Genomic DNA, 53,267 nt, shown 5'->3' on the forward strand with positions numbered 1-53,267 from the left:
CCGTCGAACTGGGCGGCGACCTGGAGCACACCGTCCACGAAAGTCTTCTTCGTGTCCTGATAGGTCTTCTCGAACTGGTTACCCGCGTCGTCATCGCCCCACGAGCCGTCAAAGATCGAGAGGTCGGCCACCGAGTTGTAGACCCGGTGCACCTGCTTGGCCTGCTCGTCGAACTCCCGCCCGCCGTCTGCCAGGCGATCACTGTCCACCCAAAACGGTTCGCTCATCGCGACCTCGCATTCCACTTACGAGTAATCACTGGAAAGTCCTGGTGACCGGCGTGTCCGTCCCGGTGAACGGATCGGCGGGCAGCATTGCCCCCAGGTCTGCCTTTCCCGTGACGATGTCCTTGGCGTTGATCCCCTCCGGCAACAGTGGCGACAGCAACTCGGCGTACTCATCCATGGCCTGGGCCCGTGCCTCGTTGATCGTCGCGAGAATCACCTCCGACAGTTCCGCCGGGACCATCCGCTTGTAGGCGTCGGTGGGGAACCTCAGGCTCGTGACCTCGCCCTGGCAGCCGACACTGACGGTGACCACCTGACGCGGTGCGGTAGCGCTGCAAGAGATGTTGCCGAGAGCGCGTTGAAACTCGACCAGCCCAGCCTGCTGCTCGCGGTACTGTGCAATGGACTGTTCCAGCTGCTCCTCGTAGTTCACAGACACGATGACGGCTCCTTGTCGTAGGTGTGGCTCCTCCAGCTCAGCTGAGGCCGGGGTTCAATGCCAGTGCCGCGGCGCGGATGGGGTAAGGCGGCCTGCCAGCTCTAGCCAAACCTCCCTCAACCGACCGTGGCCAAGCCCTCACTCGTCACCCGTTGCGTCACTCCGCGCAGGTCCGCGGACGCCAGAGTGCGGGATGCCGCGGTGGCGGCAAGCCGATCTGCGAGCCGGTGCGCGGTCCGCACCGAGCGGATCCCCGACTCCGCGAGCTGTTCGCTGATCGCCGCGCGCACATCGTCCGGCACCTGGTGCCCTCGCTCGCACAAGCGCCGCACGGCGATCTCGGTCAGCTCGGCGACCCCGTATTCCTCGATGTCCCAGTTCGCGCCGAACCACTCACGCAGCGCGGGCACCAGCCCGAACAGCGTGTTCAAATGCGACCGCTCGCCGATCAGGACCACGACGACCGTCCCCGCGTGCTCCCGCATCCGCGCTACCAGCGCCTGGGCGACCTCCACCGGCGAGTCGCCGTGCCCGGTCACCGAGTCCGCGACGTCGACGACGAGAACGCCCCCGCCCGCTTCCTCGAAAGCGTTCGCGACCAGCGCGGTCGCTTGTCCTGGCCAATGCGCGTGCAGCTCAGCCGACATCGACAGGCGCACGGCCTGCCCGATGGTGATCAGGCCCAGCTCGGCGAGGCACTGCGTGTACAGCCTGGCCACCTCGCCCCGGCCACTGTCCACCGGCCCGCCGAGCACCACGCTGGCCGCGCGCCCCACCGGCGTGCGACGCTCCTTCGCTTCACACAGGCGCAACAGGTGCATGCCAACGGCTTCGCGCAGGTCGGTGACCCCGGTCAGCTGGTAAAGCCGGCGCCACCCGAGACTGACCTTCAACGCGGCGGCCGGGTCCACACCGGCGTCCGGTGCGGCATCGACCTTCGCCGCCTGCTTCTCGATGATGGCGAGTTCGCCGCCCAGATCCGCGTCGGTCAGCCGGTTCAACTCGGTGTCCTTGGCAGGGGGCGCCAGCGCCAGTCGCGACGCCTGGTTGCTCACCATCGCCTCGAACAGCTTTCGCGCCACCCGGCCGTTACCGAAGGTCGCGTTCTTCGGCACCCGCTCGAAGTACTCGGTGAGCGCGCCGATCGCCCCGTCGGTCAGCTCGTAGTAGTGCTTGCGGCACAGGTTGGTGGTGATGGTCACCAGCTCGTCGACGCTGTAGTTGGGGAACTCGACGGTCTTGGTGAACCTCGACGCCACACCAGGGTTGGAGCTGAGGAACTCCTCCATCAATTCCGAATACCCGGCGACGATGACCACGACCTCGTCGCGGTGGTCCTCCATCATCTTCATCAGCGCGTCGACGGCCTCCTGACCGAAGTCCGGCCCGTTGATGCCCTTCTGGCTGGTGAGGGTGTACGCCTCGTCGATGAACAGGACGCCGCCGAGCGCCTTCGTGACGATCTCGGTGGTCTTGATCGCCGTGGAGCCGATGTACTGGCCGACCAGATCCGCCCTGGCCACCTCGATCATGTGTCCCTTGGACAGGATGCCGAGTTCGGCGAGCACGGAGCCGTAAAGCCTGGCCACGGTGGTCTTACCGGTACCCGGCGGCCCGGCGAACACGAGGTGGCGGCTCATCGGCGGCATCGGCAGGCCCATCTGCTGCCGCAACTGCGTCATCTTGATCAGGTTGATGAGGCCGAGGACCTCCTTCTTCACCCCCTCCAACCCGATGAGGCCGTCCAGTTCGGCGAGCGGACCGTCCAGCTCGAAACCGCCCGCGCCACCGCTCGCCGCCGCACCGAGCGCTCCCGTGTCCATCTCGGACGGCCCGGACGGCCCGGACGGCCGCTGACCTGCCTCACCGTCGGTCACCAGATCCTCGATCGACAGGCGATCGTGCTCGATCTGCCGGTTCACCGCCACGCCGCCGCTGTCGGTGACCACGCAGTGCGTCAGCCGCACCGGTTCCTCGGTGTCCACCCGGACCCCGTCAGCGACGCTGCCGGCGATTTCACAACTGGTCAGCGAGGCGCGCGCGCCGGGTTCGACGTTGACCCCATTGCGGCCGGAGCCGCGCACCCGGCAGTTTTCCGCGACGACGGACCCGCCGGCGACCACCTGGATGCCGTCCGCGGCGCAGTCGGCGAACTCGCTGTCCCGCAACGACACCTCGGAGTTCGACCCGGCACGCAACCCGCCGCCCCGGATCAGCGCGGACACGAACTTGGCTTGCGCGCCGTCGTCGAGCAGCATCGCGATCGCGGCGCCCGAAGCGAACTGAGCGTCGGACACGGTCAGTTGCCCGGCGCCGGACACAGTGACGGCCGCGTCGGCGGCTTCGATGGCGACGTCGTTCAGCTCGAGTTTGCTGCGTCCTTCCAGTACCACGGCCCGGCCGCGGTCGGTGTGCACGCGCAGCCCGTTGAACCGGACGTCCGAAGTGGACGTGACCTGCACGGCGCAGTCGGTGGTCCCTCGCACCGCGGTCGAGACGAAGCGCGGCGCGCTGCCGTCGTCGACGAGGATGCCCACTGGCGAGTCGACGATGGTGCAGCCGCTGAACATCGGGGTCGACTTCCCGGTGACCTGAACCGCGTTACGGCCGGCTTGGCCGAAAGTACAGCCGCGCAGCTCCGGCGCCGAGCCACCCGCGATGTGCGCAGCCTGATGCGTAGCCCCGGTGAATATTGAGTCTACAATAGACACTGTGCCGGTGCTCAACACGTAGAGGTCGAGATTCCCGCTGTCGCGCACGGTGAGCCCGGTGATGCTCGCCGTGGCCCGTTGCTCGACGACCATCGCCGGCTTCTCGGCACCGATGATGGTGCAGCGCTCGATCACCGCGCGGCCATCGCCGTTGACGCAGATTCCGTTGCCCTTGGCCTGCTGGATCCTACTGCGGCGCAGCACCAGGGAGCCCTGCTCGGTAACGACCACCCCGGACGATTCGAGCCCACTCACTTCGGTGTCCTCGACCGCGCTCGGCACCGGCGACAAGACCACCAGACCCGCACCGCCGGTGCTGCTGACGACGCAGTTCCGCAGCACGACCGAGCCCTGCGCCCGCGTCAGCAGGGTCGTCCAGGACGCGCCGCGAACCTGGCAGGAGTCCATGGCCACCTCGCCACGCGGCACGTCCACAGTGGCGAGCTTGTCGTCGTCGCAACTCAGCACAAGACCGTTGAGCTGTACGGCCTCCGTGTCACAGACCAGGACGCTGCCCGACCGGGCGTGGATCTCGACGGTGCCCGGCCCCTCCTCCGCGGTCAGCACCACCATCCGGTCCAGGACGAGGTTCTCCTCGTAGCGGCCGGGCAGAATGCTGATCATCGCCTCGCTCGACGCGTGCGCTATCGCCGCGCCGATCGAGGGGAACGCGCCTGGCCGGTCACTGCCGACCACGATCATCTGCCGCTTTACCACTGTCGCACCTCCCTAAGCCAGGCCAGGAAGCGCCTGGAACCGGTTCATCGACGACTCCGGAATCCGCCGCCTCGTCTTGCCGTCCGACCACCGTTCCACGCAACGCCGCAGCGATTCGGTCGCGAGCCCGTCGAGCGAGACCCGGCTGGCGTCCACAGTGCCGTCTTCGTCGATCTCACTGGCCGCGAGCTCCCGCAGCAGGATCTGCCCGCGTGCGCCTGGTTCCGGGTCGGACATGCCGAGCACCTTGAAACTGGTTCCCGGCATGAACAGCACCCGGTCTTCGGTCGGCTCGTTGTCCGGCTCGAGCAGCTTGGTCCGCCGCGCGGTCATCGACCACACCAGCACGTCGGCATCGCCTTCCTGACCGGCGCACGGCTGGGTGAGCGCGTTGACGAAACCCCACTCGGTGAACATCTTGCGGCCGCGGTACAGCTCCCATTGCGAATCCGTCGGTGTCATGGAAAAGACGGTGGCGCCGCGGTGCGAAGGCAGCCGCCGCAACCCGGCGACAACGCACCGCGCGAACGGCACGTGCGGCCCGACCGTCGCGGCACGCAGTGCCTTGTCGACCTCCGCGCCCCGCTCGGTGAGGTAAAGCCGGACGGCCACCGCCTCGGTGAGAACGTCAGGAGAGGAGTTGGTCATCGCCCCCTGGAAGCCTGGGTGCTCCGAGAGCACCCGCGCGATCGTGTTGGCCTGCACGCCGAACTGAGAGCCGAGATTCTTGCGCAGCCACGCGCGTTCCTCGTCGATGCCCTTGGCGGGCAGTAGCGCGACCGCGGCGGATTCCGGTGTGGGCTGGCGTTTCGCGTCGGTACCCGGGATGGTGCTCGGCGCAGGCGCCTTGGGCGCGGCGGGGGCGGATGCCGCGGATGGAGGCTTCGCCGCTGCCGCGGGGATACCGGGGATGGTGACGCCGGGTGTGTCGGCCGACGCTGGGAGTTTCGACGGCGCTGGGGGTCCCGACGGCGCTGGGGGCTCCGACGGCGCGCTCTCCAAACGCATCGAGACCGGCGAGTAGGGGACGACCGGCGCCGACGGGACGGTCGCCGCGACGGCAGGGGTGTTCGGCTCGACGACTGGAGCTTCGACGGTGCTCTCCTCGCCGACCGGGGAAACCAGCGCGGCCGAAGCGGGCACCTCGGCCGGCGGAGCCGGGGCCTGCACCACCGGCCCGCCGGAGTCCAGCCGGGCGGAAATGGAAACGGCACGTTCAGCGGGCGGGAGCTGCGGCTTCGAGGTCGGGAACGGCGCGGCCACGGTCCGCTCGGCGGCGGCCTCGACAACAATCGAGGCCGCCTCCAGCGCGGCGAGAGCGCGCCCGGTGACCTGGACCCGGGGACGCGCCATCGCGGTCGTCGGCACCAGGATGCTGGCCCGGCCGGTCGGCGGATCGAGCCGGCGGCGCACGTCCTCGGCCAGCGTCTGCATCCTCGACGCGTGCTCCTGGGTCGCGGCGTCGAACACCAGGATGTTCTGGTTCGCGTCCACCGGCGCCGCGCGCACCACGGCGGCGTTGGCGATGTGGTCCGGCTGCCGAACCCACAGACCGGCCTGGATCACTTCGATGACGGCGTCGGGCGCGTACCAGAACACGCCGGGCGACAGCTCGGGGATGTCGGCGATCGGCCGCCGGTACCCGTGGATGATCGGCGGGGCCTCGTCACCGTTCTGCTGGGGCTGATAGGCGATTCTGGTGGCGAAGGTGCTCCAGCCGAGCGAACCGTCTCCACGCACGGTGAGCACGTCGGGGTCCCGCAGCGGGCCGATCGGCATACCGGTGTAGCAGACCACCTCGCGCCGCAGTCCATCCGCGAGCGCCTGGCCGAGGGTGGCCTTGGCAGGCACCTGCACAGGTCCATAGTGGACGAAGCGGGCGGTTCCCAGCAGGTCCGCCGGCACCGTGACACAGAAGCGCAGGACATCGTCCAGCGTGATGGCCGGGGTACCGGGGCAGCCGAGCACGATCGTCGGCCCCTCAGGCCTGCTGGGCATCTCGCCGATCAGGCGGCGGCGGGCGGCGGACAGCCGCATGTCGTGGCCGGCAGGCCGGAGCCAGATCCCGCCGGGCACCGGCTCCGCGGCACCGGTGGAGCTGGTCTGCGACTGCTCCACGAAGGCCTTGGCTTCCCAGGGCGGACGCGGAAACCTCTTCGCCTCCCAGAGTGGCGGCTGACCGGGTTGGAAACGGACCCAGCCGGTGTCCCGTCCGGAGTGGACGAACAGGGAGCCGCTCGCGCCACGCAGCACCACGCCGTCCGGTGCGATGACCGGCCGTCCGATCCGTTGCGAGAGCCATTGTCCGGCCAGCGCGGTCGCTTCCCGCGACCGGCCGCCCACCACCAGGCGGACACCGCGCCGCCCGCGCGGCAGGCACGCCGCGACCGATTCCCACACCGCGATCGGGCAGTCGGCGGGCAGGTCGAGCACCACCAGGTCGTGGTCGGGGTCCGGGGCGATGGCCATGGCGAGCGACATGGCCTCGTCGGTCAGGTTGTCCCCGGCGTGCACCACCATCGCGTTGCCGATGGTGGAGTTCGCCACGTCGATCGGGGAGTGGTGCCGGGACCGGCGCCTGGCCAGCGACATCCTGGTTAGCGGAGACATGGCTATCCTTTCTCGCTGACGCCGAGGGCGGCGCGGGACAGCGTCGGCCCGGTCGGCAGCGCGCCGAGTACGTCGGCAGGCACCGGAGTCGGTGGCACACCGGCGTAACCCAGCGCGTTCACCGAGTTGTCGTCCGGAACCGGGTACTTGATGCCCCGGTCGGTGATCAGGTACCGGTGCGGCTTCGTCTGCCCCACGGGGAGCGGCACCTCGGCGGCGAAGATGCCGGAGTTCGGCAGCACCATCGCACCGACGGTGTCCCGCATCGGCGGCCCGGCCTCGTTGACCGGAACGAGCGTCACATAGCTCGAGACGAACTGCTGGACCGGCTGCTGGACGAGGCAGGGCACCTGCGGACCGGCCGAACCCGCCGGCGCGGCCATCGACGTTCCGAGCACGTCGGGCAGCCGGGTCATCAGTGACGAGTCAGCGGAATGGGGCACAGCGTCGATCTCGGGTGCGGTGAGGTCGACCGGCGCGCGGTCCGGGTGTTCGACCGACGTCAGCGCGAACTCGGTACGGCTCATCGGTGCGAGCCCGTCGGTGCGGAGCACGAAGTACAGCGGGCTGCCGTTCGGCAGCTCCTGCCGGAAGGTCTGACCGACCGTGCGCGTCGTACCGGCGACCGCCCGCCCCGGCCGCCCGTCGTCGGGGATCTCGGCCGCCGCGAGGGGTTCACCGTCCGGGAGCTGGTTGAGCCAACCGTCCGGCGCGGCGCTCGGCGTCATCGCGGGCACCCCGAGCGCGACCAGCACCCGGGGTCCTGCCAGCCGGTGCTTGTGCCCGTCGAGCACCAGGTACTGACTGCCGGTCGCGGCGGTGACCACCACGTAGCGGTCATTCGTGACCGGCGCCGGGAAGGCGGCCCCGTCGATGATCACCATGCTCATCGCCGGGGAAAGCGCTGCGCGGTCGTTCAGGCACAGCAACCACGAACGACCAAGGGCGGCTGTGCCAGGCAAGCTGTCCGGCGCGCCGGGGATGCCGATCGGCGCGCCGTGCGGCACCCCGGCGATCGAGGCACTGGAGACCATTTCGATCCGCGGGCTCTTGCCCAGCGCCAGCATCGCCGACGGCTGGTTCAGCGTCGGCCGCAACAGCTGATTCAGGTACAGGTACCGATTGCCGGTCTCCTTTTCGACAATGAGGGTGCCCGGTTGCTTCCACGTGGTACTCCCGCCGGGCACGATCAGGCCGTACACCCAGAAGCCGATCGCGACCAGCAACGCGATCACGAGTCCGAAGTAGAATCCGAAGCGGCGGCCGCGGTCCGGTGGTTCCGCCGGGCCGGGGTCGCCGACCGTCAGCGCGGAACTCATGCGTCCCATCAGGAACGCATGAGCGTCGACACGGTCCTTCTGTGTCTGCATCAGATCACCCCGCCAGACCGCGCGCCCAGGCGTAGACGCCGAGTGCTTGAAGGAGCAGCGGCAGCACCGCGAGGGCGGTCAAGGTATCCGAGATATTGCCGATGTGGCCCCAGATCGGCAGCATCCGGCGGGTCGACGCCCTGGTCGCGGCGAGCACCAACGGCGGGACGGTGCACAGCAGAAGCACGAGCACGGCCCATTGCAGCGACACCGACGCGCCTTCGCCCGTCAGGTCGATCGCGATGTACATGATCCCGGCCGTGCCGGAAACGGTCACCGCGAGCCGCTGTGCCACCCCGATGAAGGCGCGCGCCCGCAGCAGCACGCCGAAGGTGAACATCATCGGCAGCACGAGCCCCACCCAGTCCGGCAGGTCGAGCATGAACGGGAAGGAGACCAGGTAGGTCAGCGCACTCACCATGACGAGCACGTTGAGATACCGGTCGGCGAAGCCGGTCCGCTCGACGATGTCCTTGGCAGGCGCCGGTTCGATGTCGATCTTCAGGTCCGCCCCCGTCTTCGGCAGCTGCGGACCCCTCAGCCGCGCCGCCCGGATCGCGAGCTTGGGCGCGTAGATCATCAGCAGGAAGAACGCCGTGGACATCGTCGCGGCTGTCTGCGCCGGGGTCAGCTCCATCCCGGCGTGCAGCCACGCGCTGATCATGATGGTGATGCCACCGGCCGCGACCACCCCGAACGGCACGATGGGCAGGTGCCCGGCCACCGAATAGCGCGCCCCGAGCAACAACCCGGCGGCGGCGGTCGCGCACACGGCGGCGACGAGCACCTGCGGGGTGTTGAGCTCGAGCGCGTGCGCGGGGCCCGCGACTCCGATCAGCCCGGCCGTCGCGGCGAAACAGCACGCCGCGACGCCGGGCAGCGCGGCGAGAAAGTAGTCGTCCAGCCACCGTCCGGCCGACACGGACGCCGCGGCGAACAACCCGGCGAGCACCCCGGAGCCGATCGTGGCCGCGACACCCGAGCTGTTGGTGAACAACACCGTGAAGACGGTGACCAGTGCGGCCAGTGCGAGCGAGATGAACAGGACTTTCCCGTGCCACGGCTGCCAGTGGTTGCTCTGCCAGCCCACGGCGGTGGCCATACCGTCGGCTATGTCGTCGAAGTCGAGCTCAGGCAGCGGATTCCCCGCTGGACGCAGGTAGAGCTGTTCCCCTTCCAGCAGGTCGAGCGTTTCCGGCGTGCCGTCCGGGTCCAGCGGATCCTCGCCGAGTCGTTGCAGGACCCAGGATCCCGCGTCGCCGGGCACCGGCACCGCGCTGTCGAGCGGGCCGGCGGGTGACGGGCCATTGCCATCGGCCGAGGATGACGAGTCGCCGAAGGCACCGGGGTCCGCGCGTGTCGCGTCGACCGTGTGATGCACGAGCATCGGCAGCAGGTTCGAGATCGTGGTGGACGAGGGCACCGCGAGATCGACCTTGCCACTCGGGCCGAAGACGGTGATGCGGCTCATTTCGGCCGCCTGTGCGCTGGTCATGCGAGCCGCCTCATCGTGATTCTCCTACCAGTTCCCGTGCTGACGTTTGGGCGAACCCCGTCTGGATCAACTTGACGCTTCGCCTGGTCACGAGCTGGGCTCGACCGGCTGGCAGCGTGCGTGGCTTCGCCTCGCCGAGGAACTTGCCCTCCTCCTTCGGGTACGAGAACAACAACCCCGGGTTGCCCAGCTCCCACAACCGCCGGACGACCGGGTCCATCATCCCCCGCATGCTGCCGGCGCTGGACCGAGCCACGATCACATGCAGTCCGATGTGGACACCATGGGCGAGGAGCGGCAGTAGCGGGTCCAATGTGGACCCCATCCCGGCAGGACGGGAGAGCAGGTCGTAGTCGTCGACGACCACGAACAGCTCGGGTCCGTCCCACCAGTCCCGCCGGCGCAGCCGGTCCGGCGCGATCTCCGGCCCCGGAACCCGTTTGCCGAGCGAGACCGACGCCCGCCCGGCGAGGTCGTAGAGCGCGTCGGCGGTGATGCCGTAACCGGTGCGATACGCCTCCGGCACGCTTTCGTCGAGATCCCGTCGTGAGTCCCCGAGCAGGATCTTCGCCTCGCCCGGCTGGTACCGCTTGGTCACCGACTCGATCACCAGCCGCAACGCGTTGGTCTTCCCGGTCTCGTTGTCCCCGAACACCAGGAGGTGCGGCGTCGCGGCGAAATCGTGCCACACCGGGCTGAGCCGTTGCTCGTCCAGCCCGAGACAGAACCGGAGCGGGTCGCCTTGCGGTGCGGGCAGCTCGGCCAGCGGCAGCTTGGCAGGGAGCATCCGGACGGCGGGGGCGAGCTGGCCCGGCCAGAACGTCCGCGCCTCCTCCGCAGCGGCCTTGGTCGCGGCGGTGAGATCGCTGGTGTCCGCGCTGCCGTCCATCCGCGGCAGCGCCGCGAGGAAGTGATGGCCGACGGTGGTCAGGCCGCGACCGGGCTGGGGCGGCACCGTGGCGGCCTTGCGCGAACCGATCTCGGACTCCATCGAATCGCCGAGCCGCAATTCGTACCGGGTGCCGATGAGATCGCGCAGCCAGGGCCGGATCTCCGACCACCGAGTCGCGCCGACCACGACGTGGATCCCATAGGACAGGCCGCGAGAGGCGAGCTCGTTGATCTTGGACTCCAGCTCGTCGTAGTCCTGCCGGAGGCTGAACCAGCCGTCCACCACCAGGAACACGTCGCCGTACCGGTCGACGATCTCACCGTGCCCGCGCATCCTGCGGTACGCCTGCATGGATTCGATACCCCGCTCGGTGAACGCGGTCTCGCGCGACTCGAGGATCTGCAGCAGTTCCTCGATCGTGCGCACCACCCGGTCACGTTCCAGCCGGGTGGACACCGAACCGACGTGCGGCAGACCGGACACGGACATGATCCCGCCGCCACCGAAGTCCAGGCAGTAGAACTGGACCTCATCCGGCGTATGGGTCATCGCCAGCGACAACATCAGCGTGCGCAGCAACGTCGACTTGCCGGTCTGCGGGGCGCCGACGACCGCCACGTGCCCGTCCGCTCCGGACACGTCGGCGAACAGCAGCTCGCGAAGCTGCTCTTCCGGCCGGTCCACCATGCCGATCGGCACCCGCAGATGACCGAAGCCACTGCGATCTTCCACGATCATGCCGTAGATCGGGTCCGGCAGCACGCTCGGCAGGAGGCTGTCCAAGCTCGGCGACTCCGACAGCGGCGGCAGCCACACCTGACGTGCCGGTGGGCCAGAACCTGCCAGCCGGTCGATGAACACATCCGCCAGGCTCGCCACCTTCTCGCCGCTCTCGGCAGGCGCCTTTCCCTTTTCGTCCACTTCGGACTCATCCAGGTCGTCAAGCACATACTTGAGCGGGTTCGCCATGGTGCTGAACGGAAGCACGTCGACTGCGATCGGCGCCTCCCGCGCCGCCGGCCCGGCCGTGGGGGCGGTGGTCGGACTCGGCCCGGAGACGTAGGCGCCCTTGAACCGCACCAAGGTCGTGGTGTCCAGCTTCAGATAGCCGTTGCCGGGCTCGGATGGCAGCTCGTACGCTTTGGCGACACCGATGACACTGCGGGATTCGATCGAGGAGAACGTGCGTAGCGCGATGCGGTAGGACAGGTGTCCCTCCACCCGGCTGATGCGACCCTCGTCCAGTCGTTGCGACGCGAGCAGCAGGTGCACGCCGAGGCTGCGCCCCAGCCGCCCGATCGAGACGAACAGGTCCATGAACTCCGGCTTGCTGGAAAGCAGCTCGGAGAACTCGTCGACGACCACCAGCAAGACCGGGAACGGCGCGAGCTGCGCTCCCGCTGCCCGAGCCTTCTCATACTCGTACAGCGAGATGTACCCGCTGGCACGGAGGAACTCCTGCCGGCGTGTCATCTCCCCGGAGATGGCGTCCTGCATACGGCTGACCAAGGGCAGCTCGTCGGCGAGGTTGGTGATCACCGCGGAGGTGTGCGGCAGCTTCTCCATGCCGATGAACGTGGCGCCGCCCTTGAAGTCGACGAGCACCAGGTTGAGGATTTCCGAGGAGTGCGTCGCGGCGAGCCCGCAGACCAGGGTGCGCAGCAGTTCGCTCTTGCCGGAACCGGTGGCACCGATGAGCATGCCGTGCGGGCCGACGCCGCCCTGCGCGGGCTCCTTGAGGTCCAGCTCGATGACCTCGCCGTCCTCCGTGACCCCGATCGGCACCGACATCCTGGCACGCAAGGGGTTGCGGGAGCGCCACTGCTGGGACACCTCGAAGGTGTGGACGTCCTTGATGCCCAGCAACGTGGTCAGCTCGAAGTCGCTCTCGAGTGGACGGTCGTGGACCTCCACGGTGCCGCTGGTGCGTCTCGGGGCGAGGATCCTGGCGAGGTTGTCCACCTGGCCAAGGCTCAGCCGGTCGCACTCGGCACTGCCGACCGAATCGCCGGAGGGAAACTCGACGGTCGACCCGTTCACGGTCAGCCGGAGCACCTTGGGCCCACCGGTCATCGCGCCGGTCACGTCGAGCAGGACCACGTTGCGCAGCCCGACACCGTGCAACCGGGAATGCTCGGGGACGTTCCCGAGGTAGGCGACGACCACGATGAACGGCTCGTTGACACCTGGCACCACGGATTTGTCGTGATCGCCGCGATCGATGACTTCCTGACCGAGCAGGTCCATCAGCTCGTCGTGCTCGGAAGCCAGCATGCGCACCGGCCCCGTCGCGTCGCGCACGGTCGGATGTGCGTTGTGCGGCAGCCACTTCACCCAGTCCCACTCTGGCATCCCGGCCTCCGGGGTGAGGACCGCGACGTGTAGCTCATCCGGGGCGTGGAAGGTGACCAGCTGGCCGACGATCGCGCGGGCCAGCCCGAGCGCGGCGTCAGCGTCGCCTGCCAGCTCGACACTGGTGAAGCTGCGCAGCCCGACCGAGGTCGGAATACCGGTGACCGTGCGGTAAGTCTCACTGAACCGGCGCAGGGACACCGAGGCGAGCGGCTCGAGGTCCTCGATCGGCTTTGTCGACGGCGGCAGGAACTTCAACGCGGCGGGCTGGCTGCCCAGCCCGATCCGCGCCCTGCCGAAGTCGTCGTGGGTGCCCCTGCGCTCCCAGAGCCGTTGGCCCAGTGCGATCGACCACAGCCAGCCCGGGTCCGGGTTGTGCCACGCGACCGCTGTGCGCTGCTCGTTCGCGGTGTCCCTCGCCCGTTTACGCAGCTGGGTGATGTAGCGCAGGTAGTCGCGCCGCTCGGCCTCCATCTTCTTCTTGCGGTCGGCGCCGGCCCTGCCGACCTGGGCGACGCTCATGAAGATCATGGACGAGCCCATGGCACCGCCCATGATGTACATGATCGGCGAACCGTTCGACATGCTGAACATGAGCACCATGGCGACGCTGCCGATGCCCATCGGCAGGAACGTCAGCGCCGAGCTGATGTTCCGTTCCGCCTGCTCCGCCATCACCGGTGGCTCTTCGAGCTGGACCTCTTCTTCCGGCGTCTCCGGCCCGGCCACGCGGGGGAGCCGTTTCACGGTGATGGTGTTCATTCGAGCACGCCCCTCGGTACCGGTCCTGCTCCGCCCCAGGCGTCGTCGGACTGCTTGAGCAGGTTCGACGCGGTCCGCTCCTCTTCCTCTTCCTCGACGTCGGGATCCGTCTCGTCCACGTCGTCCGCCGGCTCGTCTGCCGTCTCCCCACCGCACAGCAGCATCGGCGGATCGTCGACCAGCTCCTCACCGCGTTTACGGCGGTAGGCGGCCAGCGCGCCGTGTTCACCACCCCGGTCGTGCTCCCACGGCTCGGTGTCACGAAGCGCGTAGTCGGGGGCGGCCCCTGCCTCGTGCTCGTCTTCGGTGGCCCCGCCAGTTGCCAGCGGCATCAGGAAACCGAGCGCACCGGCCCCGGCCACGACGTCCCACGCGGCCGTGTCCTCCTCGGCCTCGGAAGGCTTGACCACGGCCACCCTGTCGTCAGCGTCGTCGTCGAGCGCCTCCTGCCGCGGCGATTCGTTCGCGACGCTCCGGGGTTTCCAGTCCGGAATGGACGGTCCGGCCGCGACGACGGGAACAACGACGGCATCGGGAACCGCGGGTGCGGTCGTGGCCGGGACGCCCTGGTCTCCGACGAGAGCCTGGGTTCCCTCGATCCCCCCGATCTCCGAAGGCCCCGCCGACCACGGCTCACTCTCATCACCCAGCAGACCGGCGGAATCCGGACGCTCGGCACCCTCCTTGCCGCCGTCCCAACCACCAGTCGGCGGCAGCATCATCGGCGGCACCGCGGCACGGGGCTGTTGCACAGCCCAGGACTCCGGTTCGCTGGCCGGGGCCTGAGAACCGCCTGGCTCACCACCCTCAGGCGCCTCGACCGACCACGGGTCATTCTCGTTACCCAGCAACCCGGCGGAGTCCGGACGCTCAGCACCCTCCTTACCGCCACCGCCACCACCCATCGGCGGCGACGTCGGGGGCACCATCGGCGGCACCGCGGCACCAGACCCACCCGCGGGCACCTGAGTCGCCCACGACTCCGGGCTACTCGCCGGTGTGTTCACCCCACCCGGCTCGACACCCGGCGGCAGCCCATCACCCGACCACGGCTCGATCTCGTTACCCAGCAACCCGGCGGAATCCGGACGCTCGGCACCCTCCTTACCGCCACCGCCACCACCCATCGGCGGCGACATCGGCGGTGCCATCGGCGGCGGCGCACCAGCACCACCAGACCCACCGGGCGGCACCTGAGTCGCCCACGACTCCGGGTTACTCGCCGGTGTGTTCACCCCACCCGGCTCAACGCCCGGCGGCAATCCCCCACCCTTCCACGGGTCGATCTCGTTACCCAGCAGACCGGCGGAATCCGGACGCTCAGCACCCTCCTTCCCACCACCGCCACCGCCCATCGGCGGCGACATCGGCGGCGGCGCGGCGGCACCCTTGTTGTCCTGACCGGAGCCGCCTCCCGGATTCTGGGGATTCGTCGCCCAGTCCTTGGGCCCGCCCGAGCCGGGCGGCGGCACCTCATTACTCCCTGGCGGCGGCACCGGCGGCGGGGAGACATGACCACCCGGCGGCGGCGCCACGTTACTGCCACCCGGCGGCACCACGCTCTTGGCGCCTCCTGGCGGCTTGTTGCCGCCAGGAGGCGGCGACACCGGCGGCGGCACCGGCGGTCGCAGGCTGCTGCCACCGGGCGGCGGCGACACGGGCGGCGGCACGGCGTTGCCACCCGGCGGCGGCACCACGGGCGGCGGCACCAGGCTGTTGTTTCCCCCCGGCGGTTTGTTGCCACCCGGCGGCGGCACGACCGGCGGCACCAAGCTGTTGTTGTTCAGTCCCGGCGGCGGCTTGCTGCCACCCGGCGGCGGCACAACCGGCGGCACCAAGCTGTTGTTGTTTCCCCCCGGCGGCGGCTGATTGCCACCCGGCGGCGCAACCTTCATGTTCGGCGGCGGCACAACCGGCGGCGGCTGACTCCCACCCGGCGGCGGCTGCACGGGTGGTGGCGGCGGGTATCCCTTCGGCTGCGGCCACGGCGGTAGCGGCGGGATATCCGGATACTTGGGCGGCTGGATGTCCGGGTACTTCGGCCCGCCGTTATTACCATTGCCACCGGCAGGCGTGTCCGGCAGATCCACCAAATCCTTGGTGTCCGGCATGGTGACCTTGTCCACGGTGGTGTGGTACTGCTCGCTGAGGTTACGGGCGACCGTGGCCATGTCCTGCGTCATCATCTGGACAGCCTCTTTGTTGTCACTGATTCGAACCAAATTGTTCGACATGACAGAGCCTGAACCGTTGACTCGTTGAACCTCGGCCGCATACCATTGATTAATGAACACAATTCGTTCTTGCGCCCAGGCGAGCTGATAGCCGTTGTTCCACAGCTGATTCGGCACATTGTTCGGGTCGGCATTTTTGTTGGTGCTGACATCAGCAATGTCACCATTGATTGCGATTGCCCGCTGAAACACGTGACGAGAGAGCGTCTCCATCATGTTTCGGAAGTTGGTGGCCGCCACGCCCTTCCATGCGCCGTCGTCTCCAGCCAGGGCCTTCGACTGGTCGGAGATGCTCTTGGCGACCATATCCAAGATCTGCTTCACATAGTTCAAACTGGTGGCGGCATTGTAGAGGCTTTCCGGGTCCGCGACAGCCTTCTGGCGAGCCTCATTGGCCGACGCATGAATACCACCGGGACCATTATCAGTTGCGGCGGCCCCCAGAATCGCCGCCTGGATCATCTTCCATTCCCAGCCGTTGATACTAGTGTTGTCGGCGAGGCTTTTCGGTGGCCAGATCGAGCCGTCCGACTCCTGAGTAAAACCGGCCGTAGCCATCGGGCTACCCGATTCAAGTGCCTTCGGGTCAATCTTTTTGTAGTCGTCGTCAGCCATGCCTTCTCACCTCCCGACCCACCGACAGCAGCCTGCGGTCGTTATGCGCTTTTACCTTCGCTGCCAAGTCCATTGATCATAGGACGAATATTGTGGACGAATTCACCAAGATCCTTACCGGTCATCTTGTTGAACTCCTCCGCATTCTTGTAATGCAAAGCCATGGAATTGGCGGTCTTCACAACCTCCACCAATGCCTTTTTGACGACACTGACAAACTCCTGCGTCGCCGGGACAAGACCGTCGACTTTCCCCTTGAGCACAAAACTCGCCGGAAGGGCACCCGGCGCGACCTTGATCTGCTTCAGCATCTCATCGGCGTACATGAGAGGAACGACAAGACTTTGCATATTGTTCGCAAACGTTTTGATCGCCTCGGTACTGACCGTCGTCACGCCCTTACCCGGAGTATCCGAACCTCCGGGAACAGCAGGCTGCAACGCGGCTTCATCGATGCCTTTGAACTCGTGATGGTCACCCTTCGGCAGGTTCGCATCACCAGCACCCTTGTGGTCGAAGTAGTCTACGACCTTGCTGTTATCGGCACCACCGGGATGGGGATGGTCCTTCGGTTGCGACGAGGTGTCTTTTGCCGGTTCACTACCGTTCATGATGAAATCAACCTTTGCCGTATACGATTTCAGTCGCCGAATTCAATGCCGGTCACTGACGAACCGGCAGCCAAGGTCGAACCGGACACAACGCCGGCGCAGGTGCACCGGCGCCGCGCCGGCATTTCCGTCAGCGAACTGAGCCGTTCCACATGTTCGTTCCGGTGTGCTCGACCTGAAGGTAGCCGTTGGAGATCTCGTTGAGCGCGACTTCCGCCCGCTGCAAGGACTGCGGCATCTTCTGCGCGGCGTCGTCCCATTTCTGCTTGCTGACCTGGTACGCGGCGCGCGCGTCGCTGGTCCAGTCCGCCAGACTCTTGTTGACGTTACCGTCGAGTTCCTCCAGCATCGTGCGCATGCGCATGGTGATGGTCGCCATGTGGTCGCGTGTCATGTCCGCCAGCTGGAAGCTGAACTGATAGTTGGCCAAGACTCTCTCCTGTCACGAACTAAGAATAGTGGACCTGCAATTGTCAGAGGCCGGACAGGCCGCCGGCCCACTGGCCCGCGATACCCTCTGCCGTCTGTTCGTTTTCGGCATACGCCTTGGCGTTCACACCCATTGTCTCGATCATGTGGTTCAGCTCTTTGACGATGACACTGAACTGGTTTTCCCAGTCGTTCATCGCCTGGCCGAACTTGACCGAGGCGTCGCCCCGCCAGGTGGCCATGAGCTGGGCCTGGTTCTCGTTGATCGACTTCATGTGGCCGGACGACTCGCTCGACGCGTTCTCGAAAAGAACGGCGGCCTGCTGCATTCCCGGCGTTGTTACTGATACGAAATTGTCTGCCATCAAGCATCTCCTGTGTCTGTGTCTCCAGGCGGACGTCATGCATGTGGTACAGCCGCCCGCGGCGGTCCTCCAGTGACGAGTCTGCCCCGTGATCAGCAGGATGAGAACCGGTGACCTGCCGGTCTGCCCGATCGATTAGCCAGGGTTGGCCGGAGTCTCCCTACCGCGCGTGCGAGTGCCGCCCGGCCGGTGCCGCCGTGGAACCTTTGTGACACCTCAGGCACACAGCGTGGCCATCGCGTCCCACTTGGACGGTGTGGCGAACGCCGTGGAGGATTGTCTGCGACGAGCACACCCGCCGCTTCGTGTACACGCCGGAGATGGTGGCGGACGCCGAGCGACCATAACGCAAAGCCTGTTCCGGCATCAACCATCACGGCTGAGCATTTGAAAGGGAGGGTGTCTACGCTGGCGGCCGCGGCACCCTTTCGGCGATATGCTGGCGAACCCGCAGGTCTGGGCCAAGAAGCTGGACGACGGCACCTGGCTGTTTGTTCGGGCTAACGCGTGCCGTCGAGATCCTGCTTCATAGGTGTTCGCACGAGCAACGACTTCCGGCGACCGTAGGCGAAGTAGCTGACCAGCCTGGTCGCCGGGTCGAGAAAGGTGATCAGCCACAAGGAGAACCCGATCCCGACGAGCGGCACGATCGGCATCCCGGGACACTTGAAACCGCCTGGCAGATCCGGACGCCGGTAACGCAAGACGATCACCGAGACGCAGACGAGAACGAACGCGAGCAGAATTCCGATATTAGTGAGTTCGGCGGCCTCACCAATGGGCAGCAGCCCGGCGAGCACCGCGGACGCGCTGCCGAGCAGCCAGGTCATTCGGTGCCGCTCCGGCGAAGCAGGCCGTCGTGGCGGACTCACCAAGCGACCGTTCACGAAGGAGCGAGCTGATCGGTGCGCGGGACACGCACCCGGTGTTCTGGATCTTTCGCAAGAGGTCGCGGAGTTTCGTAATCACCTCGGCTGTTACCCGGCCGCTCATTGGTGACGTGCCGGTGAATTCTGCTCGATCAGTCCTGGGCCATCGCGTGAAGTAACCCGATATGACCATGGGCCGCCGGTTAGGGTCGGGTGAATCGCAGGCCAGTAAGAGGAGGACCGGTGGCCGGGCAAGTCACGGTGGACGTCGGACATATTCGGCGTTTGAGTAAGGAATTCCGGGCTTCCGCGGACGAACTGCGGGCGCGGATCGGCAAGTTCAGGGAACAAACCGAAATCACCAACGGTGCCTACGGTGAGACACCGAATGCCGAGGAAGCCGAGCACGAGTACCGGCGAACCGTTCAGCAGACCCTCGAACGCCTTGAGAAGATGCACCTGGACCTGCTGAAGAACGCGGACAGTCTGAGCAAGCAGGCAAAGGACTACGAAGACACCGAGGCAGAGAATGCCAGCTCGGTCACCTCCGCGTTCCGCGCGGAGTCCTGATGTCGCCAAGCGCGTTGGCCGACGCCGGCCTCACGAACCCTGGCGGCGATCCCTTGGCCCTGAGTCAGAACGCCCAATGTTGGGCGGACATCTCGGCGTACCTGACCGACCACGGCGTCCACCTCGCCGAACTCACCGCATTCGGCTTCCGGGGCTGGGAAGGCCCGGCTGCGGACGCCTTCGCCGCTCAGGCGACGTCGTTGGCGCAGGACGCGGCCGCGGTCGCGCAGACCACGGCCGCGGTGGCGGCCAAACAGCAGCAACACGCGGAAACTCACCAGATGGTCAAACAGCTGATCATTGAACTGAGCATCCAGATCGCCGTCATGCTGGCGTTCTATGCCGCGGCAGCGATATTCCCGCCGCTCCTCGCCTGGGCACAGGCGTGGCTGGCCTACTTGATCGCCACCGGAGCCAGGGTGCTGCGGATCCTCGCTGAGGCACTGAACGCATTGGTCCGTTTTCTGGTCCAGGCCAGGACGTGGATCACCAATTTCGCGAACCTGACGTGGAAGACCTCAAGGTTCAGCTTGGGCTACGGCCGGATGGTGACCGAAGGTGTCCGCGACATCGCCACCGATCTCACCGCCAACCTGGTGGCAGCCGGCGTCCAGCACAAGAAGATTGATCCGGCGCAGCTGTTCATCAGCGCAGGGATCAGCGGTGGCATCGGCGGCCTTGTCGGCGGCCTGGAGAAGAGCGGAATCAAGAAGGCCCTCGACGAAGCGGGCACCGTCAGGCGCGACGCGGACGGCCTGCCCCACTTTGTCCCGTTGAGCGAACAGGCACAGAACGTCGTGAAGAAGATCGGCCCGCAGCCGAGGCCGCGGCCTGCCGCTCCGCCGCCCTCCCATGCCACCGATCTGCTCACCAACGCCAAGAACGCGCACGACGAGGCGAGAAACCTCGGCCTCAAGGGCGACCGTGGTGAGAGCCACCGGCTCGCCGACGACCTTTCCGCGACCCGGAACCGCTACGACAAGGCGTTGACCGGGCAGGGCGAGGCGAATGAAAACGTTCGACGACTCGATGACGACTTGTGGACACGCGAGCAAACCGCGCGGAGTTACCGGAACGCGGCGGACAAGGCCGACCTCCGGATCAGGACGGCCGACACGGGGCAAGGTCTATACCTGTCGTCCGGAAACCCGGCTTGGGTGGACGCGAGCGTCCGCGAACTGGCAGATGCTCGCGCGGAATTCACCGCGGCGACTGACGGTCTGCGTAATGCCGAGAACTCGCTGAGCACGTCCCGGCAGAGCCTCGCCGACGCACAACGGAACGCCACGCACGCGAACGACGAAGTCGCGTCAGCCGAGGCGGCGCACGGGCTCGCGAGGGACCGGGCGAACGCCTGGATCAGGGATAACGCCGCCCGCGATGCCGCGAGGGAGCAGACCACGCCAGGCGAGCAGTTCCAGTTCCTGCGCCGGAACAACGAGTGGAATGCCTCGTTCGGCGGGCCAAAGACCTGGCAGGAGTGCGTCTTCTACGACGCCCCCAAGGATGCGATCAAGGGGGCCGCCAACGGCGCGTCCAAGTCAAGCGCCGAGGTCGCCAGGGGTAACGGCGAGAGCGGCGACATCTGGAAGGACGCGCTGCTCGGTGGCGCGACAGGAGCGGTACGCGGTGGAGTGAACTCCTGGGGCAACAACAGAGCCTTCCCTGCCGGTGGTCTTGAGGAGACCCTGTGGAAAACCGGCAGCAGAACCATGGACGACTACGTGCGTCGTACGATCGAGGACGCCACCTATGGACAACACCCTGACCTCGGCGGGCCGACAACGACGTCGGGTGCGGGACCGGTGTAGCACTTCGATCGCGTCGCGTACCTCCTCCGTCGGGCGGAGCTGTGCTGGCCCGAAACCCTCAGCCGGCCTTCGTATCCGCCCAGTCCCAAGCTCGTTCCTCCGCACGCAGCCGCGCGTCCTGCTCCTGGATGATCCGGGTCATGATGTCTTCGGAATCGACGAACGCCTCGTTGTCGAGAATCTCGTTCATCAGTCGTTCCTTTCACACTGAGGTTGCCAGCACCTCATCTTGACGGCGAACGGGTGGCACGATGACAGATTGCCCACCGCAAGCGCACCTGTTCAACCTCAGCTCCGCTTACTGCCCAAACAGCTATGCCACGCTGACCGATTAGCTCTCAGGCCGTGTTCGCTGCGAACGGTTGGCGGCACGACGCCGCCATCGCTGTTTGTCGCCTAGACCCACTCGTGCCACGCGTCAAGTGCACACAACAGCTCAGCATGATCGGTCAAAATTCACTGTCCGGAGAAACACTTCGTGGGTTGGCTTCTTGGCCAGTCGCCGGCGGGTGTGTTCTAGTCGTTTTGGTTCTATCAGTGCACGCAGGAAGGGTAACTATTGTGAAGTCGGCTTACCGCTTGGCTGTTCGAGGTCTCGTCGTATCAGGTGCAGTCGGTGCCGTTGTCGCTTTCGGTTCGGCTGGTGTTGCCCAGGCCGCCACGCCCGGAACCCTCTATCTCTGCTCGGGTGGCAGCTACGCGTCTGTCGCGTCATTCCCCGAGCGCGGCGGGTTCAGTACTTACGTTGTCAACGCAGGCACCTGTCAGTCGTTCAATTACGGTGGCGATCACGCCGAGCGGGTTGACATCGAGATGGTGTACCCCGACAGGTACATTGGCTCTTTCACCTACGACGGGCGCGCGGGCGCGAACATTCGCACGGTGGACGGCCCCAGCTTCTACCCGTTCTAAACCGCGCCGATACAGCTTCGGCAGCGGCGGTTGACGCGCGGGCGGCATGATTGTTGACGGATCAGTTAAGACGCGGGGCCAGTGGTAGTCCACTGGCCCCGCGTCTGATTCCAGGTCGTTAGCGCCGCGCGGGGCCGTTTCGCCTCGGTGACGGCGCGACCGCTCGCAGGCAATCGGCAGACTTCGTCAGCAAGAGGACTGAGAAATATCAGATAAGTCCAGCACGAAGCGCGGCGGCGACCGCTTGCGCGCGGGTATTGAAACCGCAACGGGACATCACGGAGTGGATGATATTTTTCACCGTACCCACCGAGCAGGCGAGCAACAGGGCGATCTCTTCAGTACGGTGCCCATCGGCTAACAGCCGAAACACGGCACGCTCGCGGTCGGACAGTCCCGACAGCTTGATACCTTTGATTTCCTGCATCTTCTGCCGCATACGATCAAGCTGCGTCAGTAGCTCGCCCTGCAACCCGGGTGGCAGGTGAGCCCGGCCCTCGCCGACGGCGAGAACGGTCCGCACAAGCTCCAGTTCACTGATTTCACGGAGCTGTAATAGCGCGGTCATTCCACATTCGATCGCCGTCATCAACATGCCAATTTGGAAATTGTTGGTGACAATCACGCACCGCGGTGGCGATTCAAACCGCGTCACCGTACGAACCTCTCGCAAACGATCGAAGACTTTGTTGTCGATTTTGTCTTCGACGACCAAGAGCACCTCGGCCCGCGTCAGATCAGCGTCGGCGAGCACTTCCAGCCGCCGGTTGAGGCTCAAAATGTTTGTCGCGCCGAGACCGGCTATGGAATTCGACGCAAGTACCCCAACCGCCACAACGTCGGCACTTACAGATCCAGCTTTGAGGTTCATGTTCGGATCTCCAGTCGTCCTGAGTTCCAGCGCATACTCGTTGTCGCGGCCACCTGGCCCCTGGACAGCACCTGCCCACTCATCCTTCCTCGTGCGGGCCAACAGTACGTATATCGTCTCCCACAGTTCGGCCGCCAGTGATCAACTGCTCCCGCAGTGCGGAAGTACAGAACAAACTGTCGCGCAGGGCAATGGCCGAGGGCTGCGGGGACGGGCGGGGCGGCTCGACGTCATCGTGCTGGGCTGATCAGGCGGGGCGGTGTTTTCGAAGGACTGCCGGTCCGCCGCGCGGCCGACCGGCTCCTCGGTCAGCGGGATCGTCGCCGCGGGCACCTATGCTGCCATGACGCCGCGGCGGCGCGGGCGCGGAATGTCGGTGGTCTGTCGTACGGTCGGTGTTCGGCCAGCGGTGCACGGGGAGGACGGACATGAGCGGGCGGAAAATCGCCGGTGGGCAGTTGCCCGACGAGACGGCGCTCGTACTGCCCGTCAGCTGGCGGGAGCACATACATCCGCGCCGTGGTGGGTGGCTGCGGCTGGCCACGAGTGTCAATACTGACGCGGCGGCGTTCCTCATGGCGAAGTTGGACGAAGCCCTGCCGTTGTTCGCCGGAGCGGACGCTGCACTGCTGACCGCGTTTCGCGCGTACCGGGCGGGTGAGGCCGATCCGCTCGGTGCTGCCGTGGCGGCACAGCTGGTGCTGCGGGTGTACGGCGACGACGAGCGGGCCGGGCCGGAGCACATCGTCGACGCCTGGGCGACCCAGCATGGGCTGACGTTCGCGGCTGAGGCCGCCGTCGAGCTGGGGCGGGTCGAGCTGGAAGCCGCGGGCTCGAAAGCTGCCGTGAACTGGGTTCTCCGGTTCAGGGCGCCGGATACCGCCTTCCACTTCTGGGTGGCGGACGCGCTCGTGGCGCGGGCGCGGGTATTGCTGGCCGCAGCCGATGACGACAGCTACGACGCCGCCGTCGAGGCACTTGAGGCTCATCGTGGCGAGCACCTGACGCGGATGATCGTGTCGTTCCTGGTCCCCACCCGCCAGGACTGGGTGGACGAACTCTGCGCCGCCGGGACGATGCGGGGCGGGGTGAAAGGCGACTGGAGCATGCTGCTGTGCTCGCTCGGCTCCGCGAAGCAGCTGGAAAAGGTCCACCTCACAACGCACCTTCGTGAGCAGCTGAACTACCGCGACATCCTTTACACGCTCGTCGACGGCATCGGCACTGGCGTCGCGCCGACGGTCGCGCTGCTGCTCGATCGGCATCCGAAGGACCGCGATCTTTGGGGCATCCTCGTGCGGCTGCCGACCGATGAGGCGTTCGACCTGCTGGTGGACCGGCTCGACACGAAGCCGGGGCTGCCTGCCGTCCTGGCCGCGGTCAAGGACTACCCCGTCCGCGCGATACACCGGCTCGCCGCGGCCGCCGGCGGGAACTCCGTGAACGCGGTCGCCGCCGGGCAGGTGCTGCGCGGTCATGTGCAAGAGAATCCTGTGCTCATGGCCGCGGTACTGCCCGTGCTTCCGGACGACCTGCGCCCGATCGTCGAGCCGTTCACGGTCGGTTACGGGCAGCTGCCCGAGGCGCCCGCCGACGCCCTGCCCGCGATCCTGCACAGCCCGCCGTGGGCGGTCGCGCGCCCGGCGGCCAGTGCCGTGGTGGTCCAGGGGCTGGCCGTGCCGGAGCATCGAGCGCTCAAGTGGGCCACGGGCGAGCGTGAGGCGTGGAAGGTGCAGGTCGACGGTGGGCTCTATCCGGCCTTCCCGTTCGACGACGCGGCGGCCGCCGTGAAGTCCTACCGGTCCGGGAGCCTGGACTGGTACGAGCACATCTCGTTGTTCACCGCCGGTCCCGAGAACGTCGTCCGCCCGTTGCTGGCCGCGTGGCGGCCGGGGGGTCAGTGCTCCTGGGACGCGCAGTACTGGGGAAAGCCGCTGGTGGCCCGCTACGGGCTCGAAGCGCTGCCCCCGGTGCTGCACATGGCGAAGGCCAAACCCGCCACGGCCGCCGAGCTGCTGCTGCCGTTCGTCACCCCGGAAGTCGCGTCGCTGATGGCAGACTGGTTGGTGCGCTTGAAATCCGCGCGCCCGACGGCCACGGCTTAGCTGCGGCGGCACGCCACCTGGGCCGCTCGGTTCCTGGTGCCCGCGGCACTCGGGCCGGTCGTCAAACGGCGGCGTGACGCCGAGGCCGCGCTCATGCTGATCCCCGCGCAGGCGCGGGCGACGGCTCAGGAACACGGACGCATGGCCCAGCGGGAGATCGAGGTGCTGCTGTCCGTTGATCCGCTTGAGAGCGTTCCCGCCAAGGTGCCCGTTCCCGGTGACTGGGCGGATCCGAAGGCACTGCCGCCGATCCTGTTGCGGAGCCGCGAGCTGGCGTTGCCGCCCGCGGCCGCGGGGCACGTGATCACCATGCTCGCGATGTCACGCCGTGACGAGGTCTACGCGGGGATTCCCGTCATCCGCGAGCTCTGCGATCCCGCTTCGCTCGAAGAATTCTCGCGGGCGCTCATCGAGCACTGGCAGGCCGCGGGCATGCCGGTGAAGGACAGGTGGGTGCTGCCCGTGCTCGACCTTTTCGAGCAGGCCAAACCGGTCCGCGAGCGCCGCTGATCAGGCAGTCCGCGCTGCGGCAAGCGTGGCGAACGCCTGGATGAGCGGGCTGCGGTGGCTGCTGTCCCAGGCGAGGCAGACCTCGTTCAGAGCGATGTCATGGACGGCGACATACGCCACCGGGTCGTTCCTGACGCTCGACGGCGGCCCGGTCGTGGCCTGATCCGCGCCGGTAGGTAACTGTTTGCTCACGGCTCTGGTAATGGGTTACGCCCACGTCTCCCGCCGCGACTGTCTTCCCAGTTGCCTATGTCCGGGAGACGCCGTGACCAGATCCGATGGGTACTTCCCTTACGAGCTCGAACCGGCGCCCTCGCGTTTCGGGCTCGTGCGGGACGTCGACGCCGGGCCCTTCGGAGAACTGCATTTCGTCCGCAGCGAACGCCGGTCCGGCGACCAGGTGACGTTGTTCCTGCACGGGGTCGCGAACGACTGGACCACCTGGACCCCGCTGCTGACCCACGCCGAACAGCGCAGGGTGGCGCTCGGCGACGTGATCCTGGTCGACCTGCCCGGGTTCGGGCGGTCGCAGAACACCAAGGGCAGCCTCGACAGCCGCGAAGTCGGGGCCGCGCTGCTGGCCGTGGTCACCGCGTGCGGCTATTCGTCGTGCCGGCTGGTCGGTCACTCGATGGGCGGGTTCCTCGCGCTCGACATGGCCAGCCGGGGCGACGGCCGCATCAGCTCCGTGCATCTCGTCGCCGGGGCCTATTTCTCCGTGATCGAGACCGTGCAGAGCCCGTGGCTGAGTCTGGTGAAGATCCAGAAAGTCGCGATCGCCTACTGGATGCAGAGCGTGCTCGCCGGGCTCGGTGCGACCGGGCTGAAGCTGGTGCGGCTGAGCAGGCGGGCCCACATCCTGCCGCTGGCCCTGCGGGGTTTTCTGGCACATCCTTGGCGCGCAAGGAAAAGCTTCCTCGTGTCGCTGGCGAACTGCATGCGGCCGGACTCGTTCGTGCTGGCCGCGCAGAACGGCGTCGACTACGACCCGTACCAGCAGTGGAGCAAGATCAAGTGCCCGATCTTCGCGGTGTTCGGGGCCGCGGACAGGCTGGTCCCGCCCACCGACATGGTGAAGCTGCGCAGCATCCACGCCGACGCCGAGACCTTCCTGGTCGGCGACGCCGCGCATTTCCCGCACGTGGAACGGCCGCACGAAACGCTCGCAGGGCTCTTCGGGGTGCTCAGTGGCGAACAGTAGGAATCCCGCGCGTCCCGCGCTCGAGGTCGGCCTGATCCTGTTCCTGCCCGCGGTGATCGTGTTCGTGACGGTGTCCACCGCACTCCACGGCGATTTCAGCGCCGCCGGGTGTGGTTTCTGGCGGACGCTGAAACTGTCCGTCTTCGGTGCCGACAACCAGGGCTTCACCTGCACGACGCTGCCGTTCGCGGTCGACCTGCCGAGCATGCTGCTGGGGATCACGTCCGAGGTGGCCGTCGTCAACTACCTGCTGCTCACCAAGAAACTCCGGACGCTGGACGTCCGGCTGGCCGGCGGGGCGAGCGGGCTCTTCGACGCCGAACAGCTCGAGAAAGAGCCGATGCGGAAGCACTACCAGGACATCAAGAAGTGGCTGAGCGTCCGCATCCGGTGGCAGCTGCTCCTGCTGGTCGCGGTGTTCGTGCTCGGCGTGGGCTTCTACTACTGGGTGGCCGGGAACAACCACTGGTTCAAGGCGACGGCGACCAACCAGGGGGTCGCGCATCCCAGCGAGGCGATCCAGCTCGGTTTCCGATCCAGCTGGTGGGCCGCGTGGGACCGGAATCCGGGCATGGCCGTCGCGTGGATCGTCATCGGCTCGGTCGGCACCTATTTCGCCTGCTGCCAGGCCTACATCTACTACCACCTGTCCAGGATCTTCCTGGCGGCGCCGAAGTCGATGGTCTTCCGGCACGTGCCGGCCCGCATCGACCGGGACCACGGCTGGCGCCCGGTGGGCAGGATCATCGCGATCGCCTACCTGTCCTCGATCTCCTTCATCTTTTCGGTGATCGCGCTGATCTACATCCTGCGCGACCCCGACGCGAGTACCGCGGTCCGGATCATCACCAACGCCATCCTGATCTTCGTCGCGCTCGGCGGGACCGTGCTCAACATCGTCCTGGTCGCGACTCTGCGCTTCGGTGTCGCGAAGACGTTCGCCAAGACCGTGCGGCTGAGGGGAATCAAGCTCAACCAGGAGATCGAAGACCTCCGCGACGGCGGCGACCCGCTCCAAGCCCGCGTCGCCGTCATCGAGGCCGAACACCTCGCCGGGGAGAAGACGTACCCCATCCAGGGCACGGCGGTCAGGGTCGTTTCCCTGCTGTCGGGGATCATCCCGGTTTCGAAACTGCTGAACGACCTGTTCCACCTGGCCTTCTGAGCCGCGGCGAGGTCAGACGGCGGCGGCTCCACCGTCGACGGGCAGGGTCACGCCGTGGATGTAGGAAGCCTTGCCGGACACCAAAAACGCGACCACGGAGGCGATCTCGTGCGGCTCGGCGACACGGCCGGCCGGGGTGCCCTCGGCGAAGACGTTGATGCCCTCGCCCAGCACGGCCGTGCCAGGGGTGTGCACGGGGCCGGGGCTGATGGCGTTCACGCGGACCCCGCTCGGCCCGTACTCCGCCGACCAGCTCTTGGTCAGCAGCAGCAAAGCGGCCTTGGTCGAGCCGTACAGCGCGACCCCGGCGAACCCCTTGTGCGCGGCGCCGGTCGCGAGGTTGACGATCACGCCCCCGCCGCGCGCCGCCATGTGCGGCGCGAGGATTCCGACGAGGAAGTAAGGCGCCTTCACGTTGACGTCGTAGTGGGCGTCGAACTCGGCTTCGGTCGTTTCGGCGGTCGGGCCGCCGCTGTAGAAGATGCCCGCGTTGTTGACCAGGATGTCGACCTGGCCGGTGACCGCGATCGCCTGCCCGGCGAGGGAGCGGACGCCGTCGAGGCCGCTCAGGTCGGCCGCGACGAAGTCGGCCTCGCCCCCGGCCGCGCGGATCTCCCCGACGACCTGCTCGCCGCGGCCGAGGTGACGGCCGGAGACGATCACGTGCGCGCCGAGCCCGGCGAGCGTCTCGGCGATGGCCTGGCCGATGCCGCTGGTGGACCCGGTGACCAGCGCTGTCGATCCGGCGAGTTCAGTGCTCATGGGAGACCCTTCGAACCTCGGTGGCAGAACACTTCCCACCTTGCCCGAGCGTTCACCGGGTCGCACAGCAGTGAGCGCGTCAGCCGTTCGCGCGGGGAAGAACCCGGTCGACGAGGCCGTAGTCCAGCGCGTCCTCGGCGGAGAACCAGCTCCCCCGAGCCGCGTCCGCGCTGACCCGCTCGACAGGTTGGCCGGTGTTCTCCGCCGTGATCCTGGCGAGCTCGCGGGCCCACTCGTCGAGCGAGCCGTCCGGCCTCGTGCCCGCTGGATCCGCCGGGCACGTCAGCAGGATCCTGGCGTGCGGCAACGCGTACCGCTTGCCCCGCGCACCGGCGGCGAGCAGCAGCTGCGCGGTGCCCGAGGCGAGCCCCAGCACCACGGTGGACACCTCGGGCTCGAGGCGCCTGATCGTGTCGAGGACCGCCATCGCCGCGGTCACCGAGCCGCCCGGCGAGTTGATGTACAGCCGGATGTCGGCGGCCGGGTCCCGCTGTTCGAGCAAGAGCAGCTGCGCGGTGACCCGGTTGGCCAGCTCGTCGTCGAGTCCGGGCTGCGGCAGGACCACCCTGGCATCCAGCGACGCGGGCGCGAGGTGGATCGGCGGGGCGTCGCGGACCTCGGCGACGTCCCCCGTCCGCAACGCCGGGTCGTAGACCCACACGGCGTCCTCCCCACCGCAGTCGACGCACTCGGTGAGGTCCTCGACGTCCTGGACGGAACCCCTGCGCACCGCGTCGCGCACGACCAGCCTGGCCGAGGAGTACCGCCGGAAGCAGTACAGGCAATGGAATCCCGCGTAGAGCAGCGCGTGGGTCTCGGGCGAGTTCTCGCCGAATGTCTCCGACAGGACGGCGAAAAGCCTGCTCTCGTCGTCCATCGACAGGCCCGCGATCGTGGTCCTCAGCAGGGCGATCTTGCCGTCCGCAGCGTCGGCGCCGAAGGAGTCGAAGTCCTCGTGCAGCGGATAGGACCGGCCGTCGACCTGCACCGACCACCTGTCGAACTGTGCCATCACCGGTCCTTTCGCCGCGCGTCGAGCAGCGTGAGGACAGTAGAGAGCCCGGCGGACCGGCGTCGTCGTGCTGGCCGGTACCTGCCGCTAGCGGTGCTGGTGCGCCGCGTGCGCTGAGGACTCTGAGGGCTTGCGCGGGACGGCGATGCTGGGGCAGCCGTGATCGTCGTGGTGCCCCGCGTCGCTGACCTCCCCGCTGTGGCAGACGGAGTCCCGGTGGTCGACCTGCAACGTGGAGTGGCGGATGCCGTAGGCCCCGGCGAGCAGGCCCTCCAGGTGTCCCCGGCGCTCGTGGCAGTCGAAATCGGGCTCGATGATCACGTGCGCGGCGACGGCCGGGAAGTTCGAGGTGACCTCCCAGATATGGAGGTCGTGGATATCGGTGACGCCGGGCACCGCCGCGAGCTCGGCCTTGATGACCACCGGATCGAGGCCGCGGGGCGCCGCTTCGAGCAGCACGCGGGCCGACTCGCGGACGAGCTTGTACGCGGCGAAGCCCATCAGCAGCGCGACGAACAGGGTGGCCACCGCGTCGGCGCGGTTCCAGCCGGTGGTGAGCACGACCAGCCCGGCGACCGCGGTGCCGGCGAAGGCGTACAGATCGGTGAGGATGTGCTGGTAGGTGCCTTCGATGTTGAGGCTCTGGCGATTCGCCCTGCTCAGGAGCAGGGTCGCGGCGAAGTTGACGACGATGCCCGCCAGCGCGACCGTCAGCACCAGCCCGCCCGAGACCGCGGGCGGGTCGATCAGCCGCTTGATGCCCTCGATCACGAAGTACACCGTCATGACCAGCAACGTCAGCCCGTTGACCATCGCGGACAGGATCTCGGCGCGCTTCAGGCCGAAGGTGTACGCCCCGAAGGCCGGGCGGGCGGCCAGGCGCATCGCCAGCAGGGCCAGGCCGATGGCCGCGGCGTCGGACACCATGTGACCGGCGTCGGCCAGCAGCGCGAGCGAGCCGGCGAGCAGCCCGATGACGACTTCCACGGCCATGAACCCGAGGATCAGGCTCAGCGACAGCCACAGGTAGCGGCGGTCGGCGTCGACCTGGACGCCGTGCCCGTGTCCGTGTGCCATGCGACCGCCCCTTCCGTCGAGATATGCAGATATGCGCATGTCTTGCCGCAGCGTAGCAGCCCTGCCGCCGGACCACCGGGTAGCTCATGCGAGTACGCGCATATCTGCATACGTTATTAGGGTAGGCTACCTTCTCGATCGGCTGCCGTGAAGTCCCCCTCGCGCCCCGGCCCCTGTCGCCGGGTAAACGACGGAAATCTCCACACGAATGGCGGCTTTACTCGTTCTCAGGTCCCGCGGTTCGTTCAAGACCTCCGCATTCGGCGAGAAGAAAATATCCGCCAGGCGCGCTTTTCCCGGAAACAACAGGCCCCGTCCACCACCAGGTGAACGGGGCCCGTTGTCGCGGCTGGATCAGCAGCTCACCAGGAGTCCGGTGAGTGCCGAGCAGGTCTTGGTGGCGCTGTCGTTGCTCGCGTTCGGGTCGGTGGGCGAGCTCGCCTGGCGGACCACGGTCGTCGACAGGGAGCCGACCGTCAGCAGGACCGCGCCTGCCGAGAACCGCAGCGTCTTGCTGCCGCCGGAGGCCAGCGAAGCGACGTCACAGCTGACCGTCCTGGTGCTGCCCACGCGCGTGCAGTCGGCGGAGTGGGAGAACTGCAGGCCGGCCGCGTAGGTCGCGACCAGGTGGATGCCGGTCGCGGTGGCGGGGCCACTGTTGGTCACCCGGATGGTGTAGTCCACCGTCGAGGACAGCAGGCCGGACGCGGACGCGTTCAGCGAAACGCCGACGTCGGCGTTCAAGGAAGCCCCGGTCACGGTCAGGACCGGGCCGTCGAGGGTCTCGAACGAGTAGTTGTCGCCGACGAACTGGCTCTGCAGCGTCACCGCCCCGGCGGGCGCGGTGTCCTTGACCTTCAGGGTGAACACGACGGTGCGGCTTTCGCCGGCGCCGACGTCGCCCACCGCGCCGCGGAGGCTGCTGCCGAGCACGCCGCACGGCGCGATGGTGCCGGTGCAGGACACGACGTCGACGACGTCGGTGATCGCCGACTGCTGGCCGTAGAGGGCCGCCTTGCCGCCGGTGACGGTGAAGCTCTGAGAGTTGTAGATCTGCTCGGTGACGGTGAAGGTGTCCCCGCGTGCCACCGAGGCGGGACTGACGACCGCCGAGCTGGTGGGCGGTGCGGCGAACGCCACCGAGGGGCTCACCAGGCCGATCGCGGCCGTCGCGGCGACCATCGACACAATTGCGGTTCTTCGCCAGCTTCCGTGCAGGTTCATAGTCTCTCTATTTCATTCCGGGGGATGCCGCTCAAGACCGTGCGGTGAAGACAATCGGTTCGGAGACAGGGTGCTGTCCATCAGTCGTCACAACCCGCGGATTCGTTACCGCCCGCGCGGAAACCCGGCCGTGCGGATGGCGCCGAAGTGAGAAAAACGAACCGTCGGAAAGGAACACACCGAGCCCAGCGGGGCGGCCCCTGGGGCGAGTCGGCCGTCCAGCTGGTGTCACCGGGTCAGGTCGCCGGGTTGACCTCGCGGGCGAACTTGGCGCCCATGCCCGCCACGATGATCTCCAGGCCTCGTTCGAACATGGCCTCCTGGTTGAACAGCGCGGAGACCTCGGCGGTGCTGAGCTCGTCCGGCCCGCCAGGGATGCCGTCAGCCTGAGGGGCTTCCTTTGCGCCCGAGGCGCGCATCGACGCGACGCTCTGCTGTTCGATGACGGTCCCGGTCGTGTAGTTGACCAGAGTGCTGCACGCCGTCAGCGCCTCGAAAGTCGTAAAACCGGCCGAACGCAGCGCGGCGAGGACGTTCTCCAGGCTGCGCTGAGCGAAGCCGTGCTGCAGATGGGCGCCCGCGAACAGCCGGGCGCCGTCGCGGCGGGAGAGCAGGGTGCGGTAGATGCGCCTCGCCAGATCGACCATGCACTGATCCCACGGCTCGCCGGGCCGCGGCGGCGCGAAGTCCTCGAACTGGGACCGCACCAGCTCGTCCGCCATGTGCGCGAGCAGCTCGCGCTTGTTCTTGATGTGCCAGTACAGCGCCGGGGTCTGCACGCCGAGGACGTCGGCGATCCGCTGGAGGGTCAGCTTGTCCAAGCCGACCTCGTCGAGCAGCTGCAGCGCGGTCTCGAGGATGACCTGCCGCGAGAGGGCCATATCGCTCCTTCCAGAAGAGGACGTTGACGACTTAATATACTTAAGCTACGGTATTTAATGTTATTAAGGAATTCTCCCAGGAGCCCCGATGCCACCCGAACAGATCGGCACGAAAGCCCCACCCGTAGCGACTCCGGCCGCACCAGCGAAGCTGCCTGCGGCTATCGTGATGACGGCCGCCATCGTGGCATTCGGCGCTTTCATGTCGGCGCTGACCACGACCGTTTTCAATGCCGCACTGGAGAAAATCAGCGGCGATCTGCACTCCTCCGCGGAAGCCACCCACTGGACCATGACCGCGTACCTGCTCGGGTACGCCGCCGTGATCCCGCTCGCGGGCTGGCTGGCCAAGCGCTTCGGCGCGGTGCGGCTGTGGCTGACCATGCTCGCCCTGTTCACGATCGTCTCGGCCGTCGGTGCCGCCGCCAACTCGATCGGCCTGCTGATCACCGCCCGCGGCGTCCTCGGCATGACCGGTGGCCTGCTGGTTCCCGCCGGGCAGATGCTGCTCGCCGCCCGTGCGCGGCGTGACCAGCTGGGCCGGATCATGGCGCTGATGGGCGTGCCGATCGTGCTGGCGCCGCTGCTCGGGCCGACGCTGGGCGGCCTGCTGGTCGACCACTTCGGCTGGCGTTCACTGTTCCTCATCAACGTCCCCCTGTGCGTGGTGGCGCTCATCTTCGCCTGGTTCATGCTGGAGCGGACGCCGGGGGGCCCGGCCGGTCGATTCGACAGTTTCGGTCTCGCCCTCACCGCGATCGGAATGCCGATGCTGACCTACGGAATCGCGGACGTCACCATTCCCGGGAATCCGCGCGCCGGGTTCAGCGCGGCGTTGATCGTGGTCGCGGTAGTGCTGCTCGGCACCTTCATCCGGCACTCCTTGCGCAGTAAAGAGCCGCTGCTGGATCTCCGTCTTTTCGCCAACAAGGCGTTTTCCTCGGCGTGCATCACGTCGTTCAGCCTCGGCGCGGTGCTGTACGGCTCGCTGGCCCTGCTCCCGCTGTACTTCCTGCAGGCCAGGGGCGAAACCCCGCTGGTGGCGGGCCTGCTGGTCGCCACGCAGGCGATCGGCGCGCTCATCGCCACCCCCATCTCGGGCTCGCTGTGCGACCGCTTCGGCGGCGGCAAGGTCGTCATCTCGGGGCTGGTACTCGCTTTGCTGGCCACCATCCCACTCGCGGTCATCGGCACGACCGAGAGCTACTGGTGGCTCGGCATCGTGTTCGTCGCCCGCGGTGTCGCGACCGGGCTCACCGTGGTGCCAGCGATGTCCACCACCTACGCGGTGGTCCGCAAGGACCAGATCCCGCACGCCACCCCGCAGCTGAACCTCATGCAGCGGCTCGGCGGCTCGCTCGGCATCGCCCTGCTGACCGTGATCTACCAGAACACACTGCCGGACAACCCCTCGCCGGAGGCGGCCGCGGACGCGATGGGCGGGGCGCAGTACTGGGTCATCGGCCTCACCGTGCTCGCCCTGCTGCCCGCGTTCGTGCTGGCCAAGGCGGAGCGGGTCAGCCGGGCGGAATCGGCGGCGACGGACGCTCCCACACAGTGACCACGCTTATCAGTTGCCCCTGAAGGCCACCATGACGGCGTTTAACGCCGTCGCGTGGGGGCGCTGTCAAGGATGGCCTTCAGGGGCAATCGAAACGGTCGTGGGGAGGGGGCGCGGTCAGCTGCCGAACAGGCGGGAAAGGGCGTCCCGCGCCACAGCGTCACGGGCCGCGAGCTGGGTGAGTTCGTCGGCGAGCGCGGTGAGCCACTCCTCGACGTCGACCTCCTGGCGCTTGATCACCACGCCGCGAACAGCCTGGTGTATCTCGGCTTTCAGGCCGCCGTGCTTGCCGACGCTGAGCTCCAGCCGCCGGTTCTCGGTGACGATCCGCAGCGCGACGGGCTGCCCCGCGCGGCCGCCGACCCGGTCGGCGAGCGTCCGGCGGCGTTCCACCTCGACCATGCCGGACGGCAGGGCGTCGCCCAGGGTTTCCGACAGCACCCGCGCGTAGGACTCGACGTCGGACCGGTCGGACCGCAACGCCGCGACCTGCACATGGAACTCGCCCATCGGACCGAGCTCGGCTCCGCTACCCATCAGTCAGCGCTCATCAATCGGTGAGTGGCAGCACGAGCTGCGGTTTGGCGATGTGGTGATCGGCGCGCAGCGGTTTGACCGCGGTGCCGATCGCGAAGAACTCCGTGGTGTGCCCGCCCCAGCGATGCGGCAGGGAAAGCAGCTGCACACCGACGATCCCTTCCGCCTGCAGCTGCTCGGCCTCGGCCTGCATCCGCGACATCGCCAGCTCACGCGCATCGTAGAGCGCTTCGGTGAACTGCGGGATCTCGACGTTCTGGCCGATGTTGCCCATCGCCTGGCGGAACCGCTGGTGCGCGATGTGGTAGACGCACGAGCCCATCACCATGCCCAGCGGCGCGTACCCGGCCTGCACGAGCGTCCAGAAGTCCTGCCCGGACAGGTCCGAGGTGAACGGCTTGCCGGTGTTGTTGCGCCATTCGCCCGGCTCGTCGGCCTTCACCGCGGTGCCGACGGCGACGAACTCGGCGAGGTCGTTGCCGAACTCCTTGAACTCGATCTCGAGCCGCACCGCCACGATGCCGTCCGCGCCGAGCACGTCGGCCTCGGCCTCCATCCTCGACATCGCCAGCTCCCTGGCGTGGTACATCGCCGCGGAAAGCCGGTCCAGCTCCTGGTTCTTGCTCCACCGGCCCATCTGGAACCCGACGTGGTAGATGCTCGAACCCAGCACCAGCCCCAACGGCCGGAAGCCCGCCTCGCGCACGAGCAGGAACTCGTTCACGGTCAGGTCCGAGGTGAACAGGCTGGTGGCCTGGCCGGGTTTCATCTCCGACAGGCGCCGCATCGCGTCCTCGGGGATGTTCGTCGCGGCGGGATCCACCGTGGTCATCGAGCCTCCTCAGCGCTGCCGCACGGGCAGCATGGTCAACGTGGCCGGGCGCACGGCCGGGCCCCGGTGGAACCGCGTCACGGCGGTGCCGATCACGATCGACCTGGCGGCGACGGCGACCTCGCCGAGCCGCCAGGTGTCCAGTCCCATCCGGGAAACGATCGCCCCGTCCGCGCCGGACTCGCGGATCCGGCCCGCGAACTGCCCGCGTGCGGCGGAGCGAACCCGGGTGATGAGCCGGGTGTAGGACTCGACCTCGAAGTTGCCGCCCCAGCCGGAATTGAGCTGTGCGTTGTAGAGGTACTCGGCCAGCGCCGAGACGCCGATCGCCACCGAGACCGGGACCCAGCCGGACAACAGCAGCTTCGCGACGTCCTGCCCGGCGAGTTCGGTGGTGAACAGCCTGCCGGGCCGCTGCGGGGTCTCGGCCCGCACAGCCGTGCCGAGCGCGACGAACTCCCGCGCGTTCTCGGTGACGTTCGTCGTGGTGAAGGTGATCCCGACGACCCCGTCCGCCCCGATCGCGGCGGCCTCCTGCTTCAGCCGATCGAGTGCCGTCCCGTAGCCCCGCCGCAGCGAGGCCTCGTACGGCTCCATCGACACACCGGCCATCGTGCCGCCCAGCCCCAGCACCGGGCTGACGCTCTGGACGATGCAGCCCATCACCTCGCCGACGGGCGTGAACCCGGCGGTTTCGATGCCCACGGTCGCGGGGACGGACAGCAGCGAGGTGCGCAGGCCCGACGAAGCGAACCGTTCGACGCGCGCCCTGGCCACCGGCGGCAGTCCACGCCCGTCCCAATCGGCCACCGTTCGCCTCCGCTTCCCGTCTCCTTCGCACGGTAGTCCGTGCAGCTGTGATGACGGTGTGTGAAACGGCGTCAGAATCCGGGAAGCTGCGAACGGAGCCTGTCGAGCCAGCGATCGACCGTGTCCTCGTACCTGCCCGGATCGTTCTGTTTCTTCGCAATGTCCAGCTCGGTACGCAGATTCTGCTGGACCGTGGCGGCGTACTGCGGCAGCGCGAACACGTTCTCCCAGTACCCGTCCCGCATCTGGACCGCGGCCACCTGCTCGTAACCGGCGGTGACTTCGGCGCTCCGGACGCCGTACCGCGACGCCGCGGGCTCGGGGCCCGACGAGGTCAGCACAACCACGGTCGGCCTTGCAGTGGCCACGACCGCCGTCGGGTCCGCACCGCGGGCGATCGCACGGTCGTTGAGGCCGATGTAGTCGATCGCCTCCCAGCCGCTGTAGTACGGCATCGCTCCGGCGTCACCGATCGCGAGGGTCTGCGCACCGGGCGGCACCTGTGCCCTGGCCAGGCCCTTGCCGATCGCGACGTGGGCGCGCTGCAGATCCGGCCCGTAGTTCACGATGGTCCCCAGATCTGGTTCGTTGACCCCCGCGACCGCGGTCCAGCCGACCGCGACGACGCCGAGCAGCGCGCCCACCCACCGGTTCGCCAGCTGACCGGCGGCGAGCCCGGCGCCGAGGCACAGCACCGGGAACGCGTGATCGGCGAAGCGGTCCAGGTAGTCCATCGTCGGCCCGGACACCGCGTAGGTGAAGTAGGTCGCCAGCACCGTCCCGCCCACCAGCAGTCCGCTCGCGCGGGTCGAGCGGCGGATCAGCAGCGACAACGTGAGCAGGAACAGCGGGAGCAGCAGCAGAACGATGTGCTCTGTCCACACTGTCCCGGCGTCGAGGTGGCCGAACTTGACGTAGAACGTGTTCGGCAGCAGCTGGCCGTAGAAATTCCACCGCCAGCCGAAGTACACCGCGCCCGCGACGACCGCGCCCACGGTCCACCAGCGGGCGGCGACCTGCTTGCGCTCCTGCCAGAACCAGACGGCGACCACGGGCAGCGCGGCCAGGACGCCCTCGGGGCGCACCATGCCGAGCACCAGCAGGAGCACCGGCGGCTCCCACGCGCGCACCGGCTCGCGCGCGAGCACCCGCAGCCCCACGACCACCACGCGCACCAGCACGGCGGCGAAGGCCGCGGTCTCGAGCCCGCTGGTGAGATGGAAGTACGTCGGCAGGAAGACGACGTACGCCCCGGCGGCGACGACCGCGCCGAGCAGGCCCGCCCGGCGGTGTCCCTCACGCAGGAGCATCGCCAGCGTGGCGAGGCCGAGCAGGAGCGAGGTGAGCTTCATGAAGATCGGCAGCGCGACGCCCAGCGCGGACCCGGCCGCGCCCCACACCACCCAGGCGAAGTTGGTGAACCCCTCCACCCGCTGACCGGTGAGGTTCCAGACCGGGCCGTTCCCGGCGGCGAGGTTCGCGGAGTACCGGAAGCTGATGAACGCGTCGTCGATGGTGAAGAACCAAGCGGACCACGCGCCGATCAGGAACACGGCCAGCAGGACCACACTCACGACGATCAGTGGCGTGCGGCGCCCGCGAGGCTCGGCGACCGAAGGCCCGGCCTGGTCGACGGCGGAGTGGACGGACGTCATCACGGACTTCCCCTGGTTGTCTGCGGCCCCGAGCGAAGTGCTCAGGGTATCCGGCCGGGCCGGGACGCAACTCCTCAGGAGTAAGCTCGCCGACATGTCGACACCTGTTCATGCCGCTGACGCCGTGCCTGCGAACGGCTGAAACCTGATCATGAACACCGAGACCACGATCACCGTCCAGTCCACTTCGGACAATCAGACCAGGCAGTTCAACTGGCTGTCCGCCGAGGGCTCCCCGCCGCCCACCCACGTCGTCGCGGTGGATGACCGGCTCACCGCGGACAAGGCGCAGCAGTGGGCCGCGCAGGGCACGGCGATGGCATGGGAAGGCGACTTCCAGAACGCCCGCCAGCTGCTCAGCGCGCTGGCCCGCCGCGTCGCCGGGACGCAGGACCAGCCCTCGGGCTCCCCCGCCGAGACCTTCCACCGCTACCGCGAACAGCGCTCGCACCGCGCGCGGGTCCTGCGCAATCTGCTCGTGCCGCTCGGCCCAGGGCACGTGTTGTCGCTGCGCCGCGCGCCCGACGTGCGGCAAGCGTGCACGGAGGTCTACGGCGCTTCGTCGACGACGTCGCTGGTGCCGCTGCGTGAGCTACTCGGTGTCATCGGCGCGCACGAGTGGCGCGAGAAGGGCGTGCAGGTCCCGGCGCTCGGCGAGCGCGTCCACGCGCACTACGGCGTCTTCTCCCCCGTCCGCGGCGAGTACGTGGACCTGGTCGCCGAGGCGCCGCTGCCCGCGCGGACGCTGGCCTTCGACCTGGGCACCGGCACCGGCGTGCTGGCCGCGGTGCTGGCCCGCCGCGGTGTCGAGCGGGTCGTCGCGACCGACGTCGACCCGGCCGCGATCGCCTGTGCGAAGGACAACTTCGCTCGCCTCGGGCTGAGCGAACGTTGCGAGACCGTGCGCACGGACCTGTTCCCGCCCGGCCGCGCGCCGCTCGTCGTGTGCAACCCGCCGTGGGTCCCGGCCCGTCCGCACGCCCCGCTGGAGCGGGCCGTCTACGACCCGGGCAGCCGGATGCTGCGCAGTTTCCTCGACCGGCTCGGAGCGCACCTCGAGCCGGGCGGTGAAGGCTGGCTCGTGCTGTCGGACTTCGCCGAACGGCTGGAGCTGCGCACGCGCGACGAGCTGCTCAAGGCGTTCGCCGACGCGGGCCTGCGGGTGCTGGACCGGTTGGACACCCGCCCGGGTCATCCGGCGACAGCAGACGAAACGGATCCGCTGCACGCTGCCCGCGCCGCCGAGATCACCTCGCTGTGGCGGCTGTCGCCGAACTGACCGGCCTGCCTTCGACGAAGTCGCGATAGACCGCCGCCACCTCGGCCACCGGGGTGGTGCCCGACGGGTCCAGGCCCAGCTCCAGTGCGGTTTCGGTGACCCAGCCGGGGCTGACGACGTTGATCCGCAGGCCGCGCGGCAGCTCCACCGCGGCCGCACGGGCGAAGGCCTCGATCCCGGCGTTCACCAGCGTGCCGAAGGCGCCTCCCGGCGTCGGACGGGCGAAGGCACCACCCGTCAGGGTGATCGAGCCGCCGTCGCGCAGGTGGTTCGCGGCGCGGCGCACCAGGCGTACCTGGCCGAGCAGCTTGCCTTCGAGGCCCCGGGTGAACTCCTCGTCAGAGCCGCTGAGCAGCGGGGACATCGGCGCGTTGGCCGCGCAGCAGACGACGGCGTCGACGTCCCCGGCGGACGCGAACAGCGCGTCGAGCGAGGCGGGGTCGGTCAGGTCGACGCGCGCTTCGCCGCGGCGGGACGCGCGGATCACCTCGTGGTCCGCGGCCAAAACCCCGGCGACGGCCGAGCCGATCGTGCCGGTCGCGCCGATGACGATGATCCTCACGAAGCAACTCCCTTGTCCCGGCCTGCCGTGGCGTTTCCGACTCTGCCGGAACCGGGAGCGGTTACCCAGCACCTGTCAGGTGCAGGCAGGAACGGGGAATTCGCGGCATGCTGGTGAGATGGATCAAGGTGCGCTCCTCGGCGAGTTCCTGCGCTCGCGCCGCGCCCGGCTCAGCCCCGGGGACGTCGGGCTGTCCGAGTTCGGCGGCCGCCGCCGTGTGCCGGGGCTGCGCCGGGAGGAACTGGCGCAGCTCGCCGGGGTCAGCGCCGGGTACTACACCCGCCTGGAGCAGGGGCAGCGCGCGACGGCTTCGGAAGCGGTGCTCGACGCGCTCGCCCGCGCACTGCTCCTGGACGACGACGAGCGGACCCACCTGCACGGCCTCGCGCACCGGAAGGCCCAGTCGCGCCGCCGTCCACGGCCCGAGGTCCTCCGGCCGGGCATCCGCGTCATGATCGACTCGTTCGCGGAGGTGCCCGCGCTGGTGCTCGGGCGGCGCACCGACGTGCTCGCCTGGAACCCGATGGCGCACGCGCTGCTCGCGGGACATCTCGACGTCGAGGCGCCCCAGCTTCCGGCGGCACGGCCCAACTGGGCGCGGCTGTTCTTCCTCGACCCGCACACCCGCGAGCTGTTCGTGGACTGGGCGCGGAAGGCGGACGACACCATCGCGGACCTCCGGCTGATCGCCGGGCGCCATCCGGACGACCTGCGCCTGCACGAGCTGATCGGCGAGCTGACGATGAAGAGCACGGAGTTCGCCGCGCGGTGGTCGGCGCATCCGGTGCGGACCTGCGCGTCCCACACCCGCGAGTACGCCCATCCCGTCGCGGGCAGGCTCACCCTCGCCGACGAACTGCTGCGCCTCCCGGACGACGAAGGCCAGCGGCTGGTCGTGTTCAACGCCGAGCCCGGCTCACCTTCCGAAGCCGCCCTCAAGCTGCTTCAAGCCACCAACGCGACCCGGGCCAGCGAGATCAAGGCCTGAGCCGCGGGGCTGATCGGCCCGTCCGCACGCCACGCGAGGCCAAGGCGGCCACGCAACCGCGGCTGCGTCACGGTGAGCAGGTGCAGGCGATCCGAGTACGCCCGCGCCAGGGACTCCGGCACGATCGCCACGCCCAGTCCGTTCGCCGCGAGGTGCGCGAGGACGTTGGGATCTCCGGCCTCGAAAGCGATCCGCGGCCTCAGCCCCGCCGCGGTCAGCGCCTCGTCGAGAGCCGTGCGCAGGCCGGTGCCCTTCGGCAGGCAACCGAACGGGAGGGATTCCAGCTCGGCCAGGGTGACCGTGTTCCTTGTCGCGAGAGGATCCCCCAGGCCGACCACGGCGACGAACTCCTCGTCGCGCACCACCAGGATCTCGATCCCCTCCGGCGGGACGCTCGCGACGCCGACCAGCGCCAGGTCGAGCCCGCCGTCGCGGATCGCGTCGAACATCGTGCCCGAGTTGGCCGCCGACAACGTGATCTCGACCGCGGGATGCAGCTCGTGGAACCGGGCGAGCAGGCCCGGCAGGTCGACAGGCCCGTACGAGGTCACCATCCCGATCGCGACCTGACCCCGCAGCAGCCCGGACAGCTGGTCGACGGCCAGGCGGACGGCGGCCACCGAGGCCAGCGCGGCCTTGGCGGGTGGCAGGGCCGCGGCGCCGACCTCGGTCAGCCGGACCGTGCGCCGCGAGCGGTCCAGCAACGGCTGGCCCAGCTCCCGTTCCAGCTTGCGGATCTGCGCGCTCACCCCGGGCTGGGCGACGTGCACGCGCTCGGCCGCGCGGGTGAAGTTGGCCTCCTCGGCCACGGCCACGAAGTACTCCAGCTGCCTCAGTTCCATAACTGCTGATTCTAGTACGCAGATAAACCAGCTCTTGGACTTCTAGTTTATTCCGCAGCAGGCTGGGGGCATGAGCGAAACCACTCTCGACCTCACCAAACTGACCGAGCAGGTCGACGGGCCCGTCTTCGTCCCCGGCGAAGCGGGCTACGCCGACGAAACGGCCGGATTTCAGACCGGGGTCCGCCACCGGCCCGCGGTCATCGTCGGCGCGACGAGCCAGGCGGACGTCGTCGCGGCCGTCGAGTTCGCCGGGCTCCACGGCCTCGCGGTCGCGGTGCAGGCGACCGGGCACGGGCTGACCGTCCCGGCCGAGGGCGGCCTGCTGATCAGCACCCGGCGGCTGACCGGGATCGAGGTCGACGCGGCCGCGCGCACCGTCCGGATCGAGGCGGGCGTGCTGTGGGGCGCGGTGATCGCGGAGGCCGCGAAGCACGACCTCGCGCCGCTGAGCGGCAGCTCGCCGGGCGTCGGAGCCGTCGGGTACACGCTCGGCGGCGGGTTCGGCCTGCTCTCCCGGCAGTTCGGGCTCGCCACCGACCACGTCCGCGCGCTCGACGTCGTCACCGCCGACGGCCGCGCCCGGCACGTCACCGCCGAGAGCGAACCGGACCTGTTCTGGGCACTGCGCGGCGGGCGGGACAACTTCGGCGTCGTGACCTCGCTGGAGGTCGGCCTCGTGCCGGTGACCAGGCTCTATGGCGGCGGCCTGTATTTCGACGCCGCGCAGATCGGCGACGTCCTGCGCGGCTGGCGGGACTGGACCGCGACGGTGCCGGACGAGCTGAACTCGTCGATCGCGCTGATCCCGTTCCCCGACCTGCCGATGATGCCCGCCGACCTGCGTGGACGGCACGTCGCGCACCTCAGGATCGCCTTCACCGGTTCATTCGAGGAGGGCGAGCGCCTGGTCGCGCCACTGCGCGCCGCCGGGCCCGTCCTCAAGGACACCCTGGGCGAGCTGCCCTTCACCGAGTCCGGCTCGATCGCCAGCGAGCCGCCGCATCCGCACCCGTACCACGGCGACAACGCGACGGTCAGCGAGCTGACGGACCCGATGATCGACAGCATCCTGGAGCTGACCGGGCCCGGTTCGCCGAAGCCGTCGGTGCTGATCATCGACCTGCTCGGCGGCGCGCTCAGCCGCACCCCGGACGTCCCCGGTGTCGGCTGGGACCGGAGCGCGCGCTTCACCGTCCGCGCGCTCGCGGTGATCGAGGAGGACGGCGTAACGGCCGTGCGGCGTCGGCACGGGCTGCTGTTCGAGGCACTGCGGCCCCGGACGACCGGCCGGTTGCTGAACTTCGTCTACGGCGAAAGCGCCGCCGGCAAGCACGCGGCCACCGTCTACCCGGCGGCAGAGCTGCGCAGGCTCGCCGCACTCAAGGCCGTGCACGACCCGGAGAACCTGTTCCGGGTCAACCACAACCTCGTGACCGGATAGACAGGCCGCCCGGCCGGGCGGGCCGGGCGACCGGATCGGTCAGCGCTGCAGCGTGACGACCGGGATCAGCCGCTTCGTCTTCTTCTCGTAGTCCCCGAAGCCGGGCATCATGGCGATCAGCTTCGCGTAGAGCGCGTCACGGTCGGCACGGTCCTCGACGACGGCCGCGGTGCCCTCGAACTTCTCTTCGCCCACCTCGACCGTGACCTTCGGCTCGGCCAGGATGTTGTGGTACCAGGCGGGGTTCTGGTCCGAACCCGCGTACGAAGCGGCGATGACGAAGCGCTCGCCGTCCTCGAGGTACACCAGCGGCGAGGTGCGCTGCTGGCCGCTCTTGGCCCCCGTCGTGGTGAGGAGCAGCAGGTTCCCGCCCTCGAACTGGCCGCCCACCTTGCCGCCGTTGGCGCGGAACTCCGCGATGACGTTCTTGTTCCAGTCGAGAATTTCGCTCATCCGAGGCGATCCTTCGCTAGAGTCGGGCGGTCCGCCCTATCAATTTGTGATCAAAACTACTTTGGAGTCAAAGGCATGTCAACGGCTGAGGGACCGAGCGTCGAAGACGGCGTCCGGCAGCTCCTGCTGCTCATGCCCCGGCTCATCGGGGCGGTGAAACGAGCCCCGATCCCCGACGAACTCCGCGGGCTCTCCCTCGCGCCCCGGCACCTGTCCCTGCTCTCGTTCCTCCTCTTCGACGGGCCGATGACGGTCACCGAACTCGCCCGGCGCCTGGAACTCGCGCCGACCACGGCCAGCCTGATGATCGGCGACCTCAGCAAACAGGGCGTGCTGGACCGGCGCGAGGACCCGGCCGACCGCCGCCGCACCATCGTCAGCATCACCGGCGAAAGACGCCCGGCCGTCGACGCCTGGCTCGCCAGCGGCGCCAAGGCCTGGACCGGCGCGCTGGCTCCGCTGAGCCCCGCCGAACGCGACGTCGTGATCGGCGCGCTGCGCGCCTACACAGCGGGCACCTGCGCCGAACGCCCGCAAGACTGCTCCGGCAGCGACTGTTAGTCCGACTGCTTCTCCCGCGCCTGGCGCCGCTGCGCCTCCGCGCGCTCGCGGCACTGCAGCAGGAACTCCTCGTCTCCCGCCGAGTCACCGGCGGCGAACCTGCCCGGCCTGTCGTACTCCGGGAACGACGGCGCGTGCCGTTCGTACGGGCCGCGCCGGGCACGGACCTGCTGCTCAGGCCGCCCCGCCACCAGCCAGATGATCGACCCGACGAGCGGCAAGAGCAGCACCAGAAGCAGCCACAGGCCCTTCGACAGGTTGCGGCAGGACCCCTCTTCGGTCACCACCACATCGACGAGACAGAAAATCCACAGACCGAGCGTGACACAGCCGAGCAGGCCGTCGAAATAGAGCATGACCAAGTACCTTCCCCAGGACTGGACCCTCCGCCAGCTGCGGTATTTCTTAGCACAGGGGTCCGACAGTCCCGGCCGCGGTCATCAGCAGAACCGCGGGCATCCGCAGGTTCGGCGAAAGCTCGTAAGGGATTTCCCGCTCAACGAGACGGCAGCCGCGCAACGCCGCGACGATCCCGGCGGCCAGCGCGAACGCGGGCGACCGGCCGGGGCAGGCCTTCGGCCCGGCGCCGAACGCCAGACCATCGGTGAGCCGCAGCACGACGAGCTCACCGCGGACGACGCGGCGGGTGGTCAGCACTGGCGGATCCACCCGCGCCACCACGGCGAGCAGCTCCTCCACTGAACCGGCGAATTTTCCCCTCAACAGAGCCAAAAGCGCGTTACCGATGAGCCCGGCGGTCGCGTCACAAGCCTGGATGAGCAAGCCGATGCGCGCCGCTGTCACCTCGTCGGGCGTCCCGCCGCAAACCACGATCAGCCGGGACAACGCCCGCTCGGCCGCCTCGTCCGGTTCGACGTGCGGGTGATAGGCCTTGGCGACCACCGCGATGTCGGCGGCAATCTCGGCGGCAATGTCCGGCAGCCCGAGCGCCTCCGCGAGCACCCCGACCGGCACCGGGCGCGCGAGCACGGCCATCACGTCGAACGGCTCACCCCGTGTCGCGCCCACCATCGCGACCGTGCGCTCGAACGCCTCGCGCCGCAGCAGGTCCACGTCGATTCCGGCGAGGTCGTCCAGCACGAGGCGGCGTCGTCGCGCGTGCTCGTCCCCGGAACTGAACCTGGCGACGTTCGCGCGCAACCAGCGAACGCTTCCCGGCGGCCCGTCCCGCGGCACAGGCGGCACGACGGCCGACGGATCGGTGAGCACGGCGTACGTCCCGGCATCGTCTTCCATGACGTCAAGATAAGCCGGGGAAACGTCGGCGGCGGCCGAAACGTCAGCCGGGCAGCGCGACGTCCGACGGCGCGGTGTACCACGTCCGCTGCGGGCCGGTGCACCGCCGAGCCGACGGCGAATCATGCTGGTACCACAGGGACACGATCTTCTCCCCGTTCGGCAGCGTATGCAGCGGCGGCCCGTCCACCTGCGCCATCCCGGCCGCTTCGAGCGAACGGATACTGGCGAAATTGCCGACCTCGACCCCGGCGCGCACCCGCGTCAGCCCCAGATGCTCGTGACCAAGCCGGATCCCCGCCGCGAACAGCTCCCGGCCGAGGCCGCGGCCCCGATACGCCGGCGCGAGGTACCCACCGGTCTCCGGCGAACCGCCCGCGCCCTGGTGCACACTGACCAGCCCGGCACAGCGATTCGCCGCGAGGTCGATCATGACCAGATCGACCGCCTCACTGCCGGAGAACCCGATCCCGGAGCCCGGCACGACCCGCAGGTAGTGGTCGCGGAACTCCGCGGCCACGATCGACGGCGGCAACCAACCCAGCCAGCGTTGCGCCTCGGGATCACTCCCGGCCGCGTTGCCGGCCCAGCACTCGGCCTGGGTGGGCGTGCGGAACAGGAACGAGCCGGACCGGAAGACGTGCGCCGGACCGTCACAGTCCCGCATCGCCATCCGGCGGCCACGCCGGGTGAAACGGGCGAGCAGCACGGAACCCCCTTTTGTCTCCGCCCGAGTTTAGCCCGCCGGGTTGTCGTCGTGGGTTGTTATTGTGGCCAGGTGACGGCCGCACCAGACACAACCGAGCTCGACGGTTCGGCGCGCGCGGCACAGCCACGCCAGCTGATCGTGACCGTGTACGGGCTCTACTCGCGCGAAGAGGGCGGATGGCTGTCAGTCGCGTCGCTCATCGACCTGCTCGGCGAAGTGGACGTCGACGAGCCCGCGGTCAGGTCGTCGATCTCACGGCTCAAGCGGCGCGGAATTCTCAACGCCGTACGCCGGGGCGGAGCCGCCGGCTACGAGCTTTCCGAGGCTGCGCTGGCGATCCTGCGGGAAGGGGACCAGCGGATCTTCCGGCGGGAGCGGGCGACAGTGGCGGAAGGGTGGCTGCTGGCGGTATTTTCGGTGCCCGAGGCCGAGCGGCACAAGCGGCACGTTCTCCGGAGTCAGTTGGCAAGACTGGGATTCGGGACCGCGTCGGCCGGGGTTTGGATCGCGCCCGCGCATCTGCACGACGCGACGGCAGAAGTGTTGCGGCGGCACGGTCTCGACGGGTACGCGGAGCTGTTCCGGGCCGAGCATTTGGCTTTCGGGGATCTCGCGGTCAAGGTGCGGGAGTGGTGGGACCTCGACCAGCTCGAGGAGCTCTATACCGATTTCATCGAGGAGCACGGGGCTGCGCTCGAGCGGTGGGACGGGTCTGAGGCCGGGGCTTTCGCGGGCTACGTGCGAGCGTTGACGGACTGGCGGCGGCTGCCGTATCTGGACCCGGGGCTGCCCGCCGAGCTGCTGCCGACGGACTGGGCCGGGAGCCGGGCCGCGGGGCTGTTCTTTTCTCTGCACGCGCGGCTTGAAAGGCTTGCCCGGGGGTACGTGCTTGGGCGGATTGGGTAGCCGGGTCCTGAGGTGCGGCTAGAAGCCTGTGTTTTTTGGCCAGCGCGCTCACAAACTCGCGCCGCCAGGTCGCCCCGACTCCCAGCGTAAGTGCGGCTTTTGCTTGCAGGGGGGCGACCTACCGTCGCGAGTTGGGGCGGCCTGGCGGCCGCAAAAGAGGGCGCGCGGCGGTGAAGTCTCCACTCGCAGAGCTCGCGGAGACGCTGTGGTCCCGGATAGCGGGGGTTGGGTTTTAGTGGTGTGTGTCGGGGGCGAGTCTGGATGAACCGGCGAGTGGCGTGGCTGAGTTTGGGTGGTTCCGCGCACTGTGAAGTCTTGGGGTGCGAGGCCAGGCGTGGCCAAGTCTGGGCGGTCTTGGCCACCACATGTCTTGGGGTTCGAGGCGAACGTGCCAAGTCTGGGCGGTTCGGCCACCGTATGGCTTGGGGTTCGAGGCCGGGTGGGGTGGGTCTTGGCGGTGGTTGGGGGTAGCGCTCGGTGTTGGGGGTTGGTGATGTGCGGGTTTGGGGGTGGGATGAACGGACCTTTTAAGGCGTTTTCTGCCATAGACGGTCCGCTCAGGGCGCTCGGGGGTGCTCCCCGGGTGCGCGTGGTTTGACTGTCCCTGAAGGCCACCTTCACGGCGTTTTACGCCGTGAAGGTGGCCTTCAGGGACAGTCGGCGGTGGTGGTGGGGGCTAGGACCGCGAAGCCTTGGAGTTCTACTAGGGCTTCGGTGTCCCAGAGGCGGTTTGTTCCTATTCCGGCCATTGCCGGGTAGGCGGTTCCGGCCAGGCGGCGCCAGACTGCTCCGATTTCGCGGGCGTGGGCTTTGTAGTCGTCCATGTCGACTATGTAGATCGTGACGCTCGCGAGGTCTGTTGGCTCGCCGCCTGCCGCGCGTAGCGCTGTCAGGAGGTTGGTGAGAGCTCGCTCGAACTGGTCCACCACGGTTGTGCCGACTATGCGGTTGTTGTGGTCCAGTGCCGTTTGGCCGGCCAGGAAGACTACGCGTCCTTCGGCCGCTACGGCGTGGGAGAAGCCTGAGGGGCGGCCGAGCTCGGCGGGGTTGATGCGCTCAAGAGCCATGGGGGCATCCTAGGTGATGTTTCGTGTTGTTGACGGTCGTGTCTGGTGCGACATACCCTGACGGGATGCGAATCGCTGTGCTCGGGGGTGGTCCGGCGGGGTTGTACTTCGCCGCGCTGGCGAAACAGCTTGATCCGGGGCACGAGATCACCGTCTGGGAGCGGAACGCCCCGGACGACACGTTCGGCTTCGGGGTGGTGTTCTCCGACGAGACGCTCGGGGGCATCGAGCATGCCGATACCGCCGTCTACCAGGCCATGGAGCGTGAATTCGCGCGCTGGGACGACATCGACGTCCATCATGGCGGCGCCATCACGACCTCGGGCGGCCACGGCTTCGCGGCGATGAGCCGCAAACGTTTGCTGGGGATCCTGCAGGAGCGCTGTGCCGAGCTGGGCGTCGACGTGCGGTTCCGCACGCCCGCGCCCGACGTCGGGACCCTGACCGGGGCCTACGACCTCGTCGTCGCGGCTGACGGGGTCAACTCGCCCACCCGCGCGCGCTTCGCGGAGACCTTTCGGCCGAGCGTCGAGACGCGGCGGTGCCGGTACATCTGGCTCGGGACCGATCTCGTCTTCGACGCCTTCAAGTTCCACATCCTCGACACGCCGCACGGTGTCATGCAGGTCCACGGGTACCCGTACAGCCGGAACGCGAGCACGTTCATCCTCGAACTGCACGAGGACGTCTGGCAGCGCGCGTTCGGCGAGGTCGCCGCGACCGGGCTCGCGCCGGGTGAGAGTGACGAGAAGTCGATCGAGCTCATTCGCCAACTGTGTGCCGGTGTGCTCGGGGATCACCAGGTGTTCGCCAACAACTCCAAGTGGACCGAGTTCGGCACGGTCCGGTGCGCGAGCTGGCGCCGTGGCAACGTCGTCCTGCTGGGCGACGCCGCGCACACCGCGCACTTCTCCATCGGCTCCGGCACCAAGCTGGCCATGGAGGACGCGCTGGCGCTGGTCGCTTGCCTGCACGAGCAGCCGGGGGTGGACGAGGCGCTGGCCGCCTACGAAACCGAGCGCCGCCCCGTCGTCACGTCCACCCAGCGGGCCGCGCAGGCGAGCCTGGAATGGTTCGAGAACGTCACCCAGTACACCCATCAGGACCCGCCGCAGTTCGCGTTCAACATCGTCACCCGCAGCCGCCGGGTCACCTACGACAACCTGCGGCTGCGCGATCCCGGCTTCGTCGGGGAGCTGGACTCCTGGTTCGCCTCGACGCTCGGCACCGAGGTCCGGCCGCCGATGTTCCAGCCGTTCAAGCTGGGACAGCTGGAGCTGGCGAACCGGGTCGTCGTGTCACCGATGGACATGTACTCCGCGCGCGACGGCGTCCCGACCGACTTCCACCTGGTGCACCTCGGCGGCAAGGCGCTCGGCGGCGCCGGGCTGGTGATGACCGAGATGGTGTGCGTCTCCGCGACCGGCCGGATCACGCCCGGCTGCGGCGGGCTGTACACCCAGGAACAGGAACAGGCCTGGGCCAGGGTGGCGGACTTCGTGCACGAGCACAGTCCCGCGCGGATCGGCGTCCAGCTGGGTCATTCCGGGCGCAAAGGTTCGACGAAACTGATGTGGGACGGCATCGACGAGCCGCTCACGGAAGGCAACTGGCCGGTGGTCGGGCCGTCCGCCCTGCCGTACGCCGCGGCGAACCAGACGCCGCGGGAGCTGTCCGTGGCCGAGCTTTCCGAGCTGCGCCGCGAGTTCGCCCTGTCCGCGCAAGCCGCCGGCCGCGCCGGGTTCGACCTGCTGGAACTGCACTGCGCGCACGGCTACCTGCTGTCGTCCTTCCTCTCGCCGCTGACCAACCGCCGCACGGACGCTTACGGTGGTTCGCTGGAGAACCGGCTGCGTTTCCCCCTCGAGGTCTTCGACGACGTCCGCGCCGCCTGGCCCGCCGACCGGCCGATGACCGTGCGGATCTCCGCCACCGACTGGCACGACGGCGGGGTCGACGCCGACGAGGCCGTCGAGATCGCGCGGGCGTTCGCCCGGCACGGCGCGGACGGCATCGACGTCTCGACCGGACAGGTAGTCAGCGAGGAGAAACCGTTGTACGGCAGGAGCTATCAGACGCCGTACGCCGACCGGATCCGCAACGAGATCGGCCGCGAGTACGGGATCGCCGTGCTCGCCGTCGGCGCGATCTCGTCCTACGACGACGTCAACTCACTCATCCTGGCGGGGCGCGCCGACCTTTGCGCACTCGGCCGGACCCACCTCTACGATCCACAGTGGACGCTGCACGCGGCGGCGGACCAGGGCTACGTCATGCCATGGCCACGGCCGTACGCGGCGGGCAGCCGCAAACCGCAGGGCGGCCGCAGTGACGGCCCGAAACCACGGCTGGAGCTGCTGCGATCCGGGGATCCGGGCACCGCGCACGCCCGCTGGCGACCAGGGAGTGACCGATGACCGCCTTCTCGCTCGACACCGATCAGCGCGCCTTCGCCGACGAAGTCCGCAGGCTGGGCGCCGAGCGGCTCGGCCCGCTCGCCGAAGCCGGGGCCGAGGGCGCGGTGAATCGGCCGCTGCTCAAGGAAATGGGCTCGCTGGGCCTGCTCGCGCGGCTCTTTCCCGGCGTCGAAACCGGCAGTCCGTCGCGCGAAGCGGCGGCCACGGACCTCTGCATCCTGCGGGAATCACTGGCGACCCAGAACACCGAAGCCGAGACTGCGCTGGCCCTTCAAGGGCTCGGCAGCTATCCGATTCTCCAGTCGGGGCAGGACTCGCAGGTCCAGCGGTGGCTGCCCGCGGTCGCCGCCGGTGACGCCGTCGCGGCCTTCGCGCTGACCGAGCCGGGCGCCGGTTCGGACGCCGCCGCGCTGGAGCTCTCGGCCGAGCGTGACGGCGACGGCTGGCGGCTGACCGGCGAGAAGATGTGGATCTCCAACGCTCCCGAGGCCGACTTCTACACGGTGTTCGCGCGGACCACCCCCGACGCGGGCTCGCGCGGGGTCAGCGCGTTCGTCGTCCCCGGCGACCGGCCCGGCCTGTCCGGCGAGCATCTCGACCTGGTCAGCCCGCATCCGATCGGCACACTGGTGTTCGACGGCGTGCCCGTCCACCGCGAGGAGCTGCTCGGCGAGGAGAACCGCGGTTTCGGCGTCGCGATGCGGACCCTGGACCTGTTCCGCCCCAGCGTCGGGGCGTTCGCGGTGGGCATGGCCCAGGCCGCTTTGGACGCTGCCGTGGCGTACGCCGGTACACGCGTCGCGTTCGGCGGACCGTTGCTGCGTCAGCAAACCGTCGCCCACACGCTCGCCGAGATGGCCACCCGCACGGAGGCCGCACGCCTGCTGGTCTACTCCGCCGCGGCCGCCTACGACGCGGGTGAGGAGAGGCCGGCGAAGCGCTCCGCGATGGCGAAGCTGTTCGCCACCGAGACGGCCCAGTACGTCGTCGACGCGGCGGTGCAGATCCACGGTGCGCGGGCGTTGCGGCGAGGCCACCTGCTGGAACACCTCTACCGCGAGGTCCGCGCGCCGCGGATCTACGAAGGCGCGTCCGAGGTCCAGCGGACGATCATCGCGCGGGAACTGACGCGCTGACCTTCCTGGCCGGTTTGCGGTCCAGCCACCACTGGGCGACGAGCAGTACCAGCACCCAGCTCGTCCAGGCGGACAGCCCCGCGATCGACTGCCCCAGCGCGACCTCGCTGCCGTCGAAGGTCGTGGCCAGCCGGGGGGCGAGGATCGCCGCCGCCAGTGGGCCGACGATCCGGTTGACGATGATCGACATGGTCAGCGCGAAGCTGCGGATCATCCACCGGCGGTGATCGGCGAACCGGCGCTGCCGCACCGCCCGCCAGCCCGCCGTCGTGCACCCGAGCCACACCACGCCGAGCAGGACGTCGCTGACCACCGTCACCGGGCCGAACGGACTGACCGAGCCCACCGTGATCGCCAGCAGCGCTGACGGCACGACACCGGCGAAGACGTACACGCGGCCGATCCGGCGGTGCGCCAGCGGATACCGGCGCCGGAACCACGGCCAGATCTGCAGGCAGCAGGTCAGCATGGCGACCGAACCGAACAGCACATGGCCGACGAGCACGAAGTAGTGCGCGGCGAAACCCTGCGGCGCGGGCACCCGTGAGCCCGCCGGGTCCAGCGCCAGATACGGCGGCAGCGAGTAACACAGGAACGCGACGGCCACCACCCCGAGCGGCAGCACCCACGGCCGCCGCCACCACGCTCGCCCGGGAACTCCTTGCCGTACTGGGGAATCGGCCTGCGACCGGTCCGTCTCCAGCGCCATGAGCGCCCTCTTTCCTTCAGCCACCGTCAAGTCCTGCTCCAAAGTAGGACCGGCGACCAGGTGATCCCATCCGGCAACCCACCGAAGCGAGGTGGGGACCGCCCTACCCACGCCCATTCCATCACCCGATCAGGCGAAGTCCAGACCTCATCTTTCCGAGAGATATCCCTTACCCACCAGCACTTTCCACCAACCCCCCACCCCAACCCCTCACCCCATCTCCTCACCCCATCTCCTCAAACTGTCGCACCATCGAACTAATGTTCGAGCATCAGTCCACATCCCGTCCACGGGAAGAGCACGAGCAGGGGGAACCATGACCGTCATCCCGTTCCGTTCCAGACAGCGGCCCGCCGTCCCACCGTCCGCCGGGCGGCAGCGGGGGCGGCTGTGGGTCTCCGACGCCGCACTCGATCCAGGCACCTACCGAGGGCTGGCCACGTCCGCGTCGGCCGCCGAGCACTGGCCCGTGGTCATCACCCACGGCACCCGGTCCACGCGCCACGGACGGGACTGGATCGCCGAGCACGGCTGGGATCCGCCCGCCGCCGGGAACGTGCCGGACCTGCCGGCCGGCTTGGTGCTCGCCGGCTGGTGGGAGCGGTCGTGGCGCGCGGGCAGGCGGATGGAGCCGTTCGGGCCGGAGTTCCCCGGCCTGGTCCGCCGCTCCCGAAGACGGGTGGATCCCGTGTTCCAGGCCGCCGAATCCGGCTCCGTACTGGCGATGGCCAGCCGCGGCAGGC

The 53,267-nt window shown here is 68.5% G+C and carries 46 protein-coding genes and 2 pseudogenes (1 of these 48 only partly in view); 16 read left to right on the forward strand and 32 right to left on the reverse strand.

All coding sequences use genetic code 11. The annotated features are described in order from the left end of the window. The 12 genes and pseudogenes from QMK34_RS07945 to QMK34_RS08000 all read right to left on the reverse strand — a co-directional run. Positions 1 to 227 carry the beginning of a hypothetical protein gene (locus QMK34_RS07945; RefSeq protein WP_326413037.1) on the reverse strand. 535 nt of this gene lie to the left of the window's left edge, so the window shows 227 of its 762 coding nt (coding positions 1-227); its start codon is at positions 225 to 227; its stop codon lies beyond the left edge, outside the window. 28 nt (positions 228 to 255) lie between these two features. Further along, the gene (locus QMK34_RS07950) at positions 256 to 660 is read right to left on the reverse strand and encodes a YbaB/EbfC family nucleoid-associated protein (RefSeq protein ID WP_326413038.1); all 405 of its coding nucleotides are present in this window, start codon (positions 658 to 660) and stop codon (positions 256 to 258) included. A 122-nt stretch (positions 661 to 782) separates the two neighbouring features. Continuing rightward, positions 783 to 4,094: a right-handed parallel beta-helix repeat-containing protein gene (locus tag QMK34_RS07955; RefSeq protein WP_326413039.1), complete on the reverse strand. Its 3,312-nt coding sequence runs from the start codon at positions 4,092 to 4,094 to the stop codon at positions 783 to 785. 12 nt (positions 4,095 to 4,106) lie between these two features. After that, positions 4,107 to 6,704 (reverse strand): hypothetical protein, encoded by a 2,598-nt coding sequence (locus tag QMK34_RS07960; RefSeq protein ID WP_326413040.1) that lies wholly within the window; start codon positions 6,702 to 6,704, stop codon positions 4,107 to 4,109. 2 nt (positions 6,705 to 6,706) lie between these two features. After that, on the reverse strand, positions 6,707 to 8,074 hold the full coding sequence (gene eccB, locus QMK34_RS07965; RefSeq protein ID WP_326413041.1) for a type VII secretion protein EccB: 1,368 nt from the start codon (positions 8,072 to 8,074) through the stop codon (positions 6,707 to 6,709). Between the two features lie 4 nt (positions 8,075 to 8,078). Then, the gene (gene eccD / locus QMK34_RS07970; protein ID WP_326413042.1) at positions 8,079 to 9,569 is read right to left on the reverse strand and encodes a type VII secretion integral membrane protein EccD; all 1,491 of its coding nucleotides are present in this window, start codon (positions 9,567 to 9,569) and stop codon (positions 8,079 to 8,081) included. A 10-nt stretch (positions 9,570 to 9,579) separates the two neighbouring features. After that, complete coding sequence (eccCa, locus tag QMK34_RS07975) at positions 9,580 to 13,575, reverse strand: type VII secretion protein EccCa (protein ID WP_326413043.1); 3,996 nt, start codon at positions 13,573 to 13,575, stop codon at positions 9,580 to 9,582. Then, a complete protein-coding gene (locus QMK34_RS07980; protein ID WP_326413044.1) occupies positions 13,572 to 16,424 on the reverse strand; it encodes a hypothetical protein in 2,853 nt (950 codons plus the stop codon). Before QMK34_RS07980 ends, eccCa begins: the two co-directional genes overlap by 4 nt. A gap of 41 nt (positions 16,425 to 16,465) precedes the next feature. Next, on the reverse strand, positions 16,466 to 17,035 hold the full coding sequence (locus QMK34_RS07985) for a hypothetical protein (protein ID WP_326413045.1): 570 nt from the start codon (positions 17,033 to 17,035) through the stop codon (positions 16,466 to 16,468). A gap of 130 nt (positions 17,036 to 17,165) precedes the next feature. Continuing rightward, on the reverse strand, positions 17,166 to 17,465 hold the full coding sequence (locus QMK34_RS07990) for a WXG100 family type VII secretion target (RefSeq protein ID WP_326413046.1): 300 nt from the start codon (positions 17,463 to 17,465) through the stop codon (positions 17,166 to 17,168). A gap of 43 nt (positions 17,466 to 17,508) precedes the next feature. Next, positions 17,509 to 17,829 carry a WXG100 family type VII secretion target gene (locus QMK34_RS07995; RefSeq protein ID WP_326413047.1) on the reverse strand — a complete coding sequence of 107 codons (321 nt, stop codon included), beginning with the start codon at positions 17,827 to 17,829 and terminating at the stop codon, positions 17,509 to 17,511. 500 nt (positions 17,830 to 18,329) lie between these two features. Beyond that, a pseudogene (locus QMK34_RS08000) lies at positions 18,330 to 18,662 on the reverse strand (amino acid permease); the annotation flags it as partial. 279 nt (positions 18,663 to 18,941) lie between these two features. Here QMK34_RS08000 and QMK34_RS08005 point away from each other — a divergent pair. Next, positions 18,942 to 19,268 carry a type VII secretion target gene (locus tag QMK34_RS08005; protein ID WP_326413048.1) on the forward strand — a complete coding sequence of 109 codons (327 nt, stop codon included), beginning with the start codon at positions 18,942 to 18,944 and terminating at the stop codon, positions 19,266 to 19,268. Positions 19,269 to 19,510: 242 nt separating this feature from the next. After that, positions 19,511 to 21,079 carry a hypothetical protein gene (locus QMK34_RS08010; protein ID WP_326413049.1) on the forward strand — a complete coding sequence of 523 codons (1,569 nt, stop codon included), beginning with the start codon at positions 19,511 to 19,513 and terminating at the stop codon, positions 21,077 to 21,079. A 58-nt stretch (positions 21,080 to 21,137) separates the two neighbouring features. Here the strand turns inward: QMK34_RS08010 and QMK34_RS08015 are convergent, their stop codons facing one another. Then, complete coding sequence (locus tag QMK34_RS08015; protein WP_326413050.1) at positions 21,138 to 21,269, reverse strand: hypothetical protein; 132 nt, start codon at positions 21,267 to 21,269, stop codon at positions 21,138 to 21,140. Positions 21,270 to 21,640: 371 nt separating this feature from the next. Between QMK34_RS08015 and QMK34_RS08020 the strand changes: the two genes are divergently transcribed. Continuing rightward, positions 21,641 to 21,991 carry a hypothetical protein gene (locus tag QMK34_RS08020; protein ID WP_326413051.1) on the forward strand — a complete coding sequence of 117 codons (351 nt, stop codon included), beginning with the start codon at positions 21,641 to 21,643 and terminating at the stop codon, positions 21,989 to 21,991. A gap of 208 nt (positions 21,992 to 22,199) precedes the next feature. On the opposite strand, the gene QMK34_RS08025 is transcribed toward QMK34_RS08020, so the two are convergent. Beyond that, a complete protein-coding gene (locus QMK34_RS08025; protein WP_326413052.1) occupies positions 22,200 to 22,862 on the reverse strand; it encodes a helix-turn-helix transcriptional regulator in 663 nt (220 codons plus the stop codon). 428 nt (positions 22,863 to 23,290) lie between these two features. Between QMK34_RS08025 and QMK34_RS08030 the strand changes: the two genes are divergently transcribed. Continuing rightward, complete coding sequence (locus QMK34_RS08030; protein WP_326413053.1) at positions 23,291 to 24,967, forward strand: hypothetical protein; 1,677 nt, start codon at positions 23,291 to 23,293, stop codon at positions 24,965 to 24,967. Between the two features lie 36 nt (positions 24,968 to 25,003). Continuing rightward, positions 25,004 to 25,477, forward strand: coding sequence for a hypothetical protein (locus tag QMK34_RS08035; protein ID WP_326413054.1), 474 nt, complete (start codon positions 25,004 to 25,006; stop codon positions 25,475 to 25,477). Here QMK34_RS08035 and QMK34_RS08040 read toward each other — a convergent pair whose 3' ends face one another. Continuing rightward, complete coding sequence (locus QMK34_RS08040; protein ID WP_326413055.1) at positions 25,478 to 25,669, reverse strand: hypothetical protein; 192 nt, start codon at positions 25,667 to 25,669, stop codon at positions 25,478 to 25,480. 73 nt (positions 25,670 to 25,742) lie between these two features. Between QMK34_RS08040 and QMK34_RS08045 the strand changes: the two genes are divergently transcribed. Together QMK34_RS08045 and QMK34_RS08050 are read left to right on the forward strand one after the other, a co-directional pair. Further along, positions 25,743 to 26,678: an alpha/beta fold hydrolase gene (locus QMK34_RS08045; RefSeq protein ID WP_326413056.1), complete on the forward strand. Its 936-nt coding sequence runs from the start codon at positions 25,743 to 25,745 to the stop codon at positions 26,676 to 26,678. Then, positions 26,665 to 27,843, forward strand: a complete 1,179-nt coding sequence (locus QMK34_RS08050) for a hypothetical protein (RefSeq protein WP_326413057.1) — start codon at positions 26,665 to 26,667, stop codon at positions 27,841 to 27,843. Before QMK34_RS08045 ends, QMK34_RS08050 begins: the two co-directional genes overlap by 14 nt. 12 nt (positions 27,844 to 27,855) lie before the next feature. Here the strand turns inward: QMK34_RS08050 and QMK34_RS08055 are convergent, their stop codons facing one another. From QMK34_RS08055 to QMK34_RS08075, 5 genes are all read right to left on the reverse strand, one after another. Further along, complete coding sequence (locus QMK34_RS08055) at positions 27,856 to 28,605, reverse strand: SDR family NAD(P)-dependent oxidoreductase (RefSeq protein WP_326413058.1); 750 nt, start codon at positions 28,603 to 28,605, stop codon at positions 27,856 to 27,858. Positions 28,606 to 28,684: 79 nt separating this feature from the next. Continuing rightward, positions 28,685 to 29,617, reverse strand: coding sequence for a ClpP family protease (locus QMK34_RS08060; RefSeq protein WP_326413059.1), 933 nt, complete (start codon positions 29,615 to 29,617; stop codon positions 28,685 to 28,687). A gap of 87 nt (positions 29,618 to 29,704) precedes the next feature. Continuing rightward, the gene (locus tag QMK34_RS08065; RefSeq protein ID WP_326413060.1) at positions 29,705 to 30,694 is read right to left on the reverse strand and encodes a cation diffusion facilitator family transporter; all 990 of its coding nucleotides are present in this window, start codon (positions 30,692 to 30,694) and stop codon (positions 29,705 to 29,707) included. 354 nt (positions 30,695 to 31,048) lie between these two features. Next, positions 31,049 to 31,876: a hypothetical protein gene (locus tag QMK34_RS08070; protein WP_326413061.1), complete on the reverse strand. Its 828-nt coding sequence runs from the start codon at positions 31,874 to 31,876 to the stop codon at positions 31,049 to 31,051. A 278-nt stretch (positions 31,877 to 32,154) separates the two neighbouring features. After that, positions 32,155 to 32,799, reverse strand: a complete 645-nt coding sequence (locus QMK34_RS08075) for a TetR/AcrR family transcriptional regulator C-terminal domain-containing protein (protein WP_326413062.1) — start codon at positions 32,797 to 32,799, stop codon at positions 32,155 to 32,157. Between the two features lie 88 nt (positions 32,800 to 32,887). Here QMK34_RS08075 and QMK34_RS08080 point away from each other — a divergent pair, with 88 nt between their 5' ends. Beyond that, on the forward strand, positions 32,888 to 34,360 hold the full coding sequence (locus QMK34_RS08080) for a DHA2 family efflux MFS transporter permease subunit (protein ID WP_326413063.1): 1,473 nt from the start codon (positions 32,888 to 32,890) through the stop codon (positions 34,358 to 34,360). Between the two features lie 117 nt (positions 34,361 to 34,477). Here the strand turns inward: QMK34_RS08080 and QMK34_RS08085 are convergent, their stop codons facing one another. The 4 genes from QMK34_RS08085 to QMK34_RS08100 all read right to left on the reverse strand — a co-directional run bounded on the left by QMK34_RS08085 (position 34,478) and on the right by QMK34_RS08100 (position 38,194). Continuing rightward, positions 34,478 to 34,897 (reverse strand): hypothetical protein, encoded by a 420-nt coding sequence (locus QMK34_RS08085; RefSeq protein ID WP_326413064.1) that lies wholly within the window; start codon positions 34,895 to 34,897, stop codon positions 34,478 to 34,480. 13 nt (positions 34,898 to 34,910) lie between these two features. Beyond that, the gene (locus QMK34_RS08090; RefSeq protein WP_326413065.1) at positions 34,911 to 35,729 is read right to left on the reverse strand and encodes a heavy metal-binding domain-containing protein; all 819 of its coding nucleotides are present in this window, start codon (positions 35,727 to 35,729) and stop codon (positions 34,911 to 34,913) included. A gap of 9 nt (positions 35,730 to 35,738) precedes the next feature. Then, positions 35,739 to 36,539 (reverse strand): YbjQ family protein, encoded by an 801-nt coding sequence (locus tag QMK34_RS08095; protein ID WP_326413066.1) that lies wholly within the window; start codon positions 36,537 to 36,539, stop codon positions 35,739 to 35,741. A gap of 71 nt (positions 36,540 to 36,610) precedes the next feature. Next, positions 36,611 to 38,194: a hypothetical protein gene (locus tag QMK34_RS08100; protein WP_326413067.1), complete on the reverse strand. Its 1,584-nt coding sequence runs from the start codon at positions 38,192 to 38,194 to the stop codon at positions 36,611 to 36,613. Between the two features lie 151 nt (positions 38,195 to 38,345). On the opposite strand from QMK34_RS08100, the gene QMK34_RS08105 reads away from it, so the two are divergent. Beyond that, the gene (locus QMK34_RS08105) at positions 38,346 to 39,473 is read left to right on the forward strand and encodes a class I SAM-dependent methyltransferase (RefSeq protein ID WP_326413068.1); all 1,128 of its coding nucleotides are present in this window, start codon (positions 38,346 to 38,348) and stop codon (positions 39,471 to 39,473) included. On the opposite strand, the gene QMK34_RS08110 is transcribed toward QMK34_RS08105, so the two are convergent. Continuing rightward, positions 39,442 to 40,035 (reverse strand): short chain dehydrogenase, encoded by a 594-nt coding sequence (locus tag QMK34_RS08110; RefSeq protein WP_326413069.1) that lies wholly within the window; start codon positions 40,033 to 40,035, stop codon positions 39,442 to 39,444. The two genes, QMK34_RS08105 and QMK34_RS08110, sit on opposite strands and share 32 nt — an antisense overlap. Before the next feature lie 118 nt (positions 40,036 to 40,153). On the opposite strand from QMK34_RS08110, the gene QMK34_RS08115 reads away from it, so the two are divergent. Continuing rightward, a complete protein-coding gene (locus QMK34_RS08115) occupies positions 40,154 to 41,023 on the forward strand; it encodes a helix-turn-helix domain-containing protein (RefSeq protein WP_326413070.1) in 870 nt (289 codons plus the stop codon). Here the strand turns inward: QMK34_RS08115 and QMK34_RS08120 are convergent. Then, positions 40,981 to 41,865 (reverse strand): LysR family transcriptional regulator, encoded by an 885-nt coding sequence (locus QMK34_RS08120; protein WP_326413071.1) that lies wholly within the window; start codon positions 41,863 to 41,865, stop codon positions 40,981 to 40,983. The two genes, QMK34_RS08115 and QMK34_RS08120, sit on opposite strands and share 43 nt — an antisense overlap. Positions 41,866 to 41,935: 70 nt before the next feature. Here QMK34_RS08120 and QMK34_RS08125 point away from each other — a divergent pair, with 70 nt between their 5' ends. Next, complete coding sequence (locus QMK34_RS08125) at positions 41,936 to 43,309, forward strand: FAD-binding oxidoreductase (RefSeq protein WP_326413072.1); 1,374 nt, start codon at positions 41,936 to 41,938, stop codon at positions 43,307 to 43,309. A 39-nt stretch (positions 43,310 to 43,348) separates the two neighbouring features. Here the strand turns inward: QMK34_RS08125 and QMK34_RS08130 are convergent, their stop codons facing one another. Then, positions 43,349 to 43,762, reverse strand: coding sequence for a nitroreductase family deazaflavin-dependent oxidoreductase (locus tag QMK34_RS08130; RefSeq protein WP_326413073.1), 414 nt, complete (start codon positions 43,760 to 43,762; stop codon positions 43,349 to 43,351). Between the two features lie 75 nt (positions 43,763 to 43,837). Here QMK34_RS08130 and QMK34_RS08135 point away from each other — a divergent pair, with 75 nt between their 5' ends. Further along, positions 43,838 to 44,323 carry a MarR family winged helix-turn-helix transcriptional regulator gene (locus QMK34_RS08135; protein ID WP_326413074.1) on the forward strand — a complete coding sequence of 162 codons (486 nt, stop codon included), beginning with the start codon at positions 43,838 to 43,840 and terminating at the stop codon, positions 44,321 to 44,323. Here the strand turns inward: QMK34_RS08135 and QMK34_RS08140 are convergent. Genes QMK34_RS08140 through QMK34_RS08150 form a run of 3 tightly spaced genes read right to left on the reverse strand, consistent with a single transcriptional unit; the run spans position 44,320 to position 46,289 of the window. Then, on the reverse strand, positions 44,320 to 44,679 hold the full coding sequence (locus tag QMK34_RS08140) for a PLDc N-terminal domain-containing protein (protein WP_326413075.1): 360 nt from the start codon (positions 44,677 to 44,679) through the stop codon (positions 44,320 to 44,322). The genes QMK34_RS08135 and QMK34_RS08140 overlap by 4 nt on opposite strands. 49 nt (positions 44,680 to 44,728) lie before the next feature. Beyond that, a complete protein-coding gene (locus QMK34_RS08145; RefSeq protein ID WP_326413076.1) occupies positions 44,729 to 45,580 on the reverse strand; it encodes a hypothetical protein in 852 nt (283 codons plus the stop codon). A gap of 43 nt (positions 45,581 to 45,623) precedes the next feature. After that, on the reverse strand, positions 45,624 to 46,289 hold the full coding sequence (locus QMK34_RS08150) for a GNAT family N-acetyltransferase (RefSeq protein ID WP_326413077.1): 666 nt from the start codon (positions 46,287 to 46,289) through the stop codon (positions 45,624 to 45,626). Between the two features lie 69 nt (positions 46,290 to 46,358). Here QMK34_RS08150 and QMK34_RS08155 point away from each other — a divergent pair, with 69 nt between their 5' ends. After that, on the forward strand, positions 46,359 to 47,195 hold the full coding sequence (locus tag QMK34_RS08155; protein ID WP_326413078.1) for a PaaX family transcriptional regulator: 837 nt from the start codon (positions 46,359 to 46,361) through the stop codon (positions 47,193 to 47,195). Between the two features lie 647 nt (positions 47,196 to 47,842). Here QMK34_RS08155 and QMK34_RS08160 read toward each other — a convergent pair. After that, the gene (locus QMK34_RS08160) at positions 47,843 to 48,262 is read right to left on the reverse strand and encodes a RidA family protein (protein WP_326413079.1); all 420 of its coding nucleotides are present in this window, start codon (positions 48,260 to 48,262) and stop codon (positions 47,843 to 47,845) included. Between the two features lie 65 nt (positions 48,263 to 48,327). Between QMK34_RS08160 and QMK34_RS08165 the strand changes: the two genes are divergently transcribed. Together QMK34_RS08165 and QMK34_RS08170 are read left to right on the forward strand one after the other, a co-directional pair. Beyond that, positions 48,328 to 50,679 carry a bifunctional salicylyl-CoA 5-hydroxylase/oxidoreductase gene (locus QMK34_RS08165; RefSeq protein WP_326413080.1) on the forward strand — a complete coding sequence of 784 codons (2,352 nt, stop codon included), beginning with the start codon at positions 48,328 to 48,330 and terminating at the stop codon, positions 50,677 to 50,679. Further along, positions 50,676 to 51,815 carry an acyl-CoA dehydrogenase family protein gene (locus tag QMK34_RS08170; protein WP_326413081.1) on the forward strand — a complete coding sequence of 380 codons (1,140 nt, stop codon included), beginning with the start codon at positions 50,676 to 50,678 and terminating at the stop codon, positions 51,813 to 51,815. Before QMK34_RS08165 ends, QMK34_RS08170 begins: the two co-directional genes overlap by 4 nt. On the opposite strand, the gene QMK34_RS08175 is transcribed toward QMK34_RS08170, so the two are convergent. After that, positions 51,790 to 52,548, reverse strand: a complete 759-nt coding sequence (locus QMK34_RS08175) for a DUF2306 domain-containing protein (RefSeq protein ID WP_442785113.1) — start codon at positions 52,546 to 52,548, stop codon at positions 51,790 to 51,792. The two genes, QMK34_RS08170 and QMK34_RS08175, sit on opposite strands and share 26 nt — an antisense overlap. Positions 52,549 to 52,840: 292 nt before the next feature. Between QMK34_RS08175 and QMK34_RS08180 the strand changes: the two are divergent. Then, positions 52,841 to 53,267, forward strand: a pseudogene (locus QMK34_RS08180) (DUF4253 domain-containing protein); the annotation flags it as partial.

Origin of the sequence: Amycolatopsis sp. H20-H5, assembly GCF_035828755.1 — a bacterium.
Lineage (GTDB): Bacteria > Actinomycetota > Actinomycetes > Mycobacteriales > Pseudonocardiaceae > Amycolatopsis.

What these genes read in the sequence shown, in the direction of transcription:
- QMK34_RS08115 (WP_326413070.1), top strand. Translation starts at nt 40,154, where the DNA reads ATGGATCAAGGTGCGCTCCTCGGCGAGTTCCTGCGCTCGCGCCGCGCC.
- eccB (WP_326413041.1), bottom strand. Translation starts at nt 8,074, where the DNA reads ATGCAGACACAGAAGGACCGTGTCGACGCTCATGCGTTCCTGATGGGA.
- QMK34_RS08135 (WP_326413074.1), top strand. Translation starts at nt 43,838, where the DNA reads ATGTCAACGGCTGAGGGACCGAGCGTCGAAGACGGCGTCCGGCAGCTC.
- QMK34_RS08120 (WP_326413071.1), bottom strand. Translation starts at nt 41,865, where the DNA reads ATGGAACTGAGGCAGCTGGAGTACTTCGTGGCCGTGGCCGAGGAGGCC.
- QMK34_RS08125 (WP_326413072.1), top strand. Translation starts at nt 41,936, where the DNA reads ATGAGCGAAACCACTCTCGACCTCACCAAACTGACCGAGCAGGTCGAC.
- QMK34_RS07980 (WP_326413044.1), bottom strand. Translation starts at nt 16,424, where the DNA reads ATGGCTGACGACGACTACAAAAAGATTGACCCGAAGGCACTTGAATCG.
- QMK34_RS08080 (WP_326413063.1), top strand. Translation starts at nt 32,888, where the DNA reads ATGCCACCCGAACAGATCGGCACGAAAGCCCCACCCGTAGCGACTCCG.
- QMK34_RS08145 (WP_326413076.1), bottom strand. Translation starts at nt 45,580, where the DNA reads ATGGAAGACGATGCCGGGACGTACGCCGTGCTCACCGATCCGTCGGCC.
- QMK34_RS08070 (WP_326413061.1), bottom strand. Translation starts at nt 31,876, where the DNA reads ATGGTCGCCGCGACGGCCGCGATCGGCCTGGTGAGCCCCTCGGTGGCG.
- eccCa (WP_326413043.1), bottom strand. Translation starts at nt 13,575, where the DNA reads ATGAACACCATCACCGTGAAACGGCTCCCCCGCGTGGCCGGGCCGGAG.
- QMK34_RS08060 (WP_326413059.1), bottom strand. Translation starts at nt 29,617, where the DNA reads ATGGCACAGTTCGACAGGTGGTCGGTGCAGGTCGACGGCCGGTCCTAT.
- QMK34_RS07995 (WP_326413047.1), bottom strand. Translation starts at nt 17,829, where the DNA reads ATGGCAGACAATTTCGTATCAGTAACAACGCCGGGAATGCAGCAGGCC.
- QMK34_RS08105 (WP_326413068.1), top strand. Translation starts at nt 38,346, where the DNA reads ATGAACACCGAGACCACGATCACCGTCCAGTCCACTTCGGACAATCAG.
- QMK34_RS08025 (WP_326413052.1), bottom strand. Translation starts at nt 22,862, where the DNA reads ATGAACCTCAAAGCTGGATCTGTAAGTGCCGACGTTGTGGCGGTTGGG.
- QMK34_RS08065 (WP_326413060.1), bottom strand. Translation starts at nt 30,694, where the DNA reads ATGGCACACGGACACGGGCACGGCGTCCAGGTCGACGCCGACCGCCGC.
- QMK34_RS08030 (WP_326413053.1), top strand. Translation starts at nt 23,291, where the DNA reads ATGAGCGGGCGGAAAATCGCCGGTGGGCAGTTGCCCGACGAGACGGCG.
- eccD (WP_326413042.1), bottom strand. Translation starts at nt 9,569, where the DNA reads ATGACCAGCGCACAGGCGGCCGAAATGAGCCGCATCACCGTCTTCGGC.
- QMK34_RS07960 (WP_326413040.1), bottom strand. Translation starts at nt 6,704, where the DNA reads ATGTCTCCGCTAACCAGGATGTCGCTGGCCAGGCGCCGGTCCCGGCAC.
- QMK34_RS08055 (WP_326413058.1), bottom strand. Translation starts at nt 28,605, where the DNA reads ATGAGCACTGAACTCGCCGGATCGACAGCGCTGGTCACCGGGTCCACC.
- QMK34_RS08160 (WP_326413079.1), bottom strand. Translation starts at nt 48,262, where the DNA reads ATGGCTCTTGAGCGCATCAACCCCGCCGAGCTCGGCCGCCCCTCAGGC.
- QMK34_RS08100 (WP_326413067.1), bottom strand. Translation starts at nt 38,194, where the DNA reads ATGACGTCCGTCCACTCCGCCGTCGACCAGGCCGGGCCTTCGGTCGCC.
- QMK34_RS08085 (WP_326413064.1), bottom strand. Translation starts at nt 34,897, where the DNA reads ATGGGTAGCGGAGCCGAGCTCGGTCCGATGGGCGAGTTCCATGTGCAG.
- QMK34_RS08165 (WP_326413080.1), top strand. Translation starts at nt 48,328, where the DNA reads ATGCGAATCGCTGTGCTCGGGGGTGGTCCGGCGGGGTTGTACTTCGCC.
- QMK34_RS08170 (WP_326413081.1), top strand. Translation starts at nt 50,676, where the DNA reads ATGACCGCCTTCTCGCTCGACACCGATCAGCGCGCCTTCGCCGACGAA.
- QMK34_RS08140 (WP_326413075.1), bottom strand. Translation starts at nt 44,679, where the DNA reads ATGCTCTATTTCGACGGCCTGCTCGGCTGTGTCACGCTCGGTCTGTGG.
- QMK34_RS08015 (WP_326413050.1), bottom strand. Translation starts at nt 21,269, where the DNA reads ATGAACGAGATTCTCGACAACGAGGCGTTCGTCGATTCCGAAGACATC.
- QMK34_RS08090 (WP_326413065.1), bottom strand. Translation starts at nt 35,729, where the DNA reads ATGACCACGGTGGATCCCGCCGCGACGAACATCCCCGAGGACGCGATG.
- QMK34_RS08075 (WP_326413062.1), bottom strand. Translation starts at nt 32,799, where the DNA reads ATGGCCCTCTCGCGGCAGGTCATCCTCGAGACCGCGCTGCAGCTGCTC.
- QMK34_RS08130 (WP_326413073.1), bottom strand. Translation starts at nt 43,762, where the DNA reads ATGAGCGAAATTCTCGACTGGAACAAGAACGTCATCGCGGAGTTCCGC.
- QMK34_RS07985 (WP_326413045.1), bottom strand. Translation starts at nt 17,035, where the DNA reads ATGAACGGTAGTGAACCGGCAAAAGACACCTCGTCGCAACCGAAGGAC.